Raw genomic sequence first — 40,673 nt, forward strand, 5'->3', positions numbered from 1 at the left:
AAATTTTTCTCAATAATTAAAAATGAAGTGATTTCCATAGAATGAAAAATGTATATTTACGAATATATATATTTCGAATTAAATAAAGTTTATTGACTAACAAGATAAAGATAAAAAAGAATGCCCATATATCTATCAATGGACATTCTTACAAATTAAATACGACAGCAATTTGAATTTTATTTTTTTTACGGTGCCGCTGAACTTTTGCAATGGTGCCACATGATCTACCTTTAGGTTCAGATGCATACATTCCACACCAACGTTTACTTGCATTGCGAGAATTATCATAAAAAACCCAACGACAGTCTGGACAGGCTTTAAGCCGTTTCCACTTATTTTTTGCAATACTTTCGATGATAATTATCAATATCTCACTAAAAAAGTCTTGTTTATTTTTAGGATTATATTGAATATTTTCAGGATTAACAATAGATATTTCTATAGGGTACTGAGTTAACCATTTATTTAAACTATTAGTTGTATTTAACTCTATTGATATTCGTAAATCCTTACGAAATTGATGCAGTATCTCTAAATCTCTAGAAAAATGAATATCTCCAAAATACTTAAAAATAAAATCCTCTACATCTTTTTTGGTATTCAAACGATCAGTTGGTTTACGAGTATCATTGGGAATTTCCCAAGTATTTAAGAAATCACGAATGATCTCTAATCTTCCTGGAGCTATTTGATTATTAATCAATACCACTCACCTCATAATTTTTAGGATTGACTTTATTATACAACTGTTGATAACATAATAAAAGATAGTTGTTAACCACTAAAATAAATAGATGGTTAATAAATATCTTTCTATATTCCCAAGTGCTTGAAAGGTGGTGATTATTACCGTTGTAGTAGGTAATTATGTTCAGTGTAATAAAAAGAACGTTTTAGTGAAAAATGCGAACATAAAAAGCTGTCTATCAAGATTACTCTATATAAACAGTCCTACATATTATCATTTACTATAAATTTACTTTTTATTAAAAAAATCAAACCTGTTTTGTTTCGGTGTATTGTTTGCATTGATAACAATTTAATTTTATTAAACAATGTTAAGGAGGTTCTACAATGGAAATCAGTTTCACTTCAAATACACAAAAAATACCTACTAATTTAAATAAATCACCAAAACTTATTATTGGTAACGTAGGGGCCGAATTTTTAGTTGGTGAGCCTGATAAATTAACTGAAAAGGCTGGATCAATGTGGTCATCATTTTCTTATCGCTTAGCTTGGTTACTTGAAAAGGGTGATATTTTACTAATACCTAGAGAAATCTCTAATGATTTTTTAACTTATATACTATCCATTAAAGGATTACAACTGGATGACATACATGTAATAGTACCTGAAAGTGTACATAAAAAAGATTTATTAACTTATGAGACTTTAAATAGCCCTAAATTAAAAGAAAAACTCTTAGGTCTAATGGGAGGAGCTGATTGGGAAGTTATACCTTATTTTTTTGACAGGTCTGTGGCTCAATTAGTAAAAAACTTACCAGTTAAAATTAAATCTCATACTTTGGATTATTTTCGACAAGGTGGATCAGAAGTTTTAAATAGTAAGATTGAATATCGTAGAATTGCGGGAGCATATAATATTCCTGTGCCAGAGGGAATAAATTGTTATACATCAAAAGAATTGAATCAGGCTATGAGAGAACTTATTGATATAACAGGGTCAATAATTGTAAAACAAGACACGAATGCAAGTGGTCAAGGCAACATTGTCATTACATATGATAAGAGAACTGAATCACCTGGTGCATACAAAACATTATGTATTAATCAAGAATCCGAATTAGAAGAAATATATTCAGGCATTTGGATGCAATTGATAGGTGAATTAAATACTAAATTAGTAGTTGAAGCTTATTACGAAACATTTTCAGTGTTCTATGCTGAACTAGAAGTTAAAGAAGGTGTCCTTAGACCTTATTTGTTGAATTTTGGAGATATGAGAATGGAGCCAGTATGGAATGGATTTGAAATACCAACCGTATCATTAAGACCATACGCTATAGGTGAATTTATTTCTAATTGTACAAAACTTACTGAAGTTGTTATGCAAAGAGGGTATATTGGATTGATAAATATTGACGGTATTTTAACTAGTGATGGAAAAATCATGATTTCCGAGATTAATGGACGTACAGGCGGCTCTACCCATGTACATGTCGTTGCTCATCATTTATACGGAGATAATTATGGAGATAATTACACAATTTTGACTCAAAATAAAGTTAGTATAGGTAACAAAACATTTGGTGAATTGTTGAAAGAACTTGAAGTAAATAGCTTATTAGCTTCAAAGAATAAAGAGGGTGTCGTTCTTTTAAATGATGAAAATCAAAGCAAATCTATCGAATATATGATTATAGGTGAGACAAGAGAAAAAGCTTATGATTTAGAAAAATCTTTCAGGGCATTTTTAAGTGAATTTACTATTTAATATCTATAGAGGAGCGTATTTCAATGAGTACATTCAGCCTTTCAAAATCATCCGTCTTAAAACCGAATATTTCCAAATCATATCCTATTGTAAAGTATGGAAAAGGAGTTTACATATATGATCAAGAGAATAAGAAATATTTAGATGGCTGCTCTGGAGCGATAGTGGCTAATATTGGTCATGGTGTAAAAGAAATTGCAGAAATTGCATACAATCAGCTCTCAAAAATTGCGTTTACATATAGAACACAATTTACTAATTCGCCTTTAGAAGAGCTAGGTAATAAAATTACGCAACTCTCCCCCAATCTCAATCATATCTTTTTTTCTAATAGTGGATCAGAAGCAACTGAAACGGCATTACGTTTAGCTATTCAATATTGGCAAGAACTTGGAAAAGCAAAAAAAAACATAATATTATCAAGAAAGATTAGTTATCATGGAGTAACTTTAGGTGCCCTTTCGATGTCGGGGAGTGATCGTAGAATAAAATTTGAAGATATTCTAACTTATAAACCAGCTATTCCAACACCATACTGTTATAGATGCCCTTTCTCTAAGGATCCTGAAACTTGTAATTTAGAATGTGCAACCGCTATAGAGTCTGTAATTAAAGAAATGGGAAGCGAGAATATTGCTGGGATTATCATGGAACCTGTTGTAGGAGCATCAGGTGGAGCGATTACACCATCTGAGAGCTACTTTAAGATAGTTAAAAAAATATGTGATAAGTACGATATTCTGCTAATATGTGACGAAGTGATGACGGGTTTAGGTCGAACTGGAGAGTGGTTTGGAATCAACAACTGGAATGTTGAGCCAGATATTATTGCTCTTGGTAAAGGGATGAGTGCAGGCTATACCCCAATTTCAGGTGTTTTGTTTAATCAAAAAATTTATGATGCAATACATGCTGGTTCTGGAATAGCAGTATATGGGCACACATACAGTGGAAACCCAGGTTCTGCTGCCATTTCATTAGGGGTATTAAACTATATTGAGTCTAACGATCTTATAACAAATGTTCGTAAAAACGAAGCAATTATAAGAAAAAACCTAAATGAATTAAAGAATAGATTTGAATTTATTGGCGATGTAAGAGGCATAGGTTTACTTTGGGGGGTAGAATTAGTCTCCAATAAAGAAAAACGAAGTCCTTTCCCACGGAATCTTAATATTGCAGATATTATTGTAGATATTGCTTTAGAAAAAGGACTATTAATATATCCTGTTAAAAATATGATTAACTATTCAGAGGGTGATGCTTTCTTAATAGCTCCCCCATTTACTATCACAGAAAATGAATTAGAGGAATTATTTAATATATTGACAGATTCATTATTAAGTTTAGAGCAGCACATATTAGAGGTAGAGAAAAAATAATAGAAATAAATCTGAGCGACATTGAAATTAAATACATTTAAAAATTCCATATTTAACCTACTATTTTATACGTGTTCCAGTTCCATGTGGATTGAGACAAAGATGGTGGTAAATCTAATACACAAAAAAATTAACTCTCTAAATAGGAGGAATTAGATTATGAACTTTCAAGTTGATTCTTTAGGAAAATATGAATATGTAGTTCAAGAAAAGGACTTAGCAAACAACTGGGAAAATGACGTAGAAGTATTAGCAACCCCCGTTTTACTCTGGTTAGCAGAAGTATCTTGTATGGATGCTATTAAAAACCAAATTGAAGAAAATTATATGTCTTTAGGGCTAGGTCATTATGAAATGAAGCATTTGGCCCCATCTCTTTATAATGAGAAAGTAACAATTCATTCAAAATTAATTAAAGTTGATAAAAATAAATTGCTTTTTGAAGTTGAGGCATTCGATGAAAGTAATAAAATATTAAGTGGTTTTCATGAAAGAGCTGTAGTAAAAAAAGAAAAATTCTCAAAAAAATTAGAAGAAAAAAAGAGAGGCAATCAAAGTCAATGGTTAGCGAAAAAATTCCTGTTCCCATCAAGATTTTGCTTACAGCTGTTTTATTTATGAATACAGGAAGTTTTATGATAATGCCTTTTTTAGCAATACATTTAACTAATGATCTCCACTTCTCTTCTTGGGAAGTGGGGACCATTTTAACTACAATTCTTATTTCACAAAGAGGGTTGCCAATATTCACGGGTTTTATAGGTGACCGAGTAAGCCATACAATAAATATTCTTCTAGGAGTTGTAATAAGAGCGGTAGGATTTGGATTATTTGTTTTTGCTAGTGATTTTTGGTCAGTAAGTATCGCCTCATTTTTTATTGGTTTTGGAGGAGCATTATTTGATCCATCTATTACTGCTTTCTTTACTACTCAAAAAGAGGCGCTACGAAAGAAAATATTTACTTATTTTAACCAAATGCTTAATGCAGGCGTAATTGTGGGGCCTTTAGTTGGGGCCTTATTAGTTCAATTTGATCCAGTATATCCATTTACGATTGCAAGTATCGCTATGCTACTTTTAGCATTTGTTCTTTTTGTATATCGTAATAAGTATCCTAAGACGTTTAAAGATACTAAAAAAATATTGGCAAGCTTAAAGGATACAGCTTCAAATAAGTTATTTTTACTATTTATGTGTATTATGCCTTTATTTTGGATTATGTTTGTTCAATTAAATATTTCTTTTCCAGTCAAAGCATACAATTTAACTGACAATAAACAATTAGTAAGTTCTATTTTTATTTTAAATGGTGTTTCCGGATTATTATTAATGTTCTTATTAAGAAAAATATTTATTAGTAAGCATCCCTTGATTATGGTAAAACTAGGCGTTTTGATTATGGGACTCTCAATTGGTGCTATTCCACTAATTTCATCAATTTATTGGATGTTATTTTGTATATTTCTTTATACTCTTGGAGAAACACTTGCCCTTCCAGGTGCTGAAATGACTGTTGCCCAGTTTAGTAACAATAAACCTGCAGGCTTATTTTTCGGTATTTTCCAAGCCTTTTGGGCCTTTGGAGGCACTATTGGTAACTATCTTGGAGCTTGGTTAAATAAATTTAATCACATATCGGTCTACTGGTTAATATTTTTAGCGATTGGAATTCTAGCTTCTCTATTGTTCCATATAGTTCATCAAAAGATGGAACAACCTATTTCTTCTTCTAAAAAACATAATATGAGTATTTAAATATAGTTAATCAAAGGAAATCAGTGCTTCAAAACCTTGAAGTACTGTGTTTTTAGAATAACAGATCATTCAGTACCCTTACCACTTTTAGTTTACTATAAAATAAGTATGTATATCAAAATGATTTAATAATCCATACAATTAACAAGAATGACGTAGATACAATAGACATAAGATTCAAATTTTATAAGTAAGTTACCTAAACGATAGACTTTCAATAAAAACTATCTTTTTAAAAATACAGCTCATAATAAGTTATTTTTTCCATTGTTATAATAAACAAAATTCGTTAATTGCATCAATTCATTCACCAGTTATTCAACAACTGTCTGGTAAAAAAAGAAAAGGTATAATGTCAGCTATATCCTTTGGTTCCCTCAACCTATTATCGGTCGATAAACCTTCAGTATGTTTCTGACTGGCTTTATTTTCAAATATCTCAGTATTCAATTCTATATTAATTACACATTGAATTATTCTCTTTATATATTTTACGTATCTGTTCCCTTTGAACCCTACTATTATAGGGTTCCTTTTTTTATAATCATATATTTATTAATTAACTTATCAATTTCCTGACTTAAATGGAGGACTTTCGTATGACTAAAGCAAAGTTTATTTACCAGTTCTACTAATTCTAATTTTCTATTAGATCATTTAACTTCGCTGTCATAAAGTCGTTAGAAAAATCTTTCAATGCATTCTTCATTACATTTAATTCTTCTTGTGATTTAATTTCAATACTGTTTAAGAAATCAAATACTTTTGATTGTTCCTCTGCAACAAAGTTTTGTGTCATATAATCATCTTGGAAGTCTTTCTTCGCCTTTTCTTTTACTTTATTCATTGCCTCTGTTTTGTTTATGCTTTTCATTGGATTTTCGAATGCTCCAGTAGGTTGTTCCGGTTTTGGCTCTTCTTTCTTTTCCGGCTGCTGCGCTACTTGTTGCTCTTTTTTCGCTAACTCATCTTTTAACTTCTTCACTTGCTCATCAAGAGATTTTTTTTCAGTTTCTAACACACTCATATCACCTTTCAACTTTTGCGTTTCTTCAAAATGTTCATCTACTAATTTATTATATTCTTTCTCAGAGTACATTTTTTCACTGGTTGATGTCGTTTTCTCTTTCGTAACAACTACATTAATAATTACAAATAAGGCTACAATTCCTATTAACGCAGCGAAAATCTTATTTTTATTCATGATTAATCCTCCAAAATGTAAAATTTCAAAAATTATCATAACAGACCAAATCCCTTTCACTTGGCACATTCTGTCGAATTAATACAATAAAAAAGCATCTAAAACAGATGCTTTTTTTCATTCTTAATACGTAAACGTAATCGTCACTAAAGAATATCCTTCTTTCGCATTGTAAGGCTCCGCTTTATAAGAAACTCGATTTGCCCCTTGCGGATAACCGATTTCCCCAATTGCCTTTTTCACATCTTGCAGTGCACCGTTCATTGATTGCTTATAAAGTACTTCTATCTTTTCTGGCTTTGTACTATAGCGCTGCTGCATTTTATTTTTTAATTCAGTATAGTTATTTGCGATATATTCATTTCCTAAATAATTTAACTTTGTATCTTTTAATATTTGCTGATATGCAGGCGTTTTCGTACTACCTGCCGCAATTTTATTTGTCAGTGTACTATAATAATTTGTTGTAGCTTGCGGGTAGTCTCCGCGGTTCCACTCATGATTTTTTGCGATTTGTTCATCTGATAAATTGAAATACGAATACGTTACGCGGCCCTGCTCATCTGGAACCGGATCATCGAATGTTGTATCAAGATGATACCATTTGTTTTCGATTTTCACTAAATTCCAAGCATGGGGTTGTCCGTCCCCAGTTCCTGTCACGAAATGATTTTCAATTCCTGCTTCTTTTAATAATTGATAGGTTAATAGTGCGTAACCTTGGCAAACTGCAGAACGATTTACAAGTGCTTCATATGCTGTGTAAGCTTTATAAGACGTATCATAAGAAACATGTTTTACTACATAATCATGAATCGCCTTCACTTTTTCGTGATCATCCATTCCAACTTGAGTAATAGAAGAAACGATTGCTTTCGCTTGTTTCATGACATATTCCGTCTGTTCTTTCGTTTCACGATATGTAATCTTAAGCGTAAACGTATAATTTCCAGGTGATCCAGAAAGTCCATATGAAACATTCGATCTATTATTATTTGTATACTCATTTTTACTTGCAACTTCTTTATATGCGTTAAAGAGTGTATTCATCACTTCTTCTGTATTATTATTTTTCGTTTTATATGGAAGTGTAATATTCGTTTCATACATATTAATACGCTTTTGTACTTCCTCTTTAAACCCTGTTAATAATGCCGCATCTCCTGTATCTTTCACATTAGCATTTTTATATTTTAAAGTTTTATATAAAAATTGCGCATACTGTTCACGTGTTACTGTACCATACGGTTCAAAATTTCCGTCTCCTGTGCCATCTGCGATTCCATTTGACTGCACTGCACTAATTGCGTTTTCTGCCCAAAACGGATTTGGAACATCTTTAAAGGTATGTTTTTGTTTTGCCGCAAGATGGAAAGCATTTGTAAGAATTTGTGCCATTTCCGCACGACTCACAGAAGCTTTCGGTCTAAATTGGCCATTTTCATCACCTTTAAAAACTCCTAAATTTGTTAAAGTTAATACCTCTTCTGGGAACATTGTAGAACTTTGATTAATATCACCGTAAGGATTTTTAAACGTAGACCCATCCTTTAATACGAAACGAGTTCCATCATTACTAAACGAACCGCCTTGTTTATTCGGTACTAACACTCGATAAATTAAAGCCGCAACTTGCTCCCTTGTCGCAACATCTCCAAAACCAAATATCCCATTTCCATAACCGGAAATAATATTCTTACTCGCTAAATCTTTAATTGCAGGATATGACCAATGTGATGTCGGCACATCAGAAAAAACACCCACTTCAGCAGCTTTCACATCACTGCCATTTGTATATAACAACGCACCACCAATAAGTGATAATGATGTAATTGATTTTAATAATTTTGTATACATAATGTCTTCTCCCAATACGTTCTCTATTTTTGTTGGTTTATGTCGAAAAATCTAAAAATATGACAAAATATATTATACAATTAAAAGTTTTTGAGGGATATATTGAATTTTAAAATATGCAAAAATTCATATTAATATATTTTTCCGTATTAATATTATGTTGTTTCGCTTGTGAATATATATAAGTAGTCAAGTCAACACAAATAATAAAAAGACAGCTATCCATAGATAACTGTCTTTTTATTGAATCCAATTTAATTATTTTGAAAATCTAGCATACCCCAAGAAGTGCTTTTGAGTGTATGAACTATTTATCTTACTTTTAATTACACCTGTTGTTTCGTCAGCAGCATGAATATATTCACCATTCCCTAAATATATTCCTAAATGAGAAGGACCCGCTTTATATGTATTCTGTAAGAATACTAAATCTCCTGGTTGAGGATCACTTATTTTTGTAACCATTCCCCAATATCCAGCTACGCTTGTTCTTCCAATATTGTATCCATTATTTTTAAATACATAATAAATAAAACCGCTACAATCAAATGAATTAGGTCCACTATTTCCAAATACATATGGTTTTCCTAATTGTTTTAAAGCAAGATCAACCACTCCAGAATTACCAGAATCTGTTTGGTTAAGATTAATCCACTTGTCGCCTTCCCATGTTTTAATCTTCAACCATCCACTAGTTGTCCCATCTATTATTCTAAAATTCTGCGGACTATATAATGCTCCAGCGTTTGCTTTTGCTGAACTAAATGAAGGTTCATTATATGCATAGAATGATTTATTTATAAATCTTTCTTCTCCATCTGGATTCAGCCATTTCTCGCCTTCCCATGTTTTAACCTTTAACCATCCATTAGGTGTCCCATCCACAACTCTAAAATTCTGCGGATTATATAATGCTCCAGCATTTGCTTTTGCTGCATTAAATGAAGCTTCGTTATACGCATAGAATGATTTGTTTATGAATCTTTCTTCTCCATCTGGATTGATCCACTTATAACCTTCATAAGTACTTACTTTCATCCAGCCATTTTCTTTTTTTTCTACTACTCCCCAATTTTGTGGGTTAAATGGTGCTCCATAATTTGCTTTCTTTGCATTAAATGAAGGCTCATTATATGCATAAATCGTTTTGTTGACGGTAATTTGTTCAGCCGCAGGATTCATCCACTTGTCGCCTTCCCACGTCTTAAATTTAAGCCAACCATCTGTTGTTCCATCTACTATTCTAAATGTTTGTCGTCCGTACTTCGCTCCAGCATTCGCAACCTTTGATGAGAGAGAAGGTTCATCATATGCATAGAAATCTCCCATGACACGTTCTTCCCCATTTAAATTAATCCAAACTGGACCTTCCCATGTTTCAATCTTCCACCAGCCATTATCTCTTTTTTCCACGACTCCTACATTTTGAGCACCATACTCTGACCCACCATTTGTTTTAGCTGAATTAAAAGATGGCTCCTTATACCCATAGAATGATTGATTCACATATTCTGAACTACTAGCAGCGTGAGTTACTATACTAAATGTAGAAATAGATAGAATTAAAAACAATAAAATTCCTATACTTTTCTTAAACATAAAAATATCCTCCCTTTTATTTTCTCTAATATATAATTTTCAAAGCTAAGAATAGATATATCCTATTTCATTATTTTAATCTTCACTTTTTTACGTCCCCATTCAAGTGCTTGCTTTTCTGTAGGAAACAGAACGTCAATTCTATTCCCTTTAATAGCTCCACCTGTATCTCCAGCAATTGCTTCACCATATCCTTCAACCCAAACTTTCGTTCCTAGTTTAATAACTTTAGGATCAACTGCAATTAACTTGATGTTAGGATTTTTTCCTATGTCTATTCCAGCTGCCGTAATTCTTTCATGTGGTGGACTACCTTCTACGCTATATGCAGTAGCTTCCACGTAGAATTCTAAGCCTGTATCTTCCGCATTTAAATTAATCCACTTGTCGCCTTCCCATGTTTTAATCTTTAACCATCCACTAGTTGTCCCATCTATTATTCTAAAATTCTGCGGACTATATAATGCTCCAGCGTTTGCTTTTGCTGAACTAAATGAAGGTTCATTATATGCATAGAATGATTTATTTATAAATCTTTCTTCTCCATCTAGATTCAGCCATTTCTCGCCTTCCCATGTTTTAACCTTTAACCATCCATTAGGTGTCCCATCCACAACTCTAAAATTCTGCGGATTATATAATGCTCCAGCATTTGCTTTTGCTGCATTAAATGAAGCTTCGTTATATGCATAGAATGATTTGTTTATGAATCTTTCTTCTCCATCTGGATTGATCCACTTATAACCTTCATAAGTACTTACTTTCATCCAGCCATTTTCTTTTTTTTCTACTACTCCCCAATTTTGTGGGTTAAATGGTGCTCCATAATTTGCTTTCTTTGCATTAAATGAAGGCTCATTATATGCATAAATCGTTTTGTTGACGGTAATTTGTTCAGCCGCAGGATTCATCCACTTGTCGCCTTCCCACGTCTTAAATTTAAGCCAACCATCTGTTGTTCCATCTACTATTCTAAATGTTTGCCGTCCGTACTTCGCTCCAGCATTCGCAACCTTTGATGAGAGAGAAGGTTCATCATATGCATAGAAATCTCCCATGACACGTTCTTCCCCATTTAAGTTAATCCAAACTGGACCTTCCCATGTTTCAATCTTCCACCAGCCATTATCTCTTTTTTCCACGACTCCTACATTTTGAGCACCATACTCTGACCCACCATTTGTTTTAGCTGAATTAAAAGATGGCTCCTTATACCCATAGAATGATTGATTCACATATTCTGAACTACTAGCAGCGTGAGTTACTATACTAAATGTAGAAATAGATAGAATGAGAATCAATAGCAATGATACGCCTTTTTTAAACATATAAACTTTTCACCTCTTCCTTTTTTTAACAATATATTACCATAAGTACATTAACATAAATTTCTTTATTTATCTATAATTTACCATATTAATCGACAAATAATTTAGATTATTATATTTCTTTTAAACCCTCTCCATTCAAGGCATGATTGGGTTAAATGTAATATGAAATACAAGATATGCAATATTGCATATCTTGTATTTTGTATATTAAATTATCAATTTATTCCTTTCTTATACATCAGTATCTAATTTTTGCTAGTTGCTCTTCTTTTTAAAATAACTATTTTGTTCAATTTTTTGATACATTTACGAAACATTTCTCTGTTATCTTCATTAAGTTCTTTTCTTTTTATAATGTCGTGCGAGATATACCAACACAGGAAGCCCTAGCCCCCTAATCCTAGAGCTTCTTTTTTAATAAGGATTTTATGTATTTTATTATTCCCACCAACTTTCTAAATTTTATATTCAATATATAATTATACTAAATTTATAATATATTAATGGAACGTCACGTGTTTCAAATACAACATTTTTTGATGACCTTTAATACATAAAATGTTGTTATCAAGTCGGAGTAAAACACCTTTGGGTGTCTTTTCTTTTGTACATTATATTCATTAGGGCTCATTTATTTTTTACAAAACCCACCCTTTTGCTTCCGACAACGATGAGGAGTGGTTTTTTTGTTATCTTTTTCTAAAATTTGTTTCCTAAAACATACGCAGAAACTTTACGTACAATGGTTTTCACAAATTCTTTTAGAAGTTCAAACAAAACTCCATTAGAGATAGTTTTATTAAATTTTTCACTACTAGCCACAAAAATATCTTATAATCTTTATATAATAAATTAATGTATTAGGGGTAGATAAAATGCCAGTTACACTCGAACTTATTCTTTTCATTCTTATAGCAATTAGTGCTGTTGGCTATTTAATAAAAGAATTTCAAAAAACTAGGAAACGAACACTTGGAATTTCACTAGAATTTTTAGTTCTTTTCTGGTCAATATGGAGAATATCAACTCTCATAATCTAATTTATAAAACATGAATTCCTTCGAATGAAGTGAAACTTTAATCAGTGGGAGTTTTATTCATCCCCCACTGATTATTAGTTAAACCAATCGGGATTTTACGGGATAAATTTACCAGTATTTTTACCACAACATTCATGTTAAAATCCCTTGTGAGTACGACATAACTCGACCTTATGAAGCTCCGCAGCTTTTATCGCGGAGCTTTTTTTATTTAAAATAACTTTTTTGTTCATTTTTTTGATACATTTACGAAACATTCATATGTTACGTTATATAAGTCCTTTTTTAAATCATATTCATTCTAGCAAAAAGTCCTAGTCCCCCTAGGACTTTTTGCATTCAAATAATGAGTTGTCTTTTTTCTCAATAACCGAAACTATTTAAGGTGGTAAAATAATAATTGGACTGGCATCCAATACCATATTACAATGGAGCAAATCTCAAGAAGGCACCTTAGGGTGTCTTTTTTATAGAGAATCAGTTTAAAAACTAAAAATAAAGGAACCTCAATAAATGAGGTTCAAAAAATCTACTATTTTAAATTACCTTCGTAAAAAGCAACTCCATTTTGAACATGTTTTAAATACCACGTAATCGTCCCGCCACAAACATTTTCATTAAAACTATTAGCATATACTCCATTTGAGTAATAAAGAGTTCTTTTGAATTTCCCATTAGAATACTCATAAGGAATTGAGCATGTTGCTTGCTTCGGAGAGCTCACAGCTTTTTGTGTATCAGCTGAAGCTGCACCAATTCCTCCTGTTAATGCAATACCTGTTGCTAACGCTCCTACTACTAATTTCTTGAACATAATAAATCCCCCTTTAATAGTTTTTATTGATTACAACTTAAATGTATCACTTTTGTAATTTATGTAAATATCTTGAATATGTAGAAATATTTATTTAATTATTGGTAATATTAGGATTTTATTTTATCAAATGGAAAATAGAGGGATTATTAGATGAGCATGTGAAAATACAGATAGGTTTATATTAAATGAACGTGGTCCAAGTCGGCGAAAGGCACCTTTTGGTTTCTTTTTTTACATAAAAAAATCTCACCATCTTATAGAAACGATAAGCCCTTTAAAACAATAATTGCAACTATATTAATTTTACATTACATTAAGGTTAGAGAATGTTCTTATATTAATAAAGTGCTAAATAGTAGGTGGCAAAATGGAATTTAACGATTTGGGTATTACCATTAAAGAACTTAGAATTAAAAAAAATATATCACAATCCGAATTATGTCATGGAATATGTTCACAAAGTCAAATTAGTAAGATTGAAAAAGGTATGATTTATCCATCTAGTATATTGTTATATCAATTATCAGAAAGACTTGGTATTGATCCAAATAACATATTTGCACTAACTCAAAACAAAAGATTAAAATATGTAGAAAATGTAAAATATGTAATAAAAGATTGCTTAAAACAAAAACAATATAAAGAACTTTATGAAATAGTAAAAAAAGAGAAAAACTTAAATAATTTTCAAACAAAAGATGAGAAACAATTTCTAATATGGCATGAAGCAATTGCTATATTTGTGGTGGATAAATCAATAAAAACTGCTTTAGATTTTTTAAATAATGCATTAAAACTGACTTTAACTAATTCTGATTTTTTATCAGAAAGAGAAATAGATATTATGCAAACAATGGCTATATTTTATGCGGAAAATAAAGAATATGAAAAAAGTATTAATATATTCAAAAAATGTTTAACTAATTTTAATAAGCTAGATTTTCCTAGAGATAAAGAAATTAAATTAAAACTCATGTTAAATTTAGCAAAATGTTTCGACTTCACATATCAACATGAAGAGGCAATAAAGTACATTGATAAAGGTATCAAATTAGCAATTAATCTAAATACTTTATACCTACTAGGTGAACTATTCTATTTAAAAGGTCAGTGTTTATTAAAAATTAAACAACATAATGTAGAAGAGGTTATTTATAACTGGAAAAAAGCATTATTTATATTTGAACTAACAGAAAAAGAATATTATACAAAAGTGATACCAGATGAACTTATTGAAATACAAAATAAAAAACACTCATAATTTCGTAAAAACTACTTACAAAACCCACAGAAAAAATCCCTATAGCTTTTAAACTTAGATCGATAATATTAAAATAATTTAAGCCGGCGGAAGGCACCTTTTGGTGTCTTTTCTTTATTTTTACAAGGACCTGCTCAATTAATTCTTAAAAACATAATAGGGAATATTGTTTTATTTATCTCATTTTCATTCATGCTATATATAAAATTCGCTAATAAATCCACCTCAAACATACTTATATGCATAGGAGTATGTTTGAGGTGGAACTCCTTCAAATACTAATTCCTTTTATAAGCCGTTTTTTTGATGTAGATGACATTATTCTCAATACAATAGAATGAATTATGGGAACATATTTAGCAATATATATCAAAAAACAATATTAAGACCCTCCCTCCACCTTAAGGTAGAAGGTATCTTCTAATTTCTATTTCAAACTACTCGCAATCTCGGTAAAGATAACCCAAAGCGCATACGCACTTGCATCTAGATATCCTTAACTTCTTTCACCAACTACCGCTCCTCTGCCGAACGATCTTTCACCGATAGATTGTATGCCGTGAAGTGCTATTTGTAACATTTCAATTCAGATATACGACAGTAAAGAATACATCATCACGGTGTCAGCAAGCAAAAGTGTATTCTGCATTTCTGAAAACAGTAGATGGCAGATTATGACCTACTGAATCTGCTAAGAAAGAATATACAAGAGCATCCTTAACATCCTCTCTATTTCCACTAATGATGACATCAAGGAAATCTTCTACTTGGAATTCTGGAGTAAACAACACAATCTTAGTTGTTCTGTTTGGTTCTAAAGAAACAAAAGTACGAGAGATTTCAACTAATTCATTTTGAGTTGGGAAAAAAGTGTTTCGGCTTCTCTTAACAGTTACCGTTACATTACTAGTATGGCAACGTGAATCATTGTTTAACATAATGTTGAGAGCAGTTGGAATAATCCCATTTCCAGAAACTAGAACTCGAAACACTCCCGTAGATTTATAAGCCATATAATCACATTCTTTCAAAATAAAATATATTTACAATATATTAGATGCAAAAAACGTTCATTTTGATATGGACAAATTATATGATTAATATATTTATAACAACCCTCGGTATTACTAAGCCAAAGTTTTAAAAGATTAACAAATAATTACCTCTGCAAATTTAGAAACCCTTTGCATTTTTATAATCAGATAAACTAAATCGTTACCGCATTAACAAAGGGACTCCAATTATGGAGTCCCTTTGTTAATTAGCAATTAAAAATGATCAGCATGTGAGTATTGTATAATTTCTTCCTTTTTTAGAGCATGTTGTGTATCACCTGTATTGTTACTAAATGATAATGTTATCACTAATCCTAACGCCGCTAATATAAGCTTCTTCATTATTTTAACGCCCCTTTTCTTAGTAATTTTTGTTTCGCTTCGTAACATACATTGAAATAATCACTAACTTTTTCATGCTTATTCAATTTGCGGAAGCGAACCGCTAATACTTCTGCATATTCTTCTACGAAATCCCATAAATCCTGCTTTTCGAAGTAAGAAATACTTTTTTCCACTTCTTCTTCTAAGAGTTCAATTGCTTCATCTTCATTAAGAGAACGTAAAATATTGAAATGATATACATACTCTTCATTTCCTAATTCTATACAAACTGCTAATCCTTTTTCAATAAGTTCTTTTGCAATATTTATTTCTCTTAGCTTATAGTGTTCACGTGCTTGTAAGAACAATGCTTTAAAATGGGCAGGATTCTTCTCTGTCACTTCTGATAAATGACGAATCGCTAATGTAGATAAGTTTTGAGTTGCGTATAATAATCCTAAATTATGCCTTACTACTAAAATCAATTTTTCCACATTATGTTTTTGCAAAAGATCAATGGAACGATTCAAATGTTCTTCCGCTTTTTCAAATTGCTTTAAGAATATACAAGCTGTCCCTAGTGTGTTTTCACAAGAAGCGACTTTCACCTCGTATCCAGCATGTCTTTCAAAGATTTCTTTCGCTTTATTTGCGTATTCAATAGATATTAGCATACTAGACATATGATGATTTAACACCGCATATTTTTGATAAAACTCTGCATGCTCTAGTTCGTCAGAAATATGTTCTAATAGGCTCTCAGCTTCTTCATATTGTCTTCGGGCTTCATTATAGTTACTAAACATTAAAGCATGTTCTGCTTTAAAAGAATGATAGTAATAAGCTGTGAGTGTATCTGTCGATTCATCGAATGTATCAATTGCTTCAAAACTATCTTTTCGAATACTTACTCGATCAGTTAGCATTCTATATTTTAGGTCTAGTAAAGAATAATATAATAATAAATTTTGATTTTCTTTTTCTTCTGCATGTTTAATCTGTTCAATTTTTTCATCTATTTCTTTAATTCAGTTGCTTTTATAATTTGCTGCGACAACATCATTTGATAAAAATCATTAAGTTGTTGCATAACTGCTTCATGCATTAAAATATTTGTGCTCATATCACTACGTCCTCCTCAACCACTTCTATTTACCTAAATATTACCATAATTCCGCAAATTATATAACAATTCACCCCGCAATTATAAATTGATAAAAAAAATAACAGAATATTCTAAATTAAAAAGGGGACTGGCTGACACATGGTTACTGTATAAAAAATAAAAAACTTATGATATTTGATCTTATTTATGGTTCTGTTACAAAGTTTTCTAAGTTAATATAAACTCTAGAAAAAATGAATACAGATCACCAAAAATGAGTTATCTTTAATCCGAACAATAATTATAATCGTTATAAAAATTCTCATTATTGTTAATAATAAAATATTTTGATATTCCATTTTTCCTAAAAGTGTACTATACTGTAAATTGCTGAGGGGGTATTTTTAGTATTTTATGGTAACCATTCAATTTGTTAGGTTGTTATTAGTATTATGGTAACGAAAACCTTATATTTCCCCTTGAAGATAAAGCATTAGCAGCAATCACATCGAAATATCATAATAATAATTATGTTCTTAACATATATCAAGGAGTTTTAATTCAGAAAATTCTAATTATTAACTGATATAAAGTGCTAAATAAAATATTTAGACAATTGAAGTCCAATAATGATTAGAAGATATATATATTAGAAAAGGAATTTTGGGAGATCTTATCCTATATAACTAATACATATAGCGTTGTATCTTTAAATCAATAAATTTTTCGATAAGCTAGTTAATAGATTATTGAATTTAATCTTTTGATAGAGTTAAAAAAATCAACTTTATATTCTAATTTAGAAATTACTAGGTGGTGTCGGTAGTGTTTGAGTACCTTTTAGTTAAAGCCTTATTTACTATTTTCTTAATTAGCCTAATCGTGTTAATCAGTGTAATATGGACTAAAATAGAAAAAATTATGGACGAGACTGTATTTAAAAACGTTTCTGAAAAAACCAGATATGTAGGAACTATGATAATTGTTATGGTGGGAGAATTTGTTCTCATAGTCATTACTTCATTAAATTGGAAAGCTTCAATTATTGACACACTCTTTTTTGGTAGTATTATTTTGTTCTGCTGTATATGGCTAATACCTTATTTTGTTAATCAACAACAAAACGTCGCTAAAGTTATGGATAAGCATTTTAGTGGAGGGGTAGATTTAGGTGAAATTCAAGTTCATCGTGCGAAACTTTCTGCATTTAATTTAGGAAGTATTGTATTTTCTATAGTGGGAATCATTATACCTATTTGTTATTATTTTAAATACTTTTTATAACGCTTTATTGGTACTGTTGCAAATTTTTTAAGATATAGTAATAGGTGAGATTACAGATATTTATGTAGAAACAACTTAGATGTATAAGACAATCCATTTGAGCGAAAACAGTAAAATACCCTACAAGTAAAAAATGATACTCATTTCCAAAATCTTAAACTTGGCTGCCGCTATTTCTTCCTGAGCTGATACATTAGTACGTTTAGCATCGTGAATCTCCCTGACCATCTTCATAAGATTATCATCCCTTAGCTCTAACTTCTTTTCTATCTTTTTTTCCCGTTCCTTCATATCTTCCATTATTAATTTATTCCTTTTGAAGTACTTTTTATCAATTGAGAAGTTTTCCAAAACACAATTAAACAACCTAAACTCCCTATTTATAGGAACTCACGTTTCTTCTTTTAAAACTATTATCTTAGTATTTATAAACATACATATCTTTACAGAGAAAACATCTAACGAAATTATATATTAATCAATTATAGAAAAGTCCCTCCACCTTAAGGCAGAGGGACTTTCCAATTCCTATTTCAAACTACCCGCAATCTCCGTAAAGATAACCCCAAGCGCATGTGCACCTGCATCAGGGTATCCTAAACTTCTTTCGCCAACTGTACCAGCGCGGCCCATGCGAGCTACGATTTCTTTCGTGTACTCTGCTCCTTTAACCGCTGCTTCTGCACCTTTTTCAAAGGCAGTTTTTACGTCTACTTCGTTTGAGGCGCTATCTAACCAAGAGTCTACACATGGAGCAAGCGCGTCAACAAGTGTTTTGTCACCAACTACTGCTCCTCTGCCGAATGATCTTTCACCGATCGATTGGATGCCTTGCAATGCTGCTTGCAGCATTGCAGCGAATTCTTTCACTGTTAACTCACGCTTCTCGCCTGCTGCTTTACTAGCTGCGCGGAATGCTCCGCCCCAAATTGGACCAGAAGCGCCGCCGCAATGTTCCATAATAATCATAGAACAACCGTCAAGGAATAATCCGATCGTTACGTTCTCTTGATCTACAATCGAATGCCACTCACGTTTTAATTGCTTAAATCCTTTTGCTACACTCATTCCGAAGTCGCCGTCACCAGCATGCGTATCTAGCTCACAGAACGGTACTTCATTTTTAATAATAATATCGCTCATTTTATCAACGAGATAAATCATGTTGTTTAATGTAATGACATTATTTTTAATAACAGCGTGTTCTTCCGCAGTTTCTAGTTCAAAGGAAACTTCCTTCTCTTCGGTCTCTTCCAGTACATTTACATACTCTACACTTTCAACTGGACCGTCTACTTTAAACGCGGGTGTATTACATTCTTTTGATAGTAATGTTTTTAGCTCTTCATCTAACTTCATTACCGTTAAAGACATACCAGCCATATCAATACTCGTCATATAGTTACCGACAAATACTCTATTAATTTTAATGTTTCTTGCAGCTAGTTCTCTCGTAACTGCGTTGTTAAATAAGTAGAGCTCTTGCAGTGGTGTTCCGCCAAAACCGTTAACTAGAAGTGCAATTTCTTCGCCTTCTTTTACTCCTAAATCTTTTACAAGATCGTTTGTCATACGGTTCGCTAGTTCATCTGCTGACAACATTTTTTCACGTTTAATTCCTGGTTCGCCGTGAATACCTACGCCGTATTCCATTTCATCTTCCGCAAGTGTGAAAGTAGGTGATCCACTCGCTGGAACGGTACAAGAAGTTAATGCTAAACCGATTGTGCGCACGTTAGCAGCTGCTTTTTCCGCTACAGCTTTCACCGCTCCTAAATCCATCCCTGCTTCCGCTGCTGCGCCGGCAATTTTATGAACTAAAATAACTCCTGCAACGCCGCGGCGTCCTACTGTATATAGGCTATCTTCTACCGCAATATCATCATCCACTTTTACGTAGTCGACTTCAATTCCATCTTCCGTCGCTAAATGAGCTCCGTTTTTGAAATTCATAATATCGCCGCTGTAATTTTTAATAATTAATAACGTTCCTTTTTTACTAGCTGTCTCTTTAATCGCTTGATACACCTGAATTTGTGAAGGTGACGCAAACACATCTCCGCACACCGCCGCATCTAACATTCCTTTTCCGACTAATCCTGCATGTGCCGGCTCATGGCCACTACCGCCGCCACTAATTAACGTTACTTTGTTTTCGTTCATTTCTTTCTTCTTAATAACTTTATATTTTTTCAAAAGTTCAAGCTCTGGGTGAGCCATAACCATTCCGTTACACATTTCCATTACTAATGTTTCTGGTTTGTTTATAATCTTTTTCATTGTGATTATCCCTCAATTCCTTTAATATATTGTGATATATTTGAAATCTTCTTCTTACTACTCATGTTAAAATGAAAGCGTTTTATAGTAAACGGACAAAATGGACAATCTGTCTAAAGACACCGCTCTCATTTATAGATAGGATTTTTATATTACTAACATTCTAGGGATGATTCAGATGACCTCTTCTATAATTTCTAAAAAAATAATCGCGAACTCATTGAAATATTTAATGGAAACAGAATCGTTTCATAAAATATCAGTGAGCGATATTATGTTACACTGTCAAATGCGTAGGCAAACTTTTTATTATCATTTTAAAGATAAATTTGAACTATTAAGCTGGATTTATAGAGAAGAAACGAAAGAAAACATTATCGACTTTCTCGATTATGAAACATGGGAAAACATTTTCGATTTATTATTTGATTACTTTTACGAAAATCAAAAATTTTACCGAAATGCTTTTAAAGTCATTGAACAAAACTCGTTTAATCACTATTTATTTGAGCATACGAAAAACTTATATATGAAGATTATTGATGAATTATCTGTGAGCTGTGGATTCAGCCTTTCTGATGAGACAAAAAATACGATTGCCTCCTTTTATAGTCACGGCTTCGTCGGAACGATAAAAGATTGGATTGAAAGCAAATGCGAAGTAGATCCTTCCATTATGTCTTCTCTCATGAAAAATATGATAAACAATCAATTACTACTATTACTGGAGCAATCAGCAAAGTAATTAAAGGGTGGCAAAAGCAATGAAAAAGATTATGAATGATGTACAAAATATCGTTCAAGATATGATGCATGGCTTTTATTTTGAACATAACGACAAAGTAAATTACGACGAAACAAATAACATCATTTATGTAAAAGATATCCAAAAAATGAAGCAAGACGTCGCTATTATAAGCGGCGGTGGTAGCGGACATGAGCCTGCTGATATTGGCTATGTAGGAAAAGGAATGCTTACAGCGGCCGTAAACGGCAGCATTTTCACTCCGCCTACAGTAGAACAAATTATAATGGCAACTCGCCTTATGCCGAAAGATAAAAGTATTTTATTCATCATTAAAAACTTTAAAGATGACGTTGAAAACTTTCTAGCGGCAAAGCAAATTGCTAAAGAAGAAGGAAGAAAAATTGACCACATCATCGTAAATGACGACGTTTCAATTGAAGATGATGTTTCCTTTAATAAAAGAAGACGCGGCGTCGCTGGTACTGTTTTCATTCAAAAAATACTTGGTGCAGCCGCTCTTGAAGGACATTCTTTAGAAGAACTGACTGCACTCGGCCGTTCTATCACTGAAAACTTACACACATTAGGAGTCGCCCTTTCACCTGCCAACGATCCAGTGAAAGGACAAGCTTCATTCACATTAAACGAAGATGAAGTCTTTTACGGCGTCGGTATTCACGGTGAAAAAGGTTACCGCAAAGAATCGCTGTCCTCTTCTGAAATATTAGCGATTGAACTGATGAACAAACTAAAAAGTATTTATCGCTGGAGAAAAGGCGACAACTTCGCCATCCTTATTAACGGACTCGGTGCGACACCATTAATGGAACAATACATTTTCGCAAACGACATTCGCCGTTTGTGTGAACTTGAAGAATTGCAAGTTACATTCGTAAAGGTTGGTACGCTGTTGACTTCTTTAGATATGAAGGGTGTTTCGCTTAGTTTGCTTAAAGTAGAGGACTTGGATTGGGTGAAGTGGTTGAAGGCGGATGTTAGAGTGGGTAATTGGTAAGTAAAAATTATGATGATAAAAGCCTTTAACTATAACGTGTTAAAGGCTTTTTGCAAATTGAAATATCGTACAGGCGTTAACAAGAAATTCTTAATCACCTCACTGAATAATTACCGGTCTTCCAAATAAAGCTGGATAATAAATTAACATCGCACCTACAAATGAACACACTAAACAAAAAACAGCCTCGTATTTTATGACTAGAGAAGAATTCGTATCAAACTTTTTTTCATCTCTTTTACATATCATTTTAAATAAAACGCTATATAATAAATACCCAATAATCGCCCCGAGGGTGTTCGTAAATAAATCATCAATATCTGTAATTCTATTATTTAGTAATTGATTTAACTCAATTGCCAATGAAAAAAAGAATCCCGCGCATACGGTGTTTTTCATTTTTTTAAACTGCGGCCAAATAGTCGGCAATAAAAAACCTAATGGCATAAACAGTACGATGTTCAAAAGATACGTAGTACTACCCGCCGTATCAAATAGAGTCAAATTGATTTGATTTACACGAATCCACGTTTCATATCTACTTATATCCCATACAGTCGCAATCTGCGTCACCTTATACACTAGCGAAAGATAGAATAGAAAAATATATACCCATAGAAAATGCCGAATAGATATGTTTCTTTTCGCTTTAAAATAAAATCCAATTTGAAACATAATACAAAACATAATAGTAAAAAAATAAGTATATAAATAACTCATCAAAACTCCTGTATGCATGTGGAATCCCCTAACTTTACATTTTCATCTATTATTTTAGAACATAGTTCAAGAACTGGTACTTTGTTCATATATTTAATCTTCTACTTTGTCTTCGAATATAGGGAATATATTAAAAATATAAAATCCCCACTTCTTCATTTTCAGTCTCCTCCTTGATGTAACTTGTTTATAGGATAGGAAAAACTTTTAAAATAAAAAGTGGGGTAAATATAAAATTTTTCTTAAATCTTATGTTGGGTTTAATTATTGCTCTTCTTAATAATCCGCTATTCATTGTTAGGCAACAGTATGCTTAAACTTAGTTTTCACTCTATTCCTTCGCATCCCTCATACTGTAATACCCCAAATTAATAATAATCAAGAAATACCCACCCATAATTCCAGCTGCAAATGTCCACATGAATTCATGATGTTCAATTTCATACATAATAATCGCGCCAAGTATTGCCGCTGCGAACCGATTTATCATTCCGAGCATCGGTGCTTTTTCTTTTTTTACAATGCTATCTCCGAACTTTTCAATACGCCTTCCTAAAATCCAGGCGCAGTACATACTCACCAAAAGGCCAATGCTTATCCCGACAAACTGGGCTGAAAAAGGTGTCACGAGCCATCCCAATAACATTACGCCTAGCAAACAATACATTTGTATGTTGAATGATCTTAATGCCATACGAATCATGTTATTCTCCTTTATCTTTCTCATTGTAGTTCCGTATCATCAATCCAATCTTCCAAGCTTCAAGCTTTCAGCTATATCTTTTTTTAAATGAGGGAATTTGATTTTGCTCACCATTAAATAAGCGAGTACGCATGTACCAAACGCCACGGAAACTGGATTCTTTAAAAAACATAAAATAAGGAGACACATTGCCGCGAATGGAATCGGCATTCCGATAAATGTCGGGAGTTTGCTTTGCTGTGTGTTAAATCTCGCAAGCCGAAGCATTCCGCAAATACTATAAGCGAGCGCGCATATCATCCCAATAGACTGCAAATCTTTTAACGAGGCATTATATGCAAGAATAGATGGTGCCACACCAAAAGTAACTAAATCCGCAAATGAGTCCAACTCTCCACCAATTTCTGAAACAGAATCAAGTTTCCGAGCGACCATGCCATCAAACAAATCAAGGACCATACCTGTAATAATGAACATAACTGCACCGTACATATCGTCAACGAAAACAGCATGAATAGCCAAAAGCCCACACACAAAATTTGCTATCGTAATCATATTTGGTATGTAACTCATCACATGCTTCCCCTCCTTTCTACTAATTGCTTCATCTAAGTTCTTACTCATTACAATCAAGATCCTTCTGCTTTTCTTCCAATATTACTTTATTTATTTTCGTTAACGTCTCTGTCATTTGCTCTAGGGCATTTATATCGATTTTAGAAAAGTATTTCTCAATTAATACATCATCTAACTCAGACAACCGCTCTATATACTTACTACCGTTTGGACCAAGTGTAAGAAAATACTCCCTTTTATTATTAGGGTTTACTTGTTTTGAAATCATCTTCTGTTTCTCCAATTTCGATAAAACTTGGCTAACGGCACTTTTGGATACATTAAAGGTAGTCGCAATGTGATTTGCTGTCGTGTTTTCATTTAAATTAATATGAAATAGCATGCTCTCTTGCTGTCCTGTAAGACCGAACTCATCTTTTAACTCCTGAAATAGTAAAATGTAGAATTCATTATAAGCTCGGTTCATTTCATTAATTACTTCTTTATAAGTTCTAGTCATAGCGTTATTCCTCCATGCTTTTATTTCGTTTCGTTTAATAGTTAAGTTTACTTAACTTAACTATAGTATACCGTTATCTTCGTGTAAAGGGAAATATAACTCTACACTTTACTCACAATGATACAAAAAAGAAGACACTCTTCTAAAACAAGTTTAGTCGCTTCTGTCTCACTGCTTTCCTCATCCAAATACTTGGTAAGTCATTCTGAATAATCAAAAAGAAAATCAATAAAATTCCATATAGACCCATTACTGGTTAAAATGTTATAATAGAATTACCCTACATAGTTACTCATAGCCAGACTGAGGAACTAGCGTCTTATTAAGTAATGCGCATAACTAAAATAAAAAAGACACTTTACGGTGTCTTTTTTATTTATATTCATTGCAATTATCTCTTTTATAAACAGACTCTATCAAACAGTAAAGGAAACTAACAGATGGAACATCCTGTTGCAAGAGAACTACGTTTCATACGTGTATACCTCATCATTTTGATTATTGTCATCGCGTTTTGGGATCGTGAGAAAACTGTGGAAATTACTGATCACGGTAGCGATCCTATCTTAAATACCAGCAATATGACCCAAGTTGGTGAGTATACATTTGCATACAAAGGCGAATCTAATCAAATTAAAATATTTAAGTTTAATCCAGATACGAATGAAATAAAGTGAAACTTTAATCAGTGGGGGGGTTGTTTATCCCCCACTGATTATTAGCCTTCACCAATCGGGCTTTTACGGGCAGCCCGCCCCCCCCACCTAACTTCTTTGCTTTCGCTGAGTTTTGAGGTGGGGGTCTTACTGCCAGTTAATGCAGGATAAAACTAATACAAGAGTTTTATGCTAACGAATATGAACTACATACAATAAATAATTCAAATCGATAAAAGGCACTTTAGGGTGTCTTTTCTTTATGGAGTAGGATTATGAAAAGACAGATTTACAATTCTAAGCGACTCGTTGGTACTACCCCATCACCATCAAGCTAATATTTTCATATCCCCCTAAATTAAAATTTTCTTTCTCTACAGATAGTTATTCTGAGAAGCTGCTCATTTTTTCGTTTTGGGGGCATTTCTTTTTCTTAAGTTGATGGGCGTATATGGTGACCCCTATTAGACGATAGTAAATTAACAATTTCGGGGTTCAGTTCAACTTTATTCAAAATAAGATTTTTTTTGCAGTAAAATCAATGTTAGTGGAAATTTTTTAAAAATTAACATAAATACTTGCAATATTTAAATTAGTACTATATAGTTCTAGTTATGACAAAGGTAAAATTAATGAATCAAAAACGTGTGATTGAAGTAGCTGCAACATTATTTTTAGAAAAAGGGTTTGCTTATACAAGTATGGATGAATTAGTACGTGTAAGCAAAGTTTCAAAGTCTAATGTGTATTATCACTTTTCTAATAAGGAACAATTATTAGAAGGGGTCGTTGATTATTGGATTGAAATGTATCAATCTGCAATTGATGACGTACTTTCTCAGAACCAATTTTTAGTTGAAGATCGTATCCAACTGTTTTTAAAGCAATTATCACAAGGAGTTCAGTCGAGAGAGTATAAGGGGAGCTGTCCATTTATTACTCTTTATATTCAAAGTCCTACACAGGCCACGCAAATAAAAGAAAAAATAGGTCTTTTTTTTACAGGATTACAAGAGAAAGTTTCTCTATTACTTAAACAAGGGGTAGAGAATGGAGAATTCAGAAATACGATTCATATTGATGAGGTTGCATCACTTTTTATTACAAATCTTGAGGGAGCGTTATTTATTTCAGAAACATTGAAAGATGCAACTGTAATCACGAAAACAGCAGATCATTTTTTTAAATTGCTTCGATAAAAGAAGCTTTTTTTTTACATCAAATTAGTACTAATTAGTACTACAAAGGGGATTTTATATGAGAACAGTATTTTTAACTGGTGGAACAGGCTTTATTGGAAAGCAATTAGTGAAAGAATTAGCCAAAGAGGATGTTAAAATTCTTCTTTTAGTAAGGTCGAAAAGTAAAGCAATACGCCTTTTTCAAGAAAGAGGCATCTTAAAAAAGAAAGTTATGCACTTTATTGAAGGTGATTTGACGAAAATAGATTTAGGTCTAAGTGCTGAAGATAAGGAGAGGGTATTGAAAACGGATGTGATTATTCACGCAGGAGGCCCCATGGATATTCAAGCGACAAGTAAAGAGGCAGCTTCCGTATTTTTAAATGGCGCCAAACATATTAGTGAATTAGCTAAAAGTATTCATCAATTGAAGGGCTTGCAACAATTTATTCATGTTGTAGGTTATATGAGTCCCTTTGATGATAAAAATAGCAAGATTGCAATTGATGTGTTTACAGAAGGAAACAATTATTTAAAAATAAAAAATCCATATGAGAGAACAAAATTTTTAGCAGATCTCTATATCCGTCAGCAGGCATCCGCAGTAGGTTATCCGCTTTCTGTAATTAATCCGCCAACTGTAGTCGGTAGTAGTAAAACAGGGAGTACAGAGCAGATAGCAGGATTAGGTTTGCTTGTGATGAGTATGCGAAGAGGGCTCATGCCAATGATTCCTGGAGGTAAGGGATATAGGTTACCACTTATTTCAAACGATGAGCTTGCGAAGTTTATTATGCAGGTTTTCAGATTGGAGCAACCGACTATTCAAACATATACACTTGTTGAAGACAAACAGTACGATCAGAACATTGCTGAATTATTAAATATTATGTCGGAAAGTATGAATATGAGGGCACCAAAAATCTCTGTTCCAATGCCACTTATGAAAGCAATTATGAATAGTGGAGTAAGTAAAATAACAAAAATTCCTTCTGATGGATTGAATTTTATTACAAAACAAAATTTCCCAAATGTTTCAGCGAAAAAAATTATGGGAGGAGATTGGTTTAAGAAGACGAGTGTAATAAAATTTTTGCCTGCCGTAGTAGCTGATCTGGATTATCGAATGATGTATCAAAATGGCCAGCATAATCATTTATTTAAACGAACATTATGCGATAACACTACCCTTTACCAATTACAAGGAGAGGGTAAACCGTTTATTTTATTACATGGTTTATTGAGTGATGGAGAAGATTTATTTCCTTTAGCACAAGAGCTTCATGAAAAAACTGGTCAACCTATATGGATCTTGGATCTTCCAGGTTTGGGACGTTCTCCTTTTAAACGAGAGAAAAATCTTCTAGATATCTATTTGAATGTAGTGAAAAAGTTATTGGAGAAAGCTACGAATGGTGCACATCTAATTGGCCATTCATTCGGTGCGTTTATTCTTCTGGAAGCATTGGTACAAGAGTACATAGATAAGAAGTATGCAATCACTTTACTTCAGCCACCTGTTGCTAAAAAAAATGCTAAATCACTAAATGTTCCTCAATTTATGAACAAATGGACATTAAAATTAGCAACTACTAATTTGATAGAGCGTTATTTATTAAGTAATGGTTTGTTTGAAAGTATGGAGAGCATCCCTGAACATTATATTGAAAAGATAAGTAACAGTTTTACTTCTCCTAGAATTTTAAATACTACGGTTCAGCTTAACAGTTTACTACTGAAAAACGATCAAGGTGATTTCAATGAAGTAACAAAGTATAATCTTCACATTATTTGGGGGGATTATGACAGAGCCTATTCTGCTCCATCGCATCTTGGTAAGGTTGATTTTGTTCCATATGGCCATCATTTTCCTCTTAGCCATCCGAGTGAAACGGCAACATTAGTAATAAAAAATAGTAATACTAGCAGATGAGAGTGTGGGATAAATAAAAAGTGTGTAGTAAAATCGTTGTGTCTTTGAAATAAAATCGTACTGTTTTGGGTCCCACCCTATGCCCATCAACTTCAAGATTTTATAACACCCCAAAACGAAAAAATGAGATTTTTATTGCAAGTAAGCACAATTTTTCGTTCTGAGGGGTAAAATAATATTCGGATGGGAGTCCAATACATATTATTAAAATTAAGATGGTTCAAGTCGGAGGAAGGCGCATTAAGGTGTCTTTTCTCTTTAAATTAAAAAGTTTGAGACATGGAGTCTTTAGTCATAATTACGACTAAAGGCTTTTTTCTATAAAAAAATTAAAACATAGTAAAAACGACATACTTACTTAAATTGTTTTTCGCTTTATAAACTAAATCCAAAAAGTTGGATAGCTTCTTTTACTACTCATATTATTAATGAATAAAGCAATAACTACAATAACAACGGAGCCAATTAAAACTGGTGTTACTAAATAACTCCAACTATTTGCCCCTAAAATAACGATAATCGGATCGGCCCCTGCCGGAGGGTGCGTCGTTCTCGTTAACATCATAACGGCTATTGCCATCCCCACTGCTAAAGCAATTGTCCAATATTCATTCCCAAACAAATGATATATTGATAGACCAATGAAAGTTGAAATCAAATGTCCTCCAATAATATTACGCGGCTGAGATAATGGCGCATTCCAAACTCCAAACGCTAATACACAACTCGCCCCAAATGGAGCCATTAATAATTCTGTAGAGGTTATGCTCGTTAAATATGTTAAGGTAATAATTGTTAAAAATCCCCCTAGTAGTCCTGTTAAAGAGTCCTTTATATTTACTTGTAATGGACTTCTTCCTTTCCCTTTCATTTTTGTAAAATATCGTACACTTATTGGTTGAGGATCTTCCTGCTTAGTTGCTGTTATATTATCCATCATTCTCCTCCTTTATTTACCAACAATTATAACTCGACATAACTAACCTGTAAATATTAATTTTATAGGTTAGTTAAAGAAGAAAAAAAAAAGAATCAACTGTTATAAGTTGATTCTCTAGACTTCTTCAAATTTTCGATCCTGAAATTTTGCTACCTTTTTCCGGTTCCCACATATTTTCATAGAACACCATTTTCGTTTCCCACTCTTATCTATAAATAATAAAACACAGTCAGGATTTGAACACCTTTTAAGGAAAATAAGCTTATTTTCTGCTATTAACGTTAAAGCATCAAATGCAATTAACGATGCGAGTACATCCTCGATTTCTCCAACCGGGATAGATACTAGCTGCTGTTCAATGATTTTATATGTAAATGGTGCTTTCTCAATTTGTGTTTCTAAATACGTAACAAAATCATTGGAAATTTCGTGCTGATCAGCAATTACCTCAAACTGTTTTCTCAGTACCTCTCTTACTTCCAATATAATAGATGTCACTTGATTCGTGCGCTCTTGAATCCTTATAAATGTTTTTTCATTCCAAAAAGGAAGACTAACCTTTATTACATGTAGCCATTCTAATACATCTTCATTTGTTATTAATAAATCATAACGTTGTCCACGCCTAACTAGCTCTGTATTTACTAAATCTAATGAGAGATTTCCAGATATAAGCGGGAATTGTTTTTTGTCCTGCATGTACTCATCACCTTCTCTTTAAATAATCATATTCCAAATTAATACAGAAGTGCAACTTTTTTATAAACTACAAAGTATGAAGATCCAAGCCTTTAGCCATAATTACGACTAAAGGCTTTTTGTAGATAAGTAAATGAAAAGGAGCTAATTTTATGGAACATAATAAAAATGGAGTGCTTGCTTTAATCGTTTTGTTTGTAGGACTAGCATTTTTTGTTATCGGTATGGTTTATCATTTATGGGGAACGGTTTAAAAATAAATAATAATTCATTTAAGAAAAAGTACTCGTATGAGTACTTTTTTTAATGTCATATAAAAACATTCTAAACTTACTTACATGCATACAATCATCAATTATAGTTATATAATTGGGAAGGTTGTAAATTATCAATCTATATCTATATTGATTAGGAAAGGAGCTAAAAATGTTAGAAATCATTTTTGTTGCTGTATTACTTTTATCTAGTATCATTCCCATCTTTATCAAACGGGGTTTGACGAAAAAAAATGGAGTCCTTTTACTAATAAATTATGCATTATTATTTGCCACCATCATTGTAATTGGTGCAAACTGGCGTATGATTCCCGCCTATTTCTTATTGTTCGTTTTAACATTACAAGTTTTTTTGAAACCAAAAACTACAGCCGTTTCTAAAAAGTTAGTGATGAAAGTTTTAAAAGGTTTAGGAATTATCGTAACTGCTATCGCAATGTTTACATTACCTTTACTTTTTCCGATCATAACACTCCCAGAGCCTACTGGAAAATATACAGTAGGAACGAAAGCTTTTCATTTAATTGATACAAATCGAAAAGAAACCACTGTACCAAATAATCATGGAAATCGTGAGTTAATGATACAAGTATACTATCCTGCCGCAAAAGGATCAGGGAAGCCTTCTGCCTATTTTGAGAACATAAACGAGCTGGCTGAACAATTGGCAGTAACAAACGGTGCTCCATATATCGTAACGACACATTTAGGGCTGACAAAAACACATTCTTATCAGAATGCTAAGCCACTTCAAGATAAAGAAAAATTCCCCCTCCTTTTATTCGGCCATGGGATGGGATTATATGGTCAACAAAATACATTCCAGTTAGAGGAATTAGCTAGTCAAGGCTATGTAGTAATCGCTCTTAATTTTACAGGATATGCAGCAACAACAATTTTCCCTAATGGAAACCGTGTAGACTCTATACCAATTGAATATACACCTACCGCCTTAAATACCATAGTTCAAAAATGGGAACAGGATACTACTTTTGTTTTAAATGAAGTAATAGAAGGCAATTTCGATAAAAGTTTTAAAACTATTGCAGACTTAATTGACTATGACAAAATTGGAATGTTCGGTCACTCTTTTGGTGGAGCAACTGCCGCACAAATGTTAGTGAAGGATACGCGTATTAAAGCTGCAATTAATATGGATGGTGGATTGTATGGCGATCCAATGCCTAAAGACGGTCCTCAAAAACCATTCATGTTGATGAATGCTGAAGCTACGATTCATTTTATGAAAGAGGCTGAGAATCCAAAGACAACCGGAATCCAAAATGAATTATTGGAAATAGTCTATTTAAGAAATAAAACCATTGAAAAACCGGGCGTGTACACAGTGGTAATTCCAAAAACAAACCATACTAGTTTTACAGATTTAGCAGCATTTTCACCTATTATTAATGAACCTGGCGAAGATGTAGCCATAAACTACAAACTAATTAATAAACTAGTAACTAGCTTTTTCGATCAAACTTTAAAAGGCAAAAGCGAAAATCATTTAGAAGAAATTCAGAAACAACACCCTGAACTTCCTCTCATTAAACACAAATAACTATTTTCCTAGTTATGTAACCCCTCCTTATGCTTGAGGGGTTTCTACTTTAACACAATTATAAAAAGGCCCCATTACTGGGGCTCTTAAAAAATAATAAGAATAAATGAATTAAAACAAATAACAGACAACTAAAATATATATGCTTAACATTATATAATCTATATATTTATGTAAAATTACATATATATATAGATTATTATACGCTATACTAAAATAGGAGTCGACAATCGTTATTTTCTTCTTATTTTTAAAGCAATATGGATATACCTTCTTAACTCATTTGGATTGGATAAGAAAAGAAAAGAAGACAGCTTAATTGATGTCTTCTTTTTTTATAATTTTATGAATTTTTTTGAGCAGCTGCTCTCCAATCACGAAAAGATGTTGGGCGTCCAGAAAAAGCTCTTTGCTTTGTAACAGATGGTTTTTCTTCAGGAGTCATTGTTTTTTCTTTAAGAGTCGCTGGTTTTTCTTTAAGCGTCACTGATTTTTCTTCAAGAATAGTCACAGCTGTTTGCATTTTCTCTAACTGTTCTTTCAACAATTGTTGTTCAATCTTTAAATCCGTAAGTAAACGTAAAATCATCTCAGAATTAGCCATAAGATCCTCCTTCCCCCAATACACAGAATAAAATACAATATGTAGCAGACGAAATACCGGTGACAAAAATAAGGTCGTCAACTCTTTTTAACTTCCAAAATCCTTTTATTTTTTTAAGGACCTGCTCCATTCATCCTTAAAAACATAAAGTAAATTAAACCCATTAATAAATGGTCTTTATGGAAGGAGGAGTTAATATGGGCTATGGCGGTAGTTGTGGTGGAGGCTGTGGTTTCGGCGGCGGATTTGCCTTACTTGTTGTGCTCTTCATCTTATTAATCATCGTTGGCGCTAGCTGTTGGGGCGGCGGATTCGGCTGCTAAGGAGAGGCACTCTTGAGAGTGTCTTTTTTTAATATGTGGCTCGTATACATATTGCTCAAAATTTCCGTTCTAGAAGTATTATAATATTAGCTTAACATGTCAGTTTCCCCTAATTAATAGCTGGTTCTAGCCTATAGAATTCTTTTAAATATAAAATGAAACTATATTTCTCAATGAATAAAACAATTTAACATGGTAAAATAATATTTGGATGGGAGTCCAATATATTATTAAAATTAAGATGGTTCAAGTCGAAGAAAGGCACCTTAGGGTGTCTTTTCTTTTTTATAAATAATTATAAATTAAAATTATAAAGGATGCTTACTACTTACAAGGAACATTTTCTTCCGTACAACTATTTATTTGAAACTAATTACTATTATAAATATAAAGAAATTATGGATAAAGTAGTGAGGTAAATAAAACAAAATATAGATTTAATTCATGTTTCTCAACGAGGTACTACCAGCATTTTCAAAAAAATACGCTAAGCAAAAAAATAATCAGCTGTCCATATGGACAGCTGATTTACATCATTACATTTCTATTATTTATCTTACCACTTGTACAGATACTGGTTTCCACCCCTGATTTTCTACCCAATCAATATTAACCTTATATTTTTTATTATTTTGCTTATCTCGTACATTACCGTAGGCTTTATTATTACCATTATTCCCAATAAAATCGAAAATCAATTGGCTCTCTGGAACATCAACAGCATAAGAAATTGCTTTTTTCATCTCACTCCAATCTACTGTTCCTTCTTTAAATTTCATTTCAGGTTTTGCTCCTTGCTCGGTACCAATTGGCTTCCAAGAAGGATTAGTTTGAGAACCCTTTTCTTGAGATGTCGTTTTTTCTTCCTCATTATTTTCAGTTCCGTTCGTTTTTACCGATTTTTCTGTTTTTGATTTCTCTTCTAGCTGTGCTGCCTCTTTATCTTCAGTTTTCTTTTCTTCTATCTTTGCTGTTTCTTTATCTTCAGTTTTCTTCTCTTCTATCTTTGCTGTTTCTTTATCTTCAGCTTTCTTCTCTTCTATCTTTGCTGTTTCTTTATCTTCAGTTTTCTTCTCTTCTATCTTTGCTGTTTCTTTATCTTCAGTTTTCTTCTCTTCTATCTTTGTTACTTTCTTTTCTTGAGCAATTGCTTTCTTTGATGTATTAGAAGCAGTAAATAACTGGTATGTCACTATACCAACTGTCACTAATACCAAAGTAAATGCAATATTAAAAATTGCCTTTTGACGACGATTCTGTTGTTTTTCTTGAAATCTGCTTACTTGTCCCATTCTTCAAACCTCCGTGTTTACTTTCTCCTCTACTCTTTATGTATTATCCCTAAAATTCTTAATATTTTTATTAAACAATAGAAATAAACTACACTTTCCATACAGGATTTCATATCATAATAAAATTTGTGTTTTTTCAAGTATCTGACATATGTTATTCAAAATAGTTTAATACATTAAAAATTGATAAGCTTCTGCACTTAAGAAACCTTCAATTTTATTCAAAGGTGATTCCAATTATGTCCATATTAGATCTCCTGTAGAAAGTTTTTTAACAATTAAACCTCTTCTTCCCTTATTTATAATTTTTAAATTAAATTTCCCTCTATAGTATAATAAAGATGTTTCGTTTTCTAATGGGGTATGTCGTAAAATTAAAAGGGATTTTATCTCTTTTACCTTCTTTTCAGAGTAAATTTCACCACTAGGAAATTCTATTATTCCTAATGTAATCTTTAATTCGCTCTCATCGAAAGGCCACTCCTTATTAAGTTCCCTTATCTTTTGTATAAAGCTTCTTTTGGTTTGCCCTATATATAGCAATGTTACACTCTTAGCACATACTCTAGAAATTGCAAATATCCCCTTCTTAGAAGCTTCTTCCCTATTATAAAAATCATTTATACTATACATTCCATACCATTTAATATGTACTGTTTCTATGAATCTCACCTCATTTTTAGACAATATTATAATTTCTGAATGTTCAAATTATAATAGGCGCATAGTCCTGATTACTTGAATTATAAATTGTGCTTTTCAATAATACATTTTATTATTACTAATTTCAATAATACAAAAAAAATACAATATTATAGTTTAATTACAAAACTTTATGAAAAAACAAAGTGATGTCGTACCAAATATTATATTTTTTCAATATCAGACTACCATGAACAAAAGTTAGAGAGTTATGGAATAAAATATAATTTGTATGTACATACATTTCTTTAAAAAGAAGTTTTGTAGTTTGCAACTGAATTAAAAAAACATAGATTTTTATGACTCTTTTTGGGATATAGCAAAGTGGGATCTTTTATATGCACGTTACTATACCGAACTTTCGGTATAGTATTTTTTTGCAGCTCCTTGATTTTTCACCAAATACGTATAAAAATTAATAGTATGAAAATAAACTGCTGGCTAAAAGTTTACTTTCGATAAAATAAAAAAGGACCTACTCCATTCATTCTTAAAAACATAAAGTAAAGTGAACCCGTTAAAATACATGAATGGCCCTTAGTTTTAATCCTCTTATCTAAAGGAGGAACTATTATGGGCTATGGTGGTAGTTGCGGAGAAGGCTGTGGTTTTGCTGGAGGGTTTGCTTTGCTTGTTGTACTCTTTATACTATTAATCATTATCGGATGCAGTTGCTTCTGCTAAAAAACTATTAGAAAGGCCACTCTTATATGGGTGTCTTTTCTTTATGAAAAGTATCTATAACCTTTTCCTTATGACTTCTAACATCAACAAAGGGTGATACAAATTATTACATATGTTTGTACCACCCTTTATTGATGCGTTTAAACTTCACAAGTGTTGAAGTTTTAGACTTCTCCCTTAGTGCACCCATATTATTAGAATATCCTGTAATCTGTAGACAAAATGTAGCTAATAAAAACAATATTAATAATTTCTTCAATAAATCCTCCTACATACATAAAACACCATATATTACAAAACAAACATAACATCAACTCTTTATAAAAACAATAAAATCCTCGGTCCTTAAGCTATCTCTTAACATAGGAGTACCGCTACAAATCCATTTTTAAAATATCCTCTACTTAAGGAATTTGTAAGTATCAAGTAAGAAAAACGAGAACTTTGCTTCGTATAATCAAAATATAAAGTGAAGGAAGAAAGATTATTTCTGAAGTTTATATGCATGTGGAAAAGGAGAAATCTACGTTTGTTTAGAGTAATAATATAAATGTGTCCAAGTTTTGGAGATTAATTGTAAATATTTTGAGGTTTTTGTACCAGAATTCTAATTACCGTACTTGTTTTTTACCAGCACATATTGGAGGTTAAAACATGAATAAAAAAAAAGAAAATACAAAAATCAGTACTTACCTTTACCCTACTCTTTTCTTTAGGCGTTTCATCTTTCCCGCTTACAACAACTATTCACGCAGATACACATGAGGAACAATCTGCTGAAAAGAAACTAGTCTCTTTAACGGAGCGTACATCATTATTTTTTGAATATCTCCAGAAAGGTAAGTATGCAGAGGCACTACAGTTGACGTCTGCTGCTTTTCAATCCAAGTTTACAGCAACCACATTGCAAAACTGGTAGACACAAAGTGGCTGGAGCGGGATAAAAAGTATGGGAACCCCCGTGATAAAAGAACGAAACTTGGTCCATCAGACGGTGGAAATTCCAGCAGATACCGAAGGAACTACCATACCGCTACTCCTTAAATTCACACCTGGCGGGAAAGTAGATGAAATTGGAGAAAGGCCACCCGAGGAATCTTATACCATCCCGCATCCTAGCTATGATCAACCTGACTCCTATCAAGAACGTGAAATCGTCATTGGAAATTCTACCTATCCGTTACCAGCGACATTAACAGTTCCGAAACATAAGCGTGGTGAAAAACTACCCGTAGTTGTTCTTGTTCATGGTGCTGGCATCCATGATCGCGATAGCACATATATGGGAACAAAAATCTTACGAGACATTGCGGTGGGCCTTTCATCCAACGGAATTGCAGTGTTGCGCTATGAAAAACGCACCTTAGAACATGCATTAAAGATGAGTACAGAACCTGTTACGTTAGACCGTGATACTACAGATGATGCTATATTTGCAGCAAAATCAGCAGCGCAGCAGGAAGGCATTGATCCAAATAATATTTTCATTCTTGGACATAGCCTAGGAGCTGGCACAATGCCACGTATACTAAGCAAAGCACCTTCCACACTTGTCCGAGGAAGCATCTTACTCGCACCACCTGCACGCCCTTTGACTGACATTGCTATTGATCATTCTCAATACCTTGGGGCGTCAAAGGAAGAAATCGATGAACTAAAAAGGCAGGTCGCTTTTATTCAGGATTCTACTTTCAATCCTGACCATCCTCCAGCTGGCTACAATTTTGGGTCACCTCATTTTATGTATGATGTTTCTAGGTGGCGTCCAGTTGAAGAGGCAAAATCACGAAAAGAGCCTTTACTCATTCTGCAAGGAGCACGTGATTATCAAGTAACAGTAAAAGATGAATATACAAAATGGCAGAAAGGACTTTCAAACCGCGGGAATGTTCAGTTCAAAAAATATCCGAAATTGAATCATTTCTTCACGGAGGGTGACGGAGAATTAAGCCTCCCTAGTGAATATGAAATCCCTGCTAACGTTCCCGAATACGTCATCCAGGACATTATTACATGGGTTAACGAGACAAAAAAATAAGCAAACATCAAAAGCCTTCATGCAATCATTATTGCGTGAAGGCTTTTTGAAACTAGTGATTCAGAGATAGCTATTATAATGCACCAAAACGAGAATTATATTTTTCTACGTACTAAATAAAACGCTAAGGAACCCATAATAACAGGTGCACCGAAGTCAAAGAAATGTGAAAAAGTAAAAGTAAAAAGAAAAAGAAATGGTATAAGTGTATAGATAACTGCTAGTCCTATAAATAAAGGAATTCCAAATTGAAACTCTCTACATCGTTTAATTTTCCTATATAAGACTTCCCCAATTAGACAAGCTATAAGAGCTGGTATACTACCATAAGTGACGATAGTTTTTATGAATCCATGTAAAACGTCCGGGTGAATAAAGCTAGGATTAAAAATATATGAAATTAAGAACCATCCAAAAATAAAAGCAAACAGACTTGCAGCATAACTAACTACAAATTTTATCAAAGTAAGCAAAGTAATCATCCCCATAATTCCCCAATATTATCTTCATTGTATCATTTTCTCTTAAAAAGATTCCAAAAGAATTACTTGCCCTTCAGCTTTCTTTTTTCATACTTGTTCAAGACGTATTTTTTGATGTTATTTTGTATAAAAACCTTTTGCTATCAACCTTAGGGCGCTAAGAGGTTATATGTGAGGATTATTCCTTTAAATTTCTACGACTGTTCTAAAGGTAGGCATAACAAATAAACCTATTAACTAGGCATTTTAAAAAATATTATGCAACCTTGAAACTTTTTGACAACATATAATCATACACAACACCTAAAATATCAAAAACGGTTTTCTTTTCATACCGATGAGATTTTCTCCCGTTTTTCTCTAAAAGGTAAAACAAACGCAGCAAAACTTTTAATAATTCATGAATGCTCTTTTGTAGTCCCTCATAAAACAATTGATAATAATTCTTTATCATATAGATGGATTTGTATTCACTTAACTCTTTCTTTTTCTTATCCAAGAGTAACTGACGCATTTTAAACATCGTTGATGAACAGAGTAAAATACTAATGAGTTGCCCATATAAATGGCATTCTAAGCGTTCTTTCTTAATTTCTTTGCACCTGTCAATTTTAAAAAAAGATTTCCATATTTTGAACAAAATTTCAATTTGCCAGCGTAATGAATACAAGTCATGGATATGTTCCGTTGGAACATTTTCTGTAGAAAGACTCATAATATACACGTTGATCCCACTCAACCGTTTACTTCGTTCTTTGTAGGTAATACCTTTCTTCTTTTCTTTTTTTGCTTGTTCCTTTAACCTTTTCTCTGTTTGTTCTTTTGTTAATCGATGAATAATAACACGAGCTGGGAATTTTTGATACTGTCCAATGTGTGCCTCTGAAATCTCCGTTGTTTGAACAGGGGACAATTGATTCATGAGTTCTTCCATATCTAACTGAATATAGAGTGTCCCTTTCTTTTTTCCAAAATCAAATCCACTCACATGTGCTGATTCACATAAAAATACTGGTTAAATTCATTAATAAAACTTCATTAATAATGACTGTTACTGATATCGGAAGATTAATGGGTATCTTCCGTAAAGATAAAGCTACTGTATCTGAATAAAATAGGCACTCGAAAGAGTGCTTTTATTTTTTCTCAATGATCAATATTAATTAACGTAGTAAAATACTATTTTGAAGGGATTCCAATACATATTATTAAAATTAAAGCGGTTCAAGTCGGAGGAAGGCTCCTTAGGGTGTCTTTTCTTTATGAATAGAAAGCACGCCTATTTCCGTAGGTGTAGTAAATGGTAACCCCTATTACCATTTATTCAAATATTTCTAAGTTAATATTATATAATTTAGATATACTTAAATTGTATTTTTATTATATAATTAGTGCAAAAGAAGTTAGACTTTGTTATCATGTTCTACGAATTAAAATTATTTCAAGGAGGATTTTTTGTGTTTGGTATATTAAAAAAACAATGTCGATTCAATAAAATGTCGGCAATATCGTTAGGGATTTTTGTGTTTTATATGATTTTAAAGCAACTTATCGCACTAGTTTATTTCATTAGTGATGAACAGTTTGGCGGGATGAGCATTTCGTTTGACGCAATTGATTTGTTAGTTGTTCTAATAATTTATTTTTATTATCATAGATCTAAAGAGCCTTTTACAAATCAAAATAATTTTACGATGAGTTTGCCAAAAAGCTTACTTTTAGGTCTAGTACTAACTGTAGTATGTAAATCCCTACCGCTGTTACTAGCAGACTTTATAAGTTTTCAGTCATCTAATCAAGTTGAATTAGAAAGCCAAGTAACGTTACCTATTTTAGTCTTTGCATTTTCTATTGCTCTAGTAGCACCCATTGGTGAAGAAATTGTCTATCGTGGTGTTATACAGCATGGAATTTTTAAAAATTCCTGGTTAGGTGTACTTGTTTCTTCAGCTATTTTTGCAGGTATGCATGTTAGTCTTCTTTCTTTAGAAACAATTCCATATTTCCTTTTAGGAATTGGTTTAGGTTGTACTTATAAATTAACCGGGCGTTTATATGTGGGAATTATAATGCACATGATTAATAATTCGCTAGCAGTGATTGCTATTTATTATTTTTAACTAAAAGAATAAGAGAGAATATGCTACAGGTGAATATTAAGAAAATTAATTTGTTAATATCTTAACTCTATTTCAGACCGAACCGTCCGGTCTGAAATATTAATTCAAGTCAGAAGACACCTTTGGGTGTCTTTTTTCTGCATTAAAAAGCCCACCTATTTTC

Annotated in this window: 36 protein-coding genes and 5 pseudogenes; 16 read left to right on the top strand and 25 right to left on the bottom strand. The window is 32.5% G+C overall.

Going from position 1 to position 40,673, the window contains the following annotated elements:
• Positions 1-148: 148 nt before the first annotated feature.
• Positions 149-706, bottom strand: coding sequence for a CGNR zinc finger domain-containing protein (locus tag AC0OM3_RS12115; protein ID WP_474211988.1), 558 nt, complete (start codon positions 704-706; stop codon positions 149-151).
• Positions 707-1,077: 371 nt separating this feature from the next.
• Here AC0OM3_RS12115 and AC0OM3_RS12120 point away from each other — a divergent pair, with 371 nt between their 5' ends.
• The 4 genes from AC0OM3_RS12120 (at position 1,078) to AC0OM3_RS12135 (ending at position 5,602) form a co-directional block, all read left to right on the top strand.
• The gene (locus tag AC0OM3_RS12120; RefSeq protein ID WP_474211989.1) at positions 1,078-2,463 is read left to right on the top strand and encodes a preATP grasp domain-containing protein; all 1,386 of its coding nucleotides are present in this window, start codon (positions 1,078-1,080) and stop codon (positions 2,461-2,463) included.
• A 23-nt stretch (positions 2,464-2,486) separates the two neighbouring features.
• A complete protein-coding gene (locus AC0OM3_RS12125; RefSeq protein WP_074594342.1) occupies positions 2,487-3,845 on the top strand; it encodes an aspartate aminotransferase family protein in 1,359 nt (452 codons plus the stop codon).
• A gap of 159 nt (positions 3,846-4,004) precedes the next feature.
• Positions 4,005-4,466, top strand: a complete 462-nt coding sequence (locus AC0OM3_RS12130; protein WP_474211990.1) for a thioesterase family protein — start codon at positions 4,005-4,007, stop codon at positions 4,464-4,466.
• A complete protein-coding gene (locus AC0OM3_RS12135; RefSeq protein WP_000253212.1) occupies positions 4,406-5,602 on the top strand; it encodes an MDR family MFS transporter in 1,197 nt (398 codons plus the stop codon). The genes AC0OM3_RS12130 and AC0OM3_RS12135 overlap by 61 nt, the downstream gene beginning before the upstream one ends.
• Before the next feature lie 521 nt (positions 5,603-6,123).
• On the opposite strand, the gene AC0OM3_RS12140 is transcribed toward AC0OM3_RS12135, so the two are convergent.
• The 6 genes from AC0OM3_RS12140 to AC0OM3_RS12165 form a co-directional block, all read right to left on the bottom strand.
• Positions 6,124-6,228: an aspartyl-phosphate phosphatase Spo0E family protein gene (locus tag AC0OM3_RS12140; protein ID WP_074594354.1), complete on the bottom strand. Its 105-nt coding sequence runs from the start codon at positions 6,226-6,228 to the stop codon at positions 6,124-6,126.
• A gap of 11 nt (positions 6,229-6,239) precedes the next feature.
• Positions 6,240-6,806: a hypothetical protein gene (locus AC0OM3_RS12145; protein WP_001038911.1), complete on the bottom strand. Its 567-nt coding sequence runs from the start codon at positions 6,804-6,806 to the stop codon at positions 6,240-6,242.
• A gap of 123 nt (positions 6,807-6,929) precedes the next feature.
• Positions 6,930-8,663 (bottom strand): S-layer homology domain-containing protein, encoded by a 1,734-nt coding sequence (locus AC0OM3_RS12150; RefSeq protein ID WP_000288173.1) that lies wholly within the window; start codon positions 8,661-8,663, stop codon positions 6,930-6,932.
• Between the two features lie 258 nt (positions 8,664-8,921).
• Positions 8,922-10,262 (bottom strand): C40 family peptidase, encoded by a 1,341-nt coding sequence (locus tag AC0OM3_RS12155; protein ID WP_202822449.1) that lies wholly within the window; start codon positions 10,260-10,262, stop codon positions 8,922-8,924.
• Between the two features lie 62 nt (positions 10,263-10,324).
• A complete protein-coding gene (locus tag AC0OM3_RS12160; RefSeq protein ID WP_139032718.1) occupies positions 10,325-11,590 on the bottom strand; it encodes a 3D domain-containing protein in 1,266 nt (421 codons plus the stop codon).
• Positions 11,591-13,165: 1,575 nt separating this feature from the next.
• The gene (locus tag AC0OM3_RS12165) at positions 13,166-13,447 is read right to left on the bottom strand and encodes an LCI fold-containing protein (protein ID WP_000473814.1); all 282 of its coding nucleotides are present in this window, start codon (positions 13,445-13,447) and stop codon (positions 13,166-13,168) included.
• 370 nt (positions 13,448-13,817) lie between these two features.
• Between AC0OM3_RS12165 and AC0OM3_RS12170 the strand changes: the two genes are divergently transcribed.
• Positions 13,818-14,711 (top strand): helix-turn-helix domain-containing protein, encoded by an 894-nt coding sequence (locus tag AC0OM3_RS12170; protein ID WP_000395465.1) that lies wholly within the window; start codon positions 13,818-13,820, stop codon positions 14,709-14,711.
• A 499-nt stretch (positions 14,712-15,210) separates the two neighbouring features.
• Here the strand turns inward: AC0OM3_RS12170 and AC0OM3_RS12175 are convergent.
• The 4 genes and pseudogenes from AC0OM3_RS12175 to AC0OM3_RS12190 form a co-directional block, all read right to left on the bottom strand.
• Positions 15,211-15,294: pseudogene (locus tag AC0OM3_RS12175) on the bottom strand (dihydroxyacetone kinase, ATP-dependent); the annotation flags it as partial.
• A 40-nt stretch (positions 15,295-15,334) separates the two neighbouring features.
• On the bottom strand, positions 15,335-15,724 hold the full coding sequence (locus AC0OM3_RS12180) for a hypothetical protein (protein WP_474211994.1): 390 nt from the start codon (positions 15,722-15,724) through the stop codon (positions 15,335-15,337).
• 255 nt (positions 15,725-15,979) lie between these two features.
• Positions 15,980-16,108, bottom strand: a complete 129-nt coding sequence (locus AC0OM3_RS12185; RefSeq protein ID WP_000733501.1) for a hypothetical protein — start codon at positions 16,106-16,108, stop codon at positions 15,980-15,982.
• A pseudogene (locus AC0OM3_RS12190) lies at positions 16,108-17,213 on the bottom strand (tetratricopeptide repeat protein). Before AC0OM3_RS12190 ends, AC0OM3_RS12185 begins: the two are co-directional and overlap by 1 nt.
• A gap of 807 nt (positions 17,214-18,020) precedes the next feature.
• On the opposite strand from AC0OM3_RS12190, the gene AC0OM3_RS12195 reads away from it, so the two are divergent.
• Positions 18,021-18,479 (top strand): hypothetical protein, encoded by a 459-nt coding sequence (locus AC0OM3_RS12195; protein WP_000464476.1) that lies wholly within the window; start codon positions 18,021-18,023, stop codon positions 18,477-18,479.
• A 120-nt stretch (positions 18,480-18,599) separates the two neighbouring features.
• On the opposite strand, the pseudogene AC0OM3_RS12200 reads toward AC0OM3_RS12195, so the two are convergent.
• Together AC0OM3_RS12200 and dhaK are read right to left on the bottom strand one after the other, a co-directional pair.
• Positions 18,600-18,797 (bottom strand): annotated as a pseudogene (locus AC0OM3_RS12200) (DUF3967 domain-containing protein); the annotation flags it as partial.
• 210 nt (positions 18,798-19,007) lie between these two features.
• Positions 19,008-20,759: a dihydroxyacetone kinase subunit DhaK gene (dhaK, locus tag AC0OM3_RS12205; protein ID WP_208906551.1), complete on the bottom strand. Its 1,752-nt coding sequence runs from the start codon at positions 20,757-20,759 to the stop codon at positions 19,008-19,010.
• 178 nt (positions 20,760-20,937) lie between these two features.
• Between dhaK and dhaS the strand changes: the two genes are divergently transcribed.
• Both dhaS and dhaQ read left to right on the top strand, forming a co-directional pair.
• Positions 20,938-21,504 carry a dihydroxyacetone kinase transcriptional activator DhaS gene (dhaS, locus tag AC0OM3_RS12210; protein WP_000204220.1) on the top strand — a complete coding sequence of 189 codons (567 nt, stop codon included), beginning with the start codon at positions 20,938-20,940 and terminating at the stop codon, positions 21,502-21,504.
• 19 nt (positions 21,505-21,523) lie between these two features.
• Positions 21,524-22,522, top strand: coding sequence for a DhaKLM operon coactivator DhaQ (gene dhaQ / locus AC0OM3_RS12215; protein ID WP_000723399.1), 999 nt, complete (start codon positions 21,524-21,526; stop codon positions 22,520-22,522).
• Positions 22,523-22,621: 99 nt separating this feature from the next.
• Here dhaQ and AC0OM3_RS12220 read toward each other — a convergent pair whose 3' ends face one another.
• From AC0OM3_RS12220 to AC0OM3_RS12235, 4 genes are all read right to left on the bottom strand, one after another.
• Positions 22,622-23,260: a VanZ family protein gene (locus AC0OM3_RS12220; RefSeq protein ID WP_000556870.1), complete on the bottom strand. Its 639-nt coding sequence runs from the start codon at positions 23,258-23,260 to the stop codon at positions 22,622-22,624.
• Positions 23,261-23,573: 313 nt separating this feature from the next.
• Positions 23,574-23,945, bottom strand: coding sequence for an ATP synthase subunit I (locus tag AC0OM3_RS12225; RefSeq protein ID WP_000620605.1), 372 nt, complete (start codon positions 23,943-23,945; stop codon positions 23,574-23,576).
• Between the two features lie 39 nt (positions 23,946-23,984).
• Positions 23,985-24,569, bottom strand: a complete 585-nt coding sequence (pssA, locus tag AC0OM3_RS12230) for a CDP-diacylglycerol--serine O-phosphatidyltransferase (protein ID WP_000042027.1) — start codon at positions 24,567-24,569, stop codon at positions 23,985-23,987.
• Positions 24,562-25,020 carry a MarR family winged helix-turn-helix transcriptional regulator gene (locus AC0OM3_RS12235; RefSeq protein ID WP_000198943.1) on the bottom strand — a complete coding sequence of 153 codons (459 nt, stop codon included), beginning with the start codon at positions 25,018-25,020 and terminating at the stop codon, positions 24,562-24,564. Before AC0OM3_RS12235 ends, pssA begins: the two co-directional genes overlap by 8 nt.
• 440 nt (positions 25,021-25,460) lie before the next feature.
• On the opposite strand from AC0OM3_RS12235, the gene AC0OM3_RS12240 reads away from it, so the two are divergent.
• From AC0OM3_RS12240 to AC0OM3_RS12250, 3 genes are all read left to right on the top strand, one after another.
• Positions 25,461-25,697, top strand: a complete 237-nt coding sequence (locus tag AC0OM3_RS12240) for a YmzC family protein (RefSeq protein WP_042990642.1) — start codon at positions 25,461-25,463, stop codon at positions 25,695-25,697.
• A gap of 611 nt (positions 25,698-26,308) precedes the next feature.
• Positions 26,309-26,875, top strand: a complete 567-nt coding sequence (locus tag AC0OM3_RS12245) for a TetR/AcrR family transcriptional regulator (RefSeq protein ID WP_001072299.1) — start codon at positions 26,309-26,311, stop codon at positions 26,873-26,875.
• A gap of 58 nt (positions 26,876-26,933) precedes the next feature.
• Positions 26,934-28,790: an alpha/beta fold hydrolase gene (locus AC0OM3_RS12250; protein ID WP_109139996.1), complete on the top strand. Its 1,857-nt coding sequence runs from the start codon at positions 26,934-26,936 to the stop codon at positions 28,788-28,790.
• 382 nt (positions 28,791-29,172) lie between these two features.
• On the opposite strand, the gene AC0OM3_RS12255 is transcribed toward AC0OM3_RS12250, so the two are convergent.
• Both AC0OM3_RS12255 and AC0OM3_RS12260 read right to left on the bottom strand, forming a co-directional pair.
• Positions 29,173-29,727, bottom strand: a complete 555-nt coding sequence (locus AC0OM3_RS12255; protein ID WP_000368838.1) for an HPP family protein — start codon at positions 29,725-29,727, stop codon at positions 29,173-29,175.
• A 117-nt stretch (positions 29,728-29,844) separates the two neighbouring features.
• Entirely contained in the window at positions 29,845-30,429 is a 585-nt protein-coding gene (locus AC0OM3_RS12260; RefSeq protein WP_001152933.1) for a CGNR zinc finger domain-containing protein, read from the bottom strand.
• A 426-nt stretch (positions 30,430-30,855) separates the two neighbouring features.
• On the opposite strand from AC0OM3_RS12260, the gene AC0OM3_RS12265 reads away from it, so the two are divergent.
• Positions 30,856-32,265 (top strand): alpha/beta hydrolase family protein, encoded by a 1,410-nt coding sequence (locus tag AC0OM3_RS12265; protein WP_474211997.1) that lies wholly within the window; start codon positions 30,856-30,858, stop codon positions 32,263-32,265.
• 343 nt (positions 32,266-32,608) lie between these two features.
• Here the strand turns inward: AC0OM3_RS12265 and AC0OM3_RS12270 are convergent, their stop codons facing one another.
• Positions 32,609-32,869: a hypothetical protein gene (locus AC0OM3_RS12270; RefSeq protein WP_000013691.1), complete on the bottom strand. Its 261-nt coding sequence runs from the start codon at positions 32,867-32,869 to the stop codon at positions 32,609-32,611.
• A gap of 197 nt (positions 32,870-33,066) precedes the next feature.
• Between AC0OM3_RS12270 and AC0OM3_RS12275 the strand changes: the two genes are divergently transcribed.
• Entirely contained in the window at positions 33,067-33,192 is a 126-nt protein-coding gene (locus AC0OM3_RS12275; RefSeq protein WP_000540377.1) for a YjcZ family sporulation protein, read from the top strand.
• Between the two features lie 551 nt (positions 33,193-33,743).
• Here the strand turns inward: AC0OM3_RS12275 and AC0OM3_RS12280 are convergent.
• Both AC0OM3_RS12280 and AC0OM3_RS12285 read right to left on the bottom strand, forming a co-directional pair.
• Positions 33,744-34,484 carry a YrrS family protein gene (locus AC0OM3_RS12280; protein ID WP_000532020.1) on the bottom strand — a complete coding sequence of 247 codons (741 nt, stop codon included), beginning with the start codon at positions 34,482-34,484 and terminating at the stop codon, positions 33,744-33,746.
• A gap of 237 nt (positions 34,485-34,721) precedes the next feature.
• The gene (locus AC0OM3_RS12285) at positions 34,722-35,156 is read right to left on the bottom strand and encodes a hypothetical protein (protein ID WP_002100802.1); all 435 of its coding nucleotides are present in this window, start codon (positions 35,154-35,156) and stop codon (positions 34,722-34,724) included.
• A 603-nt stretch (positions 35,157-35,759) separates the two neighbouring features.
• Here AC0OM3_RS12285 and AC0OM3_RS12290 point away from each other — a divergent pair.
• A complete protein-coding gene (locus AC0OM3_RS12290; RefSeq protein WP_000540371.1) occupies positions 35,760-35,870 on the top strand; it encodes a YjcZ family sporulation protein in 111 nt (36 codons plus the stop codon).
• Between the two features lie 106 nt (positions 35,871-35,976).
• Here AC0OM3_RS12290 and AC0OM3_RS12295 read toward each other — a convergent pair whose 3' ends face one another.
• Positions 35,977-36,129, bottom strand: coding sequence for a hypothetical protein (locus AC0OM3_RS12295; protein WP_474212000.1), 153 nt, complete (start codon positions 36,127-36,129; stop codon positions 35,977-35,979).
• 399 nt (positions 36,130-36,528) lie between these two features.
• Between AC0OM3_RS12295 and AC0OM3_RS12300 the strand changes: the two are divergent.
• Positions 36,529-37,908: pseudogene (locus tag AC0OM3_RS12300) on the top strand (alpha/beta hydrolase family protein).
• A 95-nt stretch (positions 37,909-38,003) separates the two neighbouring features.
• Here the strand turns inward: AC0OM3_RS12300 and AC0OM3_RS12305 are convergent.
• On the bottom strand, positions 38,004-38,390 hold the full coding sequence (locus AC0OM3_RS12305) for a hypothetical protein (protein ID WP_061883846.1): 387 nt from the start codon (positions 38,388-38,390) through the stop codon (positions 38,004-38,006).
• A gap of 256 nt (positions 38,391-38,646) precedes the next feature.
• A pseudogene (locus AC0OM3_RS12310) lies at positions 38,647-39,354 on the bottom strand (transposase); the annotation flags it as partial.
• Between the two features lie 493 nt (positions 39,355-39,847).
• On the opposite strand from AC0OM3_RS12310, the gene AC0OM3_RS12315 reads away from it, so the two are divergent.
• Positions 39,848-40,510, top strand: a complete 663-nt coding sequence (locus AC0OM3_RS12315) for a lysostaphin resistance A-like protein (protein ID WP_474212002.1) — start codon at positions 39,848-39,850, stop codon at positions 40,508-40,510.
• The last annotated feature ends 163 nt before the right edge of the window (positions 40,511-40,673 follow it).

This window comes from Bacillus sp. FAU20, from assembly GCF_056033865.1.

Coding starts and splice junctions, on each gene's coding strand:
- dhaK (WP_208906551.1), bottom strand. CDS start 20,759: ATGAAAAAGATTATAAACAAACCAGAAACATTAGTAATGGAAATGTGT.
- AC0OM3_RS12260 (WP_001152933.1), bottom strand. CDS start 30,429: ATGCAGGACAAAAAACAATTCCCGCTTATATCTGGAAATCTCTCATTA.
- AC0OM3_RS12290 (WP_000540371.1), top strand. CDS start 35,760: ATGGGCTATGGTGGTAGTTGCGGAGAAGGCTGTGGTTTTGCTGGAGGG.
- AC0OM3_RS12185 (WP_000733501.1), bottom strand. CDS start 16,108: ATGAAGAAGCTTATATTAGCGGCGTTAGGATTAGTGATAACATTATCA.
- AC0OM3_RS12250 (WP_109139996.1), top strand. CDS start 26,934: ATGAGAACAGTATTTTTAACTGGTGGAACAGGCTTTATTGGAAAGCAA.
- AC0OM3_RS12160 (WP_139032718.1), bottom strand. CDS start 11,590: ATGTTTAAAAAAGGCGTATCATTGCTATTGATTCTCATTCTATCTATT.
- AC0OM3_RS12220 (WP_000556870.1), bottom strand. CDS start 23,260: ATGCATACAGGAGTTTTGATGAGTTATTTATATACTTATTTTTTTACT.
- AC0OM3_RS12265 (WP_474211997.1), top strand. CDS start 30,856: ATGTTAGAAATCATTTTTGTTGCTGTATTACTTTTATCTAGTATCATT.
- AC0OM3_RS12245 (WP_001072299.1), top strand. CDS start 26,309: ATGAATCAAAAACGTGTGATTGAAGTAGCTGCAACATTATTTTTAGAA.
- dhaS (WP_000204220.1), top strand. CDS start 20,938: ATGACCTCTTCTATAATTTCTAAAAAAATAATCGCGAACTCATTGAAA.
- pssA (WP_000042027.1), bottom strand. CDS start 24,569: ATGAGTAAGAACTTAGATGAAGCAATTAGTAGAAAGGAGGGGAAGCAT.
- AC0OM3_RS12130 (WP_474211990.1), top strand. CDS start 4,005: ATGAACTTTCAAGTTGATTCTTTAGGAAAATATGAATATGTAGTTCAA.
- AC0OM3_RS12235 (WP_000198943.1), bottom strand. CDS start 25,020: ATGACTAGAACTTATAAAGAAGTAATTAATGAAATGAACCGAGCTTAT.
- AC0OM3_RS12240 (WP_042990642.1), top strand. CDS start 25,461: ATGGAACATCCTGTTGCAAGAGAACTACGTTTCATACGTGTATACCTC.
- dhaQ (WP_000723399.1), top strand. CDS start 21,524: ATGAAAAAGATTATGAATGATGTACAAAATATCGTTCAAGATATGATG.
- AC0OM3_RS12225 (WP_000620605.1), bottom strand. CDS start 23,945: ATGATTCGTATGGCATTAAGATCATTCAACATACAAATGTATTGTTTG.
- AC0OM3_RS12125 (WP_074594342.1), top strand. CDS start 2,487: ATGAGTACATTCAGCCTTTCAAAATCATCCGTCTTAAAACCGAATATT.
- AC0OM3_RS12270 (WP_000013691.1), bottom strand. CDS start 32,869: ATGGCTAATTCTGAGATGATTTTACGTTTACTTACGGATTTAAAGATT.
- AC0OM3_RS12170 (WP_000395465.1), top strand. CDS start 13,818: ATGGAATTTAACGATTTGGGTATTACCATTAAAGAACTTAGAATTAAA.
- AC0OM3_RS12145 (WP_001038911.1), bottom strand. CDS start 6,806: ATGAATAAAAATAAGATTTTCGCTGCGTTAATAGGAATTGTAGCCTTA.
- AC0OM3_RS12120 (WP_474211989.1), top strand. CDS start 1,078: ATGGAAATCAGTTTCACTTCAAATACACAAAAAATACCTACTAATTTA.
- AC0OM3_RS12155 (WP_202822449.1), bottom strand. CDS start 10,262: ATGTTTAAGAAAAGTATAGGAATTTTATTGTTTTTAATTCTATCTATT.
- AC0OM3_RS12180 (WP_474211994.1), bottom strand. CDS start 15,724: ATGGCTTATAAATCTACGGGAGTGTTTCGAGTTCTAGTTTCTGGAAAT.
- AC0OM3_RS12135 (WP_000253212.1), top strand. CDS start 4,406: ATGGTTAGCGAAAAAATTCCTGTTCCCATCAAGATTTTGCTTACAGCT.
- AC0OM3_RS12275 (WP_000540377.1), top strand. CDS start 33,067: ATGGGCTATGGCGGTAGTTGTGGTGGAGGCTGTGGTTTCGGCGGCGGA.
- AC0OM3_RS12165 (WP_000473814.1), bottom strand. CDS start 13,447: ATGTTCAAGAAATTAGTAGTAGGAGCGTTAGCAACAGGTATTGCATTA.
- AC0OM3_RS12255 (WP_000368838.1), bottom strand. CDS start 29,727: ATGGATAATATAACAGCAACTAAGCAGGAAGATCCTCAACCAATAAGT.
- AC0OM3_RS12280 (WP_000532020.1), bottom strand. CDS start 34,484: ATGGGACAAGTAAGCAGATTTCAAGAAAAACAACAGAATCGTCGTCAA.
- AC0OM3_RS12150 (WP_000288173.1), bottom strand. CDS start 8,663: ATGTATACAAAATTATTAAAATCAATTACATCATTATCACTTATTGGT.
- AC0OM3_RS12305 (WP_061883846.1), bottom strand. CDS start 38,390: ATGATTACTTTGCTTACTTTGATAAAATTTGTAGTTAGTTATGCTGCA.